This is a genomic window from Streptomyces sp. NPDC053431 (assembly GCF_044544925.1).
Classification (GTDB): Bacteria; Actinomycetota; Actinomycetes; order Streptomycetales; family Streptomycetaceae; genus Streptomyces.
In genome coordinates, this window is the sequence record NZ_JBITXX010000011.1 from 1 (window position 1) to 54,065 (window position 54,065).

Sequence of the window (54,065 nt, forward strand, 5' to 3'; positions counted from 1 at the left end):
ACCTCGGCAACGCCACCGGCCACCCCTCCTTCGTCATGTCCAACTCCTTCGCCGACCAGACCCTCGCCCAGATCGAACTCTTCACCAAGCCCGAGCAGTACCCGACCGACGTCTACGTGCTCCCCAAGCACCTCGACGAGAAGGTCGCCCGCCTCCACCTCGACGCCCTCGGCGTCAAACTCACCACCCTCCGCCCCGAACAGGCCGACTACATCGGCGTCCCCGTCGACGGCCCCTACAAGCCCGACCACTACCGCTACTGATGTGTACCGACGACGTTCGTGACCCCTGGCTGCCGGACCGGCTCCTCAGGACGGAGCGGGACCTGCTGATGCCGCTGCTGCGGCGTACGCCCGAGGAGGCGTACGAGCTCCGCACCGCGTGCCCCGGCTGGACGGTCCGGCAGGTGATCGCCCACTGCGGCGCGGCGCTCGTGCGGATCGTCGAGGGGCGGCTGGAGGAGGGCGTGTTCCTGCCCGAGTCCAACGCCTGCGACGTGGCCGAGCGCGCGGACTGGCCGCTCGACCGGATCCTGGACGAGCTGGAGCGCGGCTTCACGGAGGCGGGGCCGGTCATCGCCGCGCACGAGGACGGCCGGCTCGACGCGGTCGCGCTCGGCGAGTGGGTGCACGCCGGGGACGTACGGGAGGCCATCGGCGAGCCCGGCGCGTACTGCGGTGACGCCCTCGACCTGGCGCTTCCGCTGCTCTCCGTCACCAGCCGCAGGCGGGAGACCCCGCGCCTGGTCGGCGTCCTGGCGGACCGGGCCGCCGAGGTCGACCTCGGCAACGAGATCGAGGGCCGGCCCCCGGCCCGTTTCCGCGGCGACGCCGCCACCCTGATACGCATCTACGCGGGCCGCCCGCTGGTCCGCACCCGCTACGAACTGACGGGTGCGACAGAACAGGAACTGCTCATCTACCGCTGAGGGCGGCGGGCCCCGGTCCCGGGACCGGGGCCCTCCCCTTTCATCCACCCAGAGGACCCCTATGCCCACGCTCGACCGGCTCCTCCGTGCCCAAGCCGAGGCGCGGCCCGACGACCCCGCGGTCGTCTTCGAGGACGACGTCCTCACGTTCCGCGAGCTCCACGAAGGCGCCGCCGTCCTCGCCGGCTACCTCCGTGTCCTCGGCGTCGTCGCCGACCAGCGCGTCGGCGTCCATGTCGAACCCTCGCTGGAGCTGATGATCGGCACCTGGGGTGTGGTGCTGTCCGGCGGCGCCTACGTGCCGCTCTCCCCGGAGTACCCCGAGGAGCGTCTGCGCTACATGATCGAGGACAGCGGCGCCCGGATCGTCTTCACCCAGGAGCGCTTCCGCGAGCGCGTCACCGAGCTCGCCCCGCCCGGCACCACCGTCGTGACCCTGAAGGACGCCGTCCAGCACGCCTGGCGCACCGCCGGCGAGGAACGGACCGTGGGGGGCGCGGAGGCGGCGGCCGGGCCGGGAGCGGAGGCGGGCGCGGCGCCGGAGCCGGGGCAGCTCGCGTACGTGATCTACACCTCCGGCTCCACCGGCCGTCCCAAGGGCGTCATGGTCGAGCACCGCTCGATCGTCGCCCAGATGCGCTGGATGGGCGCGGAGCATCACCTCGGGCCGGACGCCGTGGTCGTGCAGAAGACCCCGATGAGCTTCGACGCCGCCCAGTGGGAGATCCTCGCCCCGGCCGTCGGCGCCCGGGTCGCCATGGGCCCGCCCGGGGTCTATCGCGATCCGGAGGGACTGATCGACACCGTGCGGCGGCACGGCGCGACCATGCTGCAGTGCGTGCCGACCCTCCTGCAGGCCCTCGTCGACTCCGAGCGCCTGGGCAGCTGCACGAGCCTGCGCAGGGTCTACTCGGGCGGCGAGATCCTCTCCCGCCACCTCGCCGTCCAGCTGCTCGCCGAGCTGCCGGACGCCGAGCTGATCAACCTGTACGGGCCCACCGAGTGCACGATCAACGCGTCCTCGCACGTCGTCGACCGGGCCACGGTCGCCGAGGGGCCGGCCGCGATACCCATCGGCAGACCGGCGTACGGGACGACGTTCCACATACGCGACGGCGAGCTGTGCATCGGCGGGATCCAGGTGGCGCGGGGGTACCTGGACCGGCAGGAGCTCACGGCCGAGAAGTTCGTCACGGGCGAGGACGGCGAGCGGCTCTACCGCACCGGCGATCTCGCGACGTTCGACGAGGACGGCACGGTGCAGTTCGCGGGCCGCGCCGACAACCAGATCAAGCTGCGCGGCTTCCGCGTCGAGCTCGACGAGATCGCGCTCGCCATCGAGAACCACGACTGGGTCAGGAACGCCGCCGTCATCGTCAGGAACGAGCCCCGCACCGGCTTCCAGAACCTGGTCGCCTGCGTCGAGCTCTCCCCGAAGGAAGCCGCCCTGATGGACCAGGGCAATCACGGCGCCCACCACCAGTCCAAGGAGTCCAAGCTCCAGGTCAAGGCGCAGCTGTCCGACGCGGGCACCGTCGACGCCGCCGAGCTGGCCGGACGCCCGGTCGTCGAGCTGCCGGGCCGCACCCCCACCGAGCGGATGCGCCGCACCGTCTTCGCCCGCAAGACCTACCGCTTCTACGAGGGCGGGCCGGTGACCAGGGCCGACGTGCTCACCGCGCTCGCCCGCCGTCCCGAGGGCATCGGCTCCCGCGCGATCGGCACGCTGACCGCCGCCGACCTCGGCGAGATCCTGCGCTGGTTCGGGCAGTTCCGGAGCGAGGAGCGGCTGCTCCCGAAGTACGGCTACGCCTCGCCGGGGGCGCTGTACGCGACCCAGCTGTACGTGGAGGTGCGCGGCGTCGCGGGCCTGGAGCCGGGCACGTACTACTACCACCCGGTGCACCACCAGCTGCACCTGACGGAGGCCGGTTCGGCGGACGGCGATCCGCTGGTCCGCTTCGCCTTCCGGGGCAAGTGGGCGGCGATCGAGCCGATCTACAAGAACAACATCCGCGAGGTCCTGGAGATCGAGACCGGCCACATGGTGGGCCTCTTCGAGGAGATCCTGCCGCCGCTGGGCCTGGACATCCGCCCGGTGCGCGGCGGCGGTCCCGAGCACGCGGCGGAGCTGGCCGTCTTCGCCCTCGCTCCGTACGACGAGGAGTCGGTGACCGGTCCCGACGTGGACCTGTACGTGCAGGCGCATCCCGGGCGGATCGCGGACCTGGAGGCGGGCCAGTACGCGTACGAGAACGGCGGGCTGACCCGGGTGGCCGACGGCCGGGTGGAGAAGAAGCACGTCATCGCGATCAACCAGGCGGTGTACGACCGGGCCTCGTTCGGCGTCACCGTCGTCGCCCGCCCGAAGGCGGCCTGGCGCTCGTACATCGACCTCGGCCGCGCCCTGCAGCGGCTCCAACTCGGCGAGCACGGCCTCGGCTTCATGTCCTCCGGCTACAGCTCGGCGTCCGGCAACCCGCTGCCCGCCGCCCGCCGCATGGACGAGGTCCTGGCGGCGGCCGGCCGGCCGGGCGGGCCCTCGTACTTCTTCGTCGGCGGCCGGGTGAGCGAGGAGCAGCGGCTCAGCGAGGGCATGTACGAGGACACCGTCCACATGAAGGGTCCCGCGGAGATGATCCGCGACGACCTCGTCCACCACCTGCCGGACTACATGATCCCCAACCGGGTGGTGGTCCTGGACCGGCTGCCGCTGTCCGCCAACGGCAAGGTCGACACCAAGGCGCTCGCCGAGCTCGCCGTCGTCAACGCCGGCCTCCACGGACGTCCGCACGTCCGGCCGCGTACCCGCACGGAGGCGCGGCTCGCGGAGATCTGGGCGGCGGCGCTCAAGTACGAGGAGGTCGAGGCGGTCTCCGTCCAGGACGACTTCTTCGAGTCGGGCGGCAACTCGCTGATCGCGGTCGCGCTCATCACCAGGATCAACCGTGAGTTCGCCGGGGAGGACGGGATCTCGCTGCCCCTCCAGATCCTCTTCGAGTGCCCCACCGTCGAGAAGCTCGCCCACCGCCTCGACGGTGCCGCCGCGACCCCCGCCTCCCGGCTGGTCCGGCTGCACGCGGACGGCGACCGGTCGCCGGTCTACTGCTGGCCGGGCCTCGGCGGCTACACGATGAACCTGCGCTTCCTGGCGGAGGAGGTGGGCATCGACCGCCCGTTCTACGGGGTGCAGGCGCACGGCATCAACCGCGGCGAGACCCCGTACGACACCATCCGCGAGATGGCCGCCGCCGACGTCGCCGCCCTCCGCAGGCGCCAGCCCGCCGGTCCGTACACCCTGTGGGGCTACTCCTTCGGCGCCCGGGTCGCCTTCGAGTCCGCGCACCTCCTGGAGGCGGCGGGGGAGCAGGTCGAGCACCTGTTCCTGATCGCGCCGGGGTCGCCGAAGGTGCGGGCCGAGTCGGCGGCCGGCGGCGCCTCGTACGCGAACCCCGGCTTCACCCAGATCCTGTACTCGGTCTTCGCGGGCGCGCTCGCGGACGTCCCGGCGACGGACGCCGAGAGCTTCGCGGCGTTCGTCACGGAGCGGTTCCCGGCGCTCGATCCGGAGCTGGTCGCCCGGATCATCGCGATCGTCGAGAAGACCTTCGACTTCACCTACACGTTCCAGGAGTTGACCGAGCGTCAGGTGTCCTGCCCGGTCACGATCTTCAAGGCGCGGGGCGACGACTACTCCTTCCTGGAGGGCACGAGCGGCTGGTCGACGCGCCCGCCGACGGTCGTGGAACTCGACGCCGACCACTACAGCCTGCTGCGGTCGCCCGACCTGAAGGAGCTCGTGAAGAAGATCCGTTACCGGCTGGGCCGGTAACGGAACCGCCCGCCGGGGACCGCCCGCCCGGGACCGCCCGCCGGGAACCGCCCGCCCGGGACCGGTCGGCCCGGACCGGTCGGCACCGGCGGGCCCGGGACCGCCCGGGACCGGCGGCCGGGGCGGGAAGGTCGTTCGTTCGTTCGGCCGCCGTGGTGGTGCGGGGCGGGGGCCCGGCTGGTGTCCTGGTCGGGACCCTCGCCCACGCACGTACGGGAGCAGCAGCATGGCCGTCGTCGTCACCGTCGAGATCCCCGGCGGCACCCAGGAGATGTACGAGCGCACCAACGACCGGATCACCTCCGCGTCCTGGTTCCCGCCGCCGGGCTTCATCGCCCACTCCGCGGGTCCCGACGGCACCGGCGGCTGGCGGGTGATCGACTTCTGGGAGTCGGAGGAGGCCTTCCAGGCCTTTCTGCGGCTGGCGGTGCCGATCTTCCAGGAGGCCGGTATGCCGCCGGTCGTGCCGAAGATCTCCCCGCTGTCGAACGTCGTCGTGCCGTGATCGGGCGTCCCGTAGTGGCCGGCCGGTCGCCCGTGCCGTAATTGCGTTGCGGGCGGACGGGCCCCGGCGGGACGCTGCACGGCATGACTGCCGACCGCACCCCCGATCTGTTCAGCGCTGACGGGCGCCTCAAGGCGATCCCACGCCGGCCCGCCCGCCGGGCCGCCCTCCTCGACCACCTCGCCGCCACCCTGTTCGAGCCGGCCCGCGTCTACAGCGAGCGCGAGGTCAACGAGGCCCTGAAGACCGTCCACGAGGACTTCCCGGCCCTGCGCCGCTACCTCGTGATCGGCGGCCAGCTGGCCCGTACGAAGGACGGCTCGGCCTACCGGCGACAGCCCGGCGTCCCCGCAGGAGCGACCCCCGCCGTCGCGTGATCGCCGCGGCGGTGGCCGGCCTGCTGGCCGGCTACGGCATCGCGATCCCCGTGGGCGCGGTCGGCGCCTACCTGGTGGCCGTCACGGCCCGGACCGGCTGGCGCACGGGCGCCGGCGCAGCCCTCGGCGTCGCCACTGCGGACGGCGTCTACGCCCTCCTCGCGGTCGCGGGGGGCTCGGCCCTCGTCCCGCTCCTCACTCCGGTGACGACCCCCCTGCGCTGGGCCTCCGCGGTGGTCCTGCTGGTCCTCGCCGCCCGCTCCGGCCTCACGGCCGTCCGCGCCTACCGCGCCGGGGCCCTCGCCTCCCGCGACGACGGCGCGACGACCCTGACCCCGGCCCGCGCCTACGCGACCTTCCTGGGCATCACGATCCTCAACCCCATGACGGTGATCTACTTCGCCGCCCTGATCCTCGCCACCGGCCCCGACGCCCCCGCCTCGGTCCCGGAACGCACCGCCTTCGTGCTGGCCGCCCTCGCCGCCTCGGCCAGCTGGCAACTCCTCCTGACCACCGGCGGCACCCTCCTCGGCCGCACCCTCACGGGCCCCCGAGGCCGCCTGGCCACGGCCCTGACGTCGAGCACCCTGATCGTGGTCCTCGCGGTGCGGCTGGTGGGGTGAGGGGTCAGCGGGTGTCGAGCCGGAGCAGGGAGACGTCCGGCCGCACCTTGGCGACGGCGTCGAAGTCGTCGTCCACGTGGATCAGCGTCATCCGGTGCTGCCGCGCCGTCAGCGCGATCAGGATGTCCATGGGGGACGGGCCGCGATGATGCCCGATCCGGACCAGGTCACGCTGGACCGCGATGATCTCCGGCCATGGATCGTCCATGGCCGGAACCCAGGCGAAGGTCTGACTCAGCATCGTCAGGAAGGGCTCGACGTCACGGTCGGAGCGCAGAGCGGGCATCAGCTCGGCCTCCACGGGAGGACAGAGGGAGACCTGCCCCCGAGCCACCCGCTCCGGCCAGGGCGTGCCGACCTGCCGACGGAGGATGCGCCATACCGCCGAGGTGTCGGCGAGGTAGTTCATCGGCCGGACCGCTCCTGCTCCTCCAGGAAGTCGAAGTCGAGGAAGTCCTCGGCGTTGTCCTGGAGCCACTGGAGCGCCCGGGCGCGGTCATCCGCGCTGATCGCCGCCGCTATGGTGAGCGCCCGGTTGATGGTGTCGCGCTTCGTCCTGGTGCCGAGCTGGCGCTGCGCGAAGGCGAGCATCTCGTCGTCGATGTCGACCAGCGTCTTGGACATGGCGGCCTCCGGCGGGCTGGCGGGCGGGATATATCCGACCGCCACGAGTATATCCGGAGCGGCCGCCTCGCTCCCGGCTCGTCCCCACCGCCGCTCGGGTGAAGGCCCGGACCGGTCCGTCCCCCGTCCCGGCCTTCCTCTCGTCGCGCACGCGGTCGCCGGGGTCAGCGCAGCTGGCCGGCCGCCCAGTGGGCCCACTCCCGGCGCATCGCGTTGAAGCGCAGGCCGTACTCCAGGGCGATCCGGCCGTGCACCGACAGGCGGTCGTCGCCCCAGTCGATCGAGGCCTCCAGGTGGCGCAGGTGCTCGTACTCCTGCTCGGAGAGGTCCTCGAGTTCGGTCAGATAGCCCCGGGCCTGCTCGGGGGTGAGGACTCCCAGGAAGAACACCCGCAGCAGGACGTCGCTGCGGGTGTTGCGCTGCGGCTTGGTCTCGGTCAGCCAGTGCCGCAGCTCGGCCAGTCCTTCGTCGGTCAGCGCGTACTCCTTGCGGCCCCGGGGGCCCTCGGCCGATACGCCGATCAGTCCGGCCGCCGCCAGCTTGGACAGCTCCGTGTACATCTGGCTCTGGGTGGCGGGCCACACGTTGGCCAGGGAGGTCTCGAAGCGCTTCAGCAGGTCGTAGCCGCTGGCCGGGCGCTCTGACAGGAGTCCGAGGAGGGCGTGTCGAAGGCTCATGACCCTCACTCTACCTTCCATGCTTGACATGTCATTTCTGGAAGGTCTACTTTCGACATGTCACAACAGGAATGTGGTTCGGCGGACGACCGGCGGACCGACCGACCGACACTGACCGGGGGCCTTTCGATGTCGTACCTGCGCACCTTCCTGCCGTGGATCGTCTTCGCGGTGATTCCGTCCGCCCAGTGGCAGTGGGGCGCGCTGGCCGCGCTGGTCGTCGCGGTGGCGATCACCGCACAGCAGCGCCGCGAGGGAGCCGGCTTCGACGCGCTGATCATCGAGATCGGCTCGGCGGCCTTCTTCGCGGTCCTGGCCGCCATCGCCTTCGCCGACCCCGGCTCGGGCGTGCACGCCTACTCGGCCGCCCTCTCCTCGGGCGTCCTCGCCCTGGTCGCCGGGGTCTCGCTGCTCCTGCGCAAGCCCTTCACCCTGGGCATCGCCAAGCGCGGCACCCCCCGCGAGGTCTGGGGGCTGCGGCCCTTCGTCCGGGCCAACACCGTCATCAGCTCCGTGTGGGCGGGGGCCTTCGCGCTGACCGCCGCCGCCCTCGCGCTGCTCGCCCACGCCGGTCAGGGCCACTCCACCGCGGCCACGCTCGTCCAGGCCGCCGGCTTCGTCCTCCCGATGCTCTTCACCACCCGCTACGTCGCCGCCATGCAGGCCAAGGCGGGCGCCCGATGAGCACCGACGCCCACACCCCCGGCGGCACCGCCGGCAGCGTCCCCCGCCACCTCTCGGGCAACTACGCGCCGGTCGCCGAAGAGCTGACCGCGCACGACCTGCCCGTCACCGGGCGGATCCCGGACACCCTGAACGGCTGGTACCTGCGCAACGGCCCCAACCCGGCCGACGCCGCCTCCGGCCACTGGTTCTTCGGCGACGGCATGGTCCACGGCGTCCGCCTGGAGGGCGGCCGGGCCGTCGCCTACCGCAACCGCTGGGTGCGCACCACGCGCCTCACCGACGGCGCCCGCATGTACGACGAGCAGGGCCGCCGCGACCTCACCGCGGGCCCGGCCAACACCCACGTGATCCGGCACGCCGGCCGCACGCTCGCCCTCGTCGAGACGGCCCTGCCCTACGAACTCGCCCCGGACCTCGGCACCGTCGGCCCGTACGACTTCGGCGGCCGGCTGACCACCGCGATGTCCGCGCACCCCAAGGCCTGCCCGGTGACCGGGGAGCTGCACTTCTTCGGCTACGGCATCGTGAGCGCGCCCTACCTCACCTATCACCGGGCCGACGCCGCCGGCGAGCTGACCGTCAGCCGCCCCGTCGAGGTGCCCGGGCCGACGATGGCGCACGACTTCGGCCTCACCGCCGCGTACGTGGTCTTCATGGACCTGCCGGTGGTCTTCGACGCCGCCCTGCTCGGCGCCGGCATGCCCTACCGCTGGGACGACGGCTACGGGGCGCGCCTGGGGCTGCTGCGCCGCGACGACCCGCACGGCAGGGTCCGCTGGTTCGACGTCGACCCCTGCTACGTCTTCCACCTCCTCAACGCGTACGACGCGCCGGACGGGACGGTCGTCGTGCACGTCATGCGCTACCCCGAGCTGTGGCGGCGCCACGAGGACGGGTCCGTGGACGGCGGCCGCGAGGCCGTGCTCTGGAAGTGGACCCTCGACCCGGCCACCGGGACCGTCCGGGAGGAGCAGTGCGACGACCGGCCGGGGGAGTTCCCCCGGGTCGACGACCGGCTGACCGGCCTCCAGGCCGACTTCGGGCACGTGACCAGCGGGAACTCACTGGTCCGCTACGACCTGCGGACCGGGGCGGCGACGGCCCACGACTTCGGGCCGGGCCGCACGCCCGGCGAGGCGGTGCTCGCCCCGGCCGACGGGGCGGCCGGCGGGCCGGGCTGGCTGGTGACGTACGTCCACGACGCCGCCACCGGCCGCAGCGACCTGGCCGTGCTCGACGCGGCCGACCTCGCCGCCGATCCGGTCGCCCTCGTCCACCTGCCGGCCCGGGTCCCGTACGGCTTCCACGGCAGCTGGCTGCCGGACGCGGCCTGAGGGTGCCTCGGTGATCTGACGTGTCGGTGCGTCGGTGCGTCGGTGCCTCGGTGCGTCGGGTGCCTCCGTACCTCGCCGGTCACGTCGGCCCCGTCGGCCCCGTCGGCCCCGTCGGCCCCGCCGGTCCGGCCGGCGGTCGGGGCGGGCCGGCCGCTAGCCTCCCGCCGGGACGACGTTCTGGTTGTGGTGGAACACGTTGTCCGGGTCGTACGTCCGCTTCACCTCGGCCAGCCGGTCGTAGTGTCCGCGGTACGTGGACCGGACGCGTTCCCCGCCCTCGTCCGCGCCGAGGAAGTTGACGTACCCGCCGCCCATCGAGTGCGGGTGCAGGGCCTCCCAGTAGTCCACGGCCCACGTGCGGATCCTTTCCGCGTCGGCCGCCTCCGTGCTGATGCCGGCGATCACTCCGGACCAGACCGCGTCGCGGTAGGCCCACGCCGTGTCCATCGGGCCCAGGCGGTGCGCCGCGCCGTCCACGGGATACAGGTGCATCGTCGACAGCGCGGTCGGGATGTTCTCCAGGAAGACGCGGTGGACGTCGATCGAGCCGTCCGTGATCCGGTCGAAGAAGTCGCCGCGCCAGTACCACTGCAGCCCCTTCGGGATCAGCTCGTCGAACATCGTCTGGATCGCCGGGTACGGCACCGGCATCGCGAAGTGGAAGGCGGGGCGGGCCGGTTCGGCGACCGGGGCGAAGGTCTTCGCCAGGCTCTCCTCGTCCGTCGCGCCCGTGGAGCACCACACCACGCCGCACATCCGCCTGCCGTGGATCTCCTCGGGGAACGGCGGCCCGGGGGCGACCCGCAGGATGGCGAAGAAGCCGTTGAGGTCCTCCGCCGCGGCGGGCAGGAAGTCCCGGTACCAGCGCAGCACCTCGCCGATGTGCTCCGGCTCCCACAGGGTGACGCCGAGCCCGACGTCGCCCACCGGGTGCAGGGCGAACCGGAACGAGGTCACCACCCCGAAGTTGCCGCCGCCGCCGCGCAACGCCCAGAAGAGGTCCGGGTGTTCGTCCGCCGAGGCGGTGACCGTCGAGCCGTCCGCGAGGACGACGTCGGCCGCGAGCAGGCTGTCGACGGTCAGTCCGTAGGCGCGGGTCAGATGCCCGTGCCCGCCGCCCAGGGTCAGCCCGCCCACCCCGGTCGTCGACATGACGCCGGCGGGGACGGCGAGCCCGTGGCCGTGCGCCTCGTGGTCCAGGTCGCCGAGCTGGCTGCCGCCGCCCACCAGGGCGGTCCGGGCCGCGGGATCCACCCGCACCCAGCGCATGCCCGACAGGTCGATCATCAGCGAGCCGTCGACCAGGCACAGACCGCCGCCGCTGTGCCCGCCGCCGCGCACCGCCAGGTCCATGCCGGTGTCCCGGGCGAACCGCACCGCCGCCCGTACGTCCGTCGAGTCCGCGCACCGCGCGATGACCGCGGGCCGCCGGTCGATCATCGCGTTGTAGATCTTCCGCGACTCGTCGTATCCCGTGTCCTCGGGGCCGAGGACCTCGCCGCGCAGCAGCTCGCGCAGCGTCTCCACAGCTGTGCCGCCCATGACCGTCCTCCAGTGATCCCCCCGGTCGAAGACGGCCGCGCTAAGGACCCGCCCGGGCCCACCACCAGTGTGCTCCCCGGCGCGGCACCCCGCCTCCCGGGCGGGGACGTCGGCATCCCCGCGTCCGTGAGCGACGGCGACGGCGGCGAGGTCGGTACGTTCGAGGTGCGGGCCTCGGCCCGCGGCCGGCTCCGCCGGCGTGCCTCGCCGGCTACCTCGTGGGCCGGACCGCCTGGCCGCACTCGGCGGCCCCCGACGCCCCGGCGGGCGCCGTGCAGGGCCGCACCGTCGACATCCCGGTCACGGACGTGCTGTCGGTGACCCCGGTCGCCGACTGCGGGAGCTCATGACGGCCCCGGTCGACCGCCACGCCATGACGGCCAGCAACGACCGCGCCGACAGCAGCGACCCGACGCTGAGGAACGAGCCGACGGACCCGATCGAGAACGCGGAGCCGACGGACCCGATGGACATGAAGGACCCGACGGACCCGATCGACAGGAACGAGTCCTTGGACCACAGGGAGAGGAACGACCCGGAACCGCTGTTGCGTCGCATGATCCGATCGTACGTGGCGGAGGCCCGCCCGGCGGGGTGTCCGCCGGACGGGCCTCGGTGGTGCCGGAGCGCCTGCGGGACTACTTCAGGGCGGCGAGCGCGGCCTCGTAGTTCGGCTCCTCGGAGATCTCGTTGACGAGCTCCGTGTGGAGGACCTTGTCGTCCTCGTCGAGGACGACGACGGCGCGGGCGGTCAGACCGGCCAGCGGGCCGTCGGCGATCGCGACGCCGTAGGCGGTGTGGAAGTCACGGCCGCGCAGGGTGGAGAGGTTCTGCACGTTCTCCAGGCCCTCCGCGCCGCAGAAGCGGGCCTGGGCGAAGGGCAGGTCCGCCGAGATGCACAGCACGACGGTGTTCTCCAGGTCGGCGGCCTTCGCGTTGAAGGCGCGCACCGAGGAGGCGCACGTCGGGGTGTCGACGCTCGGGAAGATGTTGAGGACCTTGCGCAGGCCCGCGAAGTCCTTCAGCGACTTGTCCGCGAGACCCTCGCCGACCAGGGTGAACTCGGGGGCCTGGCTGCCCTGCGCGGGGAGGCTGCCGTCGACCGTTACGGGGTTGCCCTTGAGCGCGACCTGCGCCATGAGGAATCTCCTTCGAGTGGTGATCGTGCTGTCGTCAGCTGAGTCAGCCGCCGACGGCCCCGATCGTATTCCGTCGCCCCGGCCGGACGCGGCCGCGTCCGGCTGACCAGGTCCTGTCGTCAGACTCCCGTCGTTGCCCGGATCGCGGGGCAGGCGGGAGTTCGACGACAGGGCCTACGCGGGGCGGGCGCTGCGCAGCGCGGCCACCGTGGCGGCCAGGGCGGGGTCGGCGCCGTGGGAGTTCAGCGCGCCGGAGAGGACTTCCGCGTAGGTCGCGCGGGCGGCCAGGTAGCGGCTGCGGCCCTCGTCCGTGATCACCGCGTAGACCCCGCGCTTGTCCTCCGGGCACAGGTCCTTGAAGGCGTAACCAGCACCTTTGAGGCGCTCGACGAGCCGCGTGACGGACGACTGCCCGAGCCCGATGCTGTCGGCCAGCTCCTGCATCCGCAGCTCACCGGGCGGGGCGGCGGCGAGGTTCTCCAGCGCCCGGTACTCCGAGAGGCCGATGCCGTGCCGGCGCTGCAGGGCGGTGGCGAGCTCCCGCTCGACGCGCGTGTGCAGGGTGAGGACGCGGTCCCAGACGGCCTGGTCGGAGGTGGCGGCGGGAGGTGTCGTCGCGGCGTCGGTCATATGCCTCTCCTCTGGCGGTGATTGACAACAGGTTATATGACCATGCAAGATCCTGGCCATCTCCACCCCTGCGCTCCACGGCTCTTCATGCCCTTCTGATGCTTGCACGGACAAACAACAAAGGAGCTCGTAGTGTCTGCCGACCCGACACAGCAGAACCAGAACATCGGCTGGGCCTGGCTGCTGTTCTCCTCGCTCTTCGAGATCACCTTCGCGCTGTCCACCGAGGCGACCCACGCCTTCACCCGGCTCGGACCCTCGCTGCTCACCGCCGTGGCCGCGGCCGTCGGCATCTACACGCTGTCGCAGGCCCTCAAGTACCTCGACGTCGGCGTCGGATACACGGTCTGGGCCGGCATCGGCGGCGTGGGCACCGTCGTCTTCGGCACCCTGATCTACGACGAGCCGATGACGGTCTGGAAGGTGATCGCCTTCGTGCTGATCATCGGCGGCGGCACCAGCCTGCGCATCACCGACAAGATCGCCGCCGACCGGAAGGCCAGGGCCTCCGCCGTCGCCCCGGCGGCCACCGGCCCCGCCGCCGAAGCCCGCCCCACGCCCACCGGCCCCCGGCTCACGTCCTGACCGCCGGCTTTCCCCGGCGCCGTCCGCTCGGCCCGCGCACCCTCCCTACCCGCCTGCCCGCCTACCCGCAGAGAGAGCTGTTTCCCATGACCTGGGTGTACCTCGGCATCGCCATCGTCTTCGAGATCCTCTTCGCGCTCGGCACCAACGCCACCAAGGGCTTCACCCGGCTGTGGCCCAGCGTCCTGACCCTGCTCGCCGCCGCCGGCGGCATCTACGCCCTGTCCCGCGCCCTGCTCGACCTGGACCTCTCGGTCGGCTACACCCTCTGGACCGGCATCGGCGGCGTCGGCACCGTCGCCTTCGGCGCGCTCCTCTTCAAGGAGCGGATCACCCTCGCCCGCCTGCTCTCCTTCGCGTCCATCATCGGCGGCGCGGTCATCCTGCGCCTGACCTCGGTCTGAGGGCGCCGGGCCACGTGACTACCCTCGCCGCATGGAGATCGGCTGGACGTCGGAGTACCGGCGCCTGATGGGCGGCCACCGCCACGAGGTCCTCGACCCGGAGGCCGTGCGGCGGTACGGCAACCCACTGGCGCGGCGGCTGACGGAGGCGGACGTGCGCGAGGCGGAGAGCGACCTCGGGATCACCTTCCCGGCCGAGTACCGCGAGCATCTCCTGCGGCACGGCGACGGCGGCAACGCGTTCCGCCCACTGTGGCGGAGCCCGCGGGGCTGGTGCTGGTACGGCGACGCCGACACCAACTACGACCTGCTCACCGAGCCGTTCCCGCACCCCGACACGTATCGCGCGTACGAGGACGAACTGGACGAGCGCGAGCCGCCGCGGGAGGACGCGGAGGCGTGGGAGGCCTGGGACGCCGAGTGCGGGGTCCTGCAGGAGTGGAAGACGGCCGGCGCCGTCCACATCAGGGAGGGCGGCTGCGGATTCGGCACCCTGCTCGTGGTCACGGGGCCGCACCGCGGCGAGATGTGGTTCGACGGCCGGGCCACCTGTGACCGCATCCTCCCCTTGAGACTGGGCGGCCGACCCGTGTCCTTCGCGGACTGGGTCGGCCAGGGCATGAACATGGTCCCCTGGTGAGGAGCCCGGGCCGGGCGGGCGCGGAAGACGGTCCCGCCCGGGGCGGTTCGGGGTCGGTTCGGGGCCACCACGACGATGCAGATGTTCTGCTGGTCGCATTCCGCCCGGCGATCTCGTCCCGTGACCGGTAGCGCCTTACGAGGTCGGACCGGTGGTGCCCGCTCAGTCGATGTGCACGATCTGGAACGCCTCCGCCATCCGGCCCGGCGGCAGGCCACCCGCCGTGGCGTGTTCGCCCAGCCACTCGCGCAGCAGGCCCGCCAGGTCGTCGAAGTGGGCGGTCTGCGAGGTGTGGATGCGCAGGGCCTCGACCTTGCGGTCGAAGACCGGGGTCACGTCCACGTACTGGTTCGGGGTGGGGCCGGTCATCAGCCACAGCTCGTGGACGATCCAGGGCTCCAGGCCCTCGTCCTTGAGGAGTTCGGGGTGGGCGAAGGGGTTGCGGGCCTCGGGGTAGATCGCGCGCAGGCAGGCGTCGCCGACGGCCCGGTGGTCCGGGTGGAGGTCGGCGACGCGGGCCCAGTTGATCTCGGGGGAGGGGATGATGGCCCGCTGCGGCCGGACCTGGCGGATGATCCGGCACAGGTCGCGGCGCAGCTCGACGGAGGCCTCGACGAAGCTGTCGGGGTAGCCGAGGAAGCGCACGTCGGCGACGCCGCTGAGCTTGGCCGAGTGGACCTGTTCGGCACGGCGCAGGTCCGCCATCGCCTGGCGGGGGAGCGCCTCGTCGTAACCGCCGGCGCCGCCGTCGGTGACGATGCAGTACGTGACGCGGGTGCCGCGCTCGATCCACTGCATGACCGTGCCGCTCACACAGAACTCGATGTCGTCCGGATGCGCCGCCACCACCAGCAGGGACTCGGGTGCCGAACGGACCGTCAGGTCGGGTGCGAAGTCCTCCATGGGGCCAGCCTGTTGGCCGGGCGGGGGCGTCGCAAGGCCAACCCGTGGCGTGAACCGGACATGGCACTTACGCGCCATTCAAAAAGTTGGTACATTCAAATCATTGGGTTGACCGTGAAGATTGACCCGGCTTGGCACGGCCCGGTCGGCCAGGCCCGGTCGGCCAGGCCCGGCCGGCGAGCCCCGGCCCGGCCGGCCCACTCGGCCCGCTCGGCTTGCGACACGTGGACAGCGACTGCTTACGAGACCCGGAGGCGACCGGCATGTGCAGGATCCTCGGCTCCTTCGCCGCGCGCGCGGACCGTCCCGACCCGGCCGAGCTCGCGGCCGTCTCGGCCCGGCAGCGGCACGGCGGCCCCGACGAGCACCAGGTGCTCAGCGGCCCCGGCTGGTCGCTCGGCTGCGACCGGCTCGCCGTCACCGACCCCTGCGGCGGGCGCCAGCCGTACCGGCTGCCCCACCTCCCCGGGATCCTCGCCGTCCTCAACGGCGAGATCTACAACCACGCCGAGCTCCGCCGCCGGCTCGCCGCGCGCGGCCACCGCTTCCCCGACCGCTGCGACGGCACCCTGCTGCCCGCGCTCTACGCCGAGTACGGGGCCGGCTTCGCCGAGCACCTCGACGGCATGTTCGCCGTCGCCGTCCTCGACCTGCGCCCCGGCAGCGTCCGACTCGTCCTCGCCGTCGACGACATGGGCATGAAGCCGATCCACTTCCACCACGACCCGGCCGACGGGTCCACCCGGTTCGCCTCCGAGATCCCCGCCCTGCTCGCCTTCGAAGGGGTGCGGATCTCCCCGCGCGAGGACTCCCTCGACACCGTGCTCGCCACCCGTACCTCGTACTCCGCCCACACCGCCCTCGACGGCGTCGGCGTCCTCCCGCCCGGCGCCACCGCGCTCGTCCGGCCCGGCGCGGCGCCCGTCGTCCGGCGGCGCGCCCCGCACGACGCGCGGCCGCACGGCGACACCCAGGACGTGCTGCGGCACGAGGTGCGGCGACTCGCCACCGCCGACGCCCCCGTCTGCGCCGTCACCAGCGGCGGCCTCGACTCCGGGCTCGTCACCGCGCTCGCGGCCGAGCACGCGAGGGAGACGGACGCCCCGCCGCTGCACACCTTCCACCTCACCTACCGGGGCAAGTGGCCCGACTCCGAGGCCGCGTACGCCCGTTCCGTCGCCCGCCGGGCCCGGACCGTGCACCACGAGGTGGTCGTCGACCCCGTCGAGATCCCCTCGCTGCTCACCCGGACCGTGCGGCACCTCGGCCAGCCCAACGCCGACCCGATCGCCCTGTCCACGTACGCCCTGTTCCGCGCCGTCCGCGAGAACGGCTTCACCGTCGCCCTCGCCGGCGACGGCGCCGACGAACTCTTCGGCGGCTACGACCGGATGCGCGCCGCCCTCGCCGCGCCGCCCGGCGCCGACTGGGCGAGCGCCTACGCCGACGCGCTCTCCGCCGCCCCCCGGCTGCTCCGCGAGCACCTGTACACCTCCTCGTACGCCGCGTTCGTCGCGGACCGGGGCTCCGCCGCCGACCGCATCGAGCAGGAGCTGCGCTCGGCCGAGGCGGCCGGCGTCGACCGGGCCACCGCGACGAGCGCCTTCGAGACCCGCTGGCGGCTGCCCGCCTACCACCTGCGGCGCGTCGACCACCTGTCCATGGCCTGGGCCGTCGAGGCCCGGCTGCCCTTCTGCCAGCCGTCCGTCGTCGCCCACGCGCGGGCGCTGCCCGTGGCGGCGCGGCACGGCAAGCGGGCGCTCTACGACGCGGGCGCCGAGCTGCTGCCCGCCACCGTGCTCAACCGGCCCAAGCAGCCCTTCACGCTGCCGGTCGCCGCGATGATCGCCCCCGGCGGCCCGCTGCTCGACACCGTCCGCGAACTCCTCTCCCCGGCGCGCCTCGTCCTCGGCGGCAAGATCCGCGCGGACCGGGTCAACAAGCTCCTGGCCCGCCACCTGGAGCGCCCCAACCAGCACATCGCCCTGGCGCTCTGGGCGCTCGCCGTCCACGAGCTGTGGACGGAGGTCGTCCAGGGGATGCGGATCCCGGTGGGTTGTGCGGCCTGAGCCGGGGACGACCGGCGCCCCGCTCCTCACGGCCGACGCGCCGCCGACCGGCGCCCCGCTCCACGGGGCCGACGCCCCGCCCCACGGGACCGATGCCCCGCCCCACGGCGTCGACGCCGCCGTCGTACGGGCCGAGGACGCGCCCGGCCCGACGCTCGTCGTGCGGCTCGACCGCCTGCCGCCCGGCGCCCTGGCGTCGGCCGGGGAGCTGGCGCACCTGCGCCAGGCGCTCGCCCGGACCCCGTACCGGGACCTCAACAAGATCGCCGTGTACGGGCCTTCGGGGCGGCCCGCCGGCGCCGGCCTCGACTACCGCTTCGTCCAGGCCCTGCCCGACGGCCGGTTCGACTTCCGTACCGGCTGCGGGCACTCCCTCCTCGCCTGCGTCGTCGCCGAGGGGCGGGCCGGGCCCGTCGCCGTTCGCGCCCTGACGACCGGCGACACCGTCCTGTGCCGGCCCCGGGACTCCGGCGCGTACGACCTGGACTTCCTGCGCGCCCCCACCGGCCCCGGCACCCTCCCCACCGGCCGGCCCGTCGACGTCCTCGACGGCGTGCCCGTCTCGCTGGTGCGGTACGGGAACCCGTACGTCCTCGTCGACGTCCGCCACCTTCCCCTCCCCGGCCACGCCGATGCCCCTGGCTTCCCCAGCCTCCCCGGCCTCCCCGATGCCCCTGGCTTCCCCAGCCTCCCCGGCCTCCCCGATGCCCCTGGCTTCCCCGGCCTCCCCGGCCTCCCCGATGCCCCTGGCTTCGCCGGCCTCCCCGGCCTCCCGGGCACCACCGGCTTCCCCGGCCTCCCAGGCACCACCGGCGTCCCCCGCCTCCCCGATGCCCCGGCCGGCGCCGGGCTCGAAGGTCTCGAAGCGCGGCTCCTGCGGCTCCGGGCCCGCGCCGCCGTGCTTCTCGGGTATCCGCCGCACTCGCCGCTCCCCAAGATCGCCGCCTTCGCGCCCGCCGCCGACGGGCTGTTCGTGCGCGCCCTCACCGTCGGCGGCTGGCACCCGCGGCTCGCGCTCACCGGCGCCGCCGCGTTCGCCGCCGCCGGGGCGGTCGGGGGGACCGTCGTGCCCGGGCCGGTCGGCAGGATCCGCACGCCCGGCGGGACCGTCGTGGTGTCCACCGGGCCGGACCGGGTGCGGGTTCACGACAAGCGCGCCCACCTGGTGGACCGGCTGCGGCTGCCGTGGCGTGTCCACGCAACGGCGTGAACGCGCAGCCCGCGGGCCGGGCTGTCCGCCGCTTTCCTCTGCCACGCTGAACCACGACCGCCAACCCGGCTTCCCGGCACCCGAATCAGGGCCGTATCCGTGCGTATCCGTGGGGAGAGCAGACACAGATGAAATTCGAGAATCTGCGTGTCGTCGTGACCGGGGCGTCCCGCTACTTCGGCCGCGCGCTCGCCGTCGGATTCGCGCACCTCGGGGCCGAGGTCTACGTGTCGGCCCGGACCGTCGAGGCCGCCGAGCGGACCCGCGCCGAGGTCATGGGCTCGGCCCGGGACCGGATCCACGCCTTCGGCTGCGACCTGAGCCGGCCGGCCGAGATCCGGGAGTTCGCCGCCCGGGTCGGCGAACGCACCGACCGGGTCGACCTGCTGGTCAACAACGGCGCCCGCTGGCTGGACGGCATGGACCTGGAGGCGGCGAGCGACGCCCAGATCGTCGAGACGATCGAGTCGACGGCCGGCGGCACCGTCCTCATGGTGAAGCACTTCCTGCCGCTGCTCCGCGGCTCGCTGCGCCCCGACATCGTCAACATGGTCGCGGTGCGCGACGCGGAGGGCGCCTCCGCGGCGACCGCCTCCGCCGCGCACGAGGCCTTCTGGGCGGCGAAGAGCGCCCAGGCCGGATTCGCCGACATCCTGTCCCGCCGGCTGCGGCCCTCCGGCGTGCGGGTGTTCTCCCTGTTCCCGCCGGACTTCTCGACCTCCGACCCGCGGTTCGCGGAATGGGACGGCTCGAACCCCGACGGAATAGCCCCCGACGAGAAGCTCACCACCCAGGCGCTCTTCGAATGCATCGTCTACGCCGTCGAACAGCCCCGTGACTGCTTCATCCGCTCCTTCCACTTCGAACCTCGCTGACGCTCAGGAGGTCTCATGAGCACCCCCGTCTGGATCACCGCGACTCCTCCGGCCACCCACGGCGAACTGCACATCGGTCACCTCGCGGGACCGTACGTGGCCGCCGACGTGCTGACCCGCTACCTGCGCGCCGAGGGCGAACCCGTCCGGTTCACCACCGGCACCGCCGACCACGCCAGCTCCGTCGAGGTACGGGCGCGGCGTCTGGGCCGCAAGCCGGAGGAGGTCGCCGAGGGCTACCGCGCGGCGATCACCGCGGACTGGCTGCGCTCGGGAGTCGAGTTCGACCACATCGTCAAGCCGCGCAGAGACCGCGGGTACGGGCGCTGGGTGCAGGACCTCTTCAGCCGCCTCTACGCGCAGGGTGTGATCGCCCCGCGCACCCGCCTCCTGCCGTACTGCGAGCCGTGCGAGCGCTGGCTGTACGGGGCGCACGTCACCGGAACCTGCCCGCACTGCGGTGCGTCGAGCGACGGCGGCATGTGCCACGAGTGCGCGCGGCCCAACGACGGCGGCGATCTCGTCCAGCCGCGGTGCTCGCTGTGCGACACGCCCGCGCTCGCCCGGCGCTGCCGCCGGCTGTACGTGCCGCTGGAGCCGTTCCGCGACACGCTGGCCGACTACTGGGCGGCCGCCGGTCTGCCGCCGCGGCTCGCGGCGCTGTGCGAGTCGCTGGTGGAGGACGGGCTGCCGGACATCGCCGTCGGGCATCCCGCCGACTGGGGCCTGCCGGTGCCGGTCGAGGGCTTCCCGGAGCACCGGATCGACGGCTGCTTCGAGGCCGCCGCGATGCACCTGTTCGGCTACGACACCAACGGCCCGCTGCCCCGGCGCACGATCCACTTCTGCGGTTTCGGGCACGCCTTCTGCCACGCGGTGCTGCTGCCGGTGCTGCTCCTCGCGCAGGACATCAAGCTGCCGCAGGAGTTCAACGTCAACGAGTCGTACGTGGTGGAGGAGGGCGTCCGCGAGGGCAACGTGTGGGCGCTCGACCTGCTCACCGAGTACGGCTCCGACACCCTGCGCCGCCATGTCCTGCAGGCCCGGCCGACCGGCCGCCGGACGGTCTTCCAGCGGGACCGGCTGGCCGCCGCCCGGCTGGAGCTCGACGAGAACTGGAACAGCTGGCTCGGCCGGCTCTTCGCGGCCGTCCGCGAGGAGTGCGACGGGGTCGCCCCCCAGGCGCTGCCGGGCGGCACCGGCTGGGAGATCCTGGAGCGCCGGCTGCACCGGGGCGTGGACGACCTGCGCGAGGCGTACGGCCCCGACGCCTTCGACCCCCGCCGGGCGGTCGCCGTGCTGGACGAGATGGTCCGGTCGGTCGCCGACTTCGGCTACGTCAACGCCCACGAGCGCTGCAGGCCCACCACGTCCTGCCGTCATCTGCCCGCGTTGGCGGCCCAGTTGGCGGTGGCGTCCGCGCTGTCGGCCTGGTCGCGGCCGGCCATGCCGGAGGGCGCCGACCGGCTCGCGGCGGCGCTTCAGGTGCAGCCCGGCCGGCCGGTGGACTGGTCCGCCCTGATCGCCCCGCTGCCGGGGACGCGGCTCGCGCCGCCCTCCGGCCCGGTGTTCGGATTCTGAGCCGTTCCCTCCCGAGCCGCTCTCTTCTAAGCCGCTAAGAAGTCGCGTACTTCCTCACCTCATCCCCTGCCGCGTGACCGTGCGCGCGACGCGCGGGGACACGTGGCCCGCCCCACAGGAGCCCCCCGTGTCCCTGCGCGTCGCCATGCTCAGCGTCCACACCTCCCCGCTCCACCAGCCCGGAACCGGGGACGCCGGCGGGATGAACGTCTACATGGTCGAGCTGTCCCGCGCCCTGGCCGAACAGGGCGTCGAGGTCGACCTGTTCACCCGCTGTCGCGGCGAGGGCCTGCCCGGTCTCGTCGACCTGGAGCCCGGCGTCCGGGTCCGGCACCTGGCCGCGGGCCCGCGCCGGGCGCTGCCCAAGGAGGCCATGCCGGACCTGGTGGTGCCGTTCTCGCTGGCCCTGCTCAAGGAGGACCGGCGCTACGGCCTGGTGCACTCGCACTACTGGCTGTCCGGCCAGGCCGGCCGGATCGCCTCCTTCGGCTGGGGGATACCGCTGGTGCACACCGCGCACACCCTGGCCCTGGTGAAGAACGCCCACCTCGCCGAGGGCGACACCCCCGAGCCGGAGCTGCGGATCCGCGGCGAGCACCAGGTGGCCGGGGACGCCGACCGGCTGATCGCCAACACCGCCGACGAGGCGGAGGCGCTGCGTTCGCTGTACGGGGCGGACGCGGCGCGCACCGAGGTGGTGCGGCCCGGGGTGGATCTGCGGACCTTCGGCACGGGGGACGGGCGGGCGGCGGCCCGGGCCCGGCTCGGGCTGCCGGCCGACGCGTTCGTGCCGCTGTACGCGGGGCGCATCCAGCCGTTGAAGGGGCCGGACGTCCTGGTGCGGGCGGTGGCCGAGCTGCTGCGGATGGCGCCGGACCTGCGCGGCCGGCTGCTCGTGCCGGTGGTGGGCGGGCATTCGGGGGCGAGCCGGGAGGGGGTCGTCGGGCGGCTCGCGGCGGAGCTGGGGGTCGACGACGTGCTGCGGGCCTGCCCGCCGGTGCCGCAGGAGCGGCTGGCGGACTGGTACCGGGCGGCGGACGTGCTGGTGGTGCCCTCGCGCTCGGAGTCCTTCGGGCTGGTGGCCCTGGAGGCGCAGGCCTGCGGGACGCCGGTGCTCGCGGCGGCGGTGGGCGGGCTGCCGACGGCGGTGTGGGACGGGGTGTCGGGGCTGCTCGTACCGGGCCATGACCCGGTGGAGTACGCGCGCCGGCTGCTGTGGCTGGCCCGGCATCCGGAGGCGCGGGTGTCCATGGGGGAGGCGGCGGTCCGGCACGCCCGGGGGATGAGCTGGCGGGTCTCCGCCGCGCGGACGGTCGACGTCTACGAGGACGCGCTGGCGTCCCTGGAGCGGACGGTGCCGCGGGTGGGGCAAGGGCGGCGGCACGCCCCTGCCCCGGCGGCCTCTCTCTCCTGGAGGAACGAGAAGGCCGTAGCACGAGTCTAGCATCTCTTTTGGTCCGACCAAAGGTTAGGCGCGCTCCGGATTCGGTAATTCCGTTGAATCGGCGGCGCATTGACGCACTCACGCCATGGCGAGTCCACGCATCGACAATCCCTGGAATCGCCTCGGAGGCGCCGACAGAATGGAGATGTCTTCAGGGAACGCCCGGCGGCACGGGCCCCGGAAGACGGAATTGATATTCCAACTCCTGGAGGAATCATGTCCGCTGAGCAGAACTCCGGAATTCGCAGGACCGTCGGCCGGTTCGCCGTCGCCCTCGCGGCCTGTCTGGCCGTCGCGGGCGGGGCCGCCGTGGCCGCCGCCCCCGACACCGCCCCCGCCGGGGAGCAGCAGCAGCGGGCCGGCGCCACCGACGACTGGCCCTACCCGGCCCCCACCACCGCGCCGCCCGTCAACTGACGCCGACCACAACGGCGTACCACGGCACAGGAATTCCCCGCGACCGGCCTGCCACGATCGCGGGGAATTCCTGCTTTCCTCAGTCGAGCCACCCCAGGCGCACCGCACGCACTCCGGCCTCGAATCGGCTGGACGCCCCCAATTCCTGCATGAGTTCCGAGATGATCCGGCTCACGGTGCGCAGCGAGACCCCGATGTTCCGGGCGATCTTCTCGTCCTTCATGCCGGCGGCGAGCATCCGCAGGGCGTTCCGCTGCTGCTCCGACAGGCCGTCCCCGCCCCGCTCGGGCGCCAGGTCGTCGCCGAACGGCGTGGCCGTGTGCCAGCAGTGCTCGTACAGGCTCAGGAACGAGCGCACCAGCAGCGGCCCGCCGGCCAGGATCGCGCCCTCGCCCGGCGCCTCCGGCCGCAGCGGCACCAGCGCGTACTGCTCGTCGACGATGACCATCGTCATCGGGAGTTCGGGCGCGACCCGGACCTCCACCCCCAGTTCGGCCCGGCGGTGCAGCACCTCCGCCGCCTCCGGCCGGGCGGCGTCCCAGCTGCGGTAGATGGCACGCACCCGCACGCCCTGGTCGAGCTTGCGGCGGTCGCGCTCGAAGATCCGCTCGGGGGCCTGCCGGGCGGGCCCGGTGGGATACATGGAGCAGGAGGTCCGCTGGGTGACGTCGACGATGTCCTCCAGGGCCTGCTGGATGCGCCGGTAGTCGGTGATCGCCTCGACCGTGATCTCGGCCCGGGCCAGTGCCCCGGGGCGCAGGACGGTGGACGCCAGCGTCTCCAGGGTGCTGTACGCCTGGTCCGCCTCCGCCAGGTGTTCGCGCAGCCGCTCCCGCTCCCGGTCCAGGACGCGCAGCAGCGCGATCTCGGGGTCGACCGAGGCCACCGCGTCCGCGTCCGGCCGCCACTCGGTGCCCCGCAGGTCACGCGGCGGCGCGTGGGTGCTGGTGGTGGGCACGATCAGACCCAGCGCGATCAGTTCGGCCCGACATCGCTCGTACTCCTCGGGCGCGAGCCCTAACGAGGCCGCCACCTCCGAGTAGTTGGACACTCCCCGCCGGCGCAGCTCCTGGTAGAGCGGCACGAGCCGGCTGTCCGCCGGCCCCTTCGTCCGGTCGTCCGCCCTGCCGTCCCCCATGACGCCACCCGTCGTGATCACGCGAGGTTCCCCTTCTCTTCGTGGTCAAGGTCGTCGCAGGTCACCAGGTCGTGCGTCGGGTCCGGGCCACCTCGCGCATGCGTGCGGCGATCTGCCGGCGTTCCGCTTCCCACGCCCGGTGGGTCCGTCACCTCGGTTCGTCCCCCCGCGCGTCCCCGACCGTCAGGCTACGCCGTGTGCTCGAGGGACTCGCCGTCGAGCAGGCCGAGCCGGGCGGCCTTCACCCCGGCCTCGAAGCGGCTGGCCGCGCCGAGCTCCTGCATCACCTCGGAGATCAGCCGGCTGACCGTGCGCAGCGAGACGCCCAGGTTCCGGGCCACCTGCTCGTCCTTGATGCCGGACGCGAGCATCCGCAGCGCGGCCCGCTGCTGCTCCGACAGGCCGTCGCCGCCGTGCTCGGGCTTCTCCTCGTGGCCGTACGGGGTGGCCGCCTGCCAGCAGTACTCGTACAGCGCGCGGTAGGAGCGCACCAGGCCGGGACCGCGGGCCAGCAGGGCGGCCGAGTCCGGGTCGCGCGAGTCGGTGGGGAGCAGGGCGAAGTTCTCGTCGGCGAGGACCATGTTCATGGGGACGACGGGGGACAGGCGCACCTCGACGCCGAGCGCGGTCCGCTCGGCGAGGTGCTGGACCATCTCCGGCACCTGACCCACCCGGTGGCTGTACATGGCCTGGATCCGTACCCCGCGGGCGATCCGGTCGCGGTCCCGGCCGAGCTCCTGGGACATCTCCTCGCGCCGCACGGACCCGGTGAGCATGGCGTGGAGGGAGTGCCGGACGGTGTGGGCCAGGTCGGCGAGTTCGCGGCGGATCCGGGCGGGGTCGTCCACGATCTCGACCTCGACGTCGGAGCCGGGCTCCATGCCCGCCCGGAGGAACGGTCCGGCGAGGGTCTCCAGGGTGGTGTGCGCCCGGCTGGTCTCGGCGAGCCGGCACTCCAGCCGGTCCCGCTCGTGCCGGAGCAGCCGTAACAGGGCGACGTCCGGGGCGACGACGGTGTCGGCGGGCCGGGTCGCACCGGGGCCGAGAACTGGCTCGATCAGACCCAGGTCGACCAACTCGGCGCGGCAGCGGTCCCGTTCGGTCTCGGTCAGGTCGAGGCGCCGTGCGGCCGCGTCGAAGGGCTCGCCCGGCGTGCTGCGAAGCTCCTGGTAGAGGGCGAGGGCCTGCTCGCTTCCGGTGCGCCCTCCGGCGGCGTTTTTGGACACGGCGCAGCAGACTCCCCTCGGATCGCGCGGATCCCGTTGAAACGCCCCGCTAGACCCTGCCACATATTCGAACGGGGCGCACGGTGTTCGCGTGCTTTCAGCGCGAAGGGGCCGCTTCCCGGCACTCGGGGCAAAGGCCCTTGAAGACCACTTCGGCGTCGCTGACCGCCCATTCCGGCAGGCTGCCGCGCGGCGGTTCGGGCGCGGTCGCCGCCACGTTCTCCACGCGGCCGCAGTTCACGCAGAGGGCGTGCTGGTGCGGGGGACCGGAGATCTCGAAGACGGCCGGCAGGCCGGGCCGGTCGAACTTGCCGACCAGGCCCGTCTCCTGGAAATGCCGCAGCATCTCGTAGACGGCCTGGCTGGTGAGCGTGCCGAGCCGCTCACGGGCGGTCGCGGTGATGGCCTCGACGTCGAGATGGCCGCCCGCGGCGAGCACCGTGAGCACCTCCAGGCGCGGACCGGTGACGCGCAGGCCGACGTCGCGCAGCCGCTGGATCACCGCCTCGCGGCCCGTCAGGTCTTCCACGACTGCCATCTTCTCCGCCCGCCACCTGGTCGGCCCAAACTTTTGTGAGCATCGTACCTCTTGGCGGTCCTTGTCGTCAGTCGTCGGTCCGGCAGACGAGGAGCACGCTCTCCGTGCGCTCGTCGATGCGGTGCCGTCGGCGGCCCTCGATGTGCAGGCCCGCCGAGTGCAGCTCGGCGGCGAGGTGCTCGCCGTCCACGATCCACTTGTCCGTGGTGAGCACGACCCGCTCGGTGGAGAGCTTCCCGGTCCGGGCCGTGTAGTACGTGATCCGCTCGCTCATCGTGCGCAGGTCGAAGTCCTGCCGGGCCACCACCCACTCGTCGATCCCGTCGAACCGCGGCACCTGGAAGGCCCAGGTCCGCTGCGGTTCGGCGACCAGTCCGGGCAGCAGGTGCGCGGTGTAGTCGAGCGCGAGCGCTCCGCCCGCCCCCAGGTGCGAGGCGATCTCGCGCAGCAGCCGGGGGCGCGCCTGCGGCGGTACGGCGGAGACCATGGCGCCGGCCAGCAGGGCCAGCCGGTAGTCGCTGCCGAGCCGCAGCTCGGTGAGGTCGGCCCGGGTGGTCACGATCAGCCCGGCGACCTGCGGTCCGATGCGCCGGGCCCAGTTCCCGAGGCGCTCCAGGGCGGGGCCGTCCCGGTCCACGGCCTCCACGGCGAAGCCGTGCCGGGCGAAGGGGACGGCGAGCCGTCCGGCGCCGGAGCCGAGATCGAGCACGGGGCCGCCGGTGGACCGGGCGAGACCGAGGTACCGGACGATGTCGGCGCTGTGCGGGCCGAGGAGCGCGTCGTGCAGCCAGACCGAGTCCTCGTCGACGGGGGCCATCGTCTCCAGGCCCGGCAGGGCCTCGGAGGTGAGCCGGATCCCGGCGCCGGGGGCGGGCGGTTCGAGGGGGCCGTGCGGGCCGGCCCGGTGGTGCCGGTGTCCCGGCACCTCGTATCGGGACGGCAGGACCGGGGCGAGCGCCGCGGGCACGACGGGCAGGGAAGTGCCGCTCGGTGTGTGCATCGCTCCTCCAGGGCTCGCTCGGTCCGTGCCGTCCGGGCGAGGCACCCGTGCCGCCGGGACCGCGCCGCTGCGCTCCATCCTGACCTGGGGCGGAGCGCCGGTTCCAGCGGATCCGCAGGCGTGAACACGCGATGGCGTGTGTCTGCCACGCCCTGGTGGCCGAGGAGCGGACGTACGGGCGAACGGAGCGGTCAGAGCGCCCGGTGGAGCCGCGTGACGCCGATGGGGACGAAGCCCTGGTGTGCGTAGAAGGGCAGCGAGGGGTCCTGCTCCGCGGGCAGTGTGACCCGCTGCTCGGTCGCGCCGAACGCGCGCATCCGCTCGCCGGCCGCGGTCAGCAGCGCGGTACCGATCCCGCGGCGGCGCGCGCCGGGCGTCACGGCGAGCGCGTACAGCTCGCCCTCGCCGGGTACGGGCACGCCGCCGGCGGCCGCGCCGACCAGGGTGCCGTCCGGTCCGGTCGCCACCAGCCAGCCGAGCCAGCCGGGTGCACCGCCGGGAATTTCAATTTCCGCGCGGATACGTGGAAGTGCGCATTGTGCGGAGATCAGTCTGCGGGTCGGGATTTCGCCGAGTATTTCGGTGTAGCTGCCCCGAATGGACTCCGCAAGCAGCCTGGATATCGTCGTCGCGTCGGCGGCCTCGGCCGCCCGCACGTCGGCCAGCTGCATTGGTTCGTACCCTTCGACGTGCCGAGCTGGACCCCAACGTACCCACAATAGCCGGGAATTCGGGGGGACGTGACCGATATGAAATCTACGAATTCCCTTAGTATCAATTCGGGAAGGAGCAGCAGGCGACGATCAGGGGCGCCGCCGCGAGGCCGGCCGCCGCGATCGTGAGCAGCCCCCGCAGCACCGGGTGTCCGGCGGCCTGCGGGGTGAGGATCCGGCGCATGCGCAGGGCGGCGGAGGGGCCGCCCGCCCCGAAGGCCTCCCGGGGCGCCAGGCCCGAGGCGAGGGCGTACAGCGCCGTGGCCAGCGCGTCACGCGAACAGCGGCGCAAGGCCCGGTCGTCCGCGGCCATTTCGAGCAGCAGCGGCACCGCCGTACCGCCGTGCCGGGCGAGCGGCAGGTGCGGGAAGACGCCGGCGAAGGACTCGGCCGCGGCGACGAGCAGATGGTGCCGCCCGGAGATGTGGGCCCGCTCGTGCGCCAGGGCGGCCGCGAGCTGCGGGGGCGTGAGGGTGTGCAGGGCGCCCGAGGAGACCACCACCCGGCGCGAGCGGCCGGGCAGGCAGTAGACGGCGGGCCGCGTGTGTTCCAGGACGGTGGCGCCGATCTCCGGGTCGTAACGGCCCACCAGCCGCAGCGTTTCGGCGTGCCGCCGCCGTTGCCGGCGGGCCCGCAGCAGGGCGCGGCCGAAGCCGCCGAGCGGTGCCGCGAGCACGGCGAGGGCGACGGCCGCGGCCACGTACTCGCGGCCCGTCAGGTGCGACAGGCGTTCCAGCGGCGGCGGTCGGAGCGTGAAGAGCGCGTCGCTCAGCCGGTGCCCGGTGTGACTCGGCAGGATCAGCTGGGCCGGAAGCAGCGCGGCCGAGCCGGTGAACAGCGCGCCGCCCGCCGCCCACACGGTGAGCGCGAGCCGCGGCACCTGCTGGGCCCAGCGCGCCCGCACGAGCAGCCAGGGCACCAGGAACCCGGTGCACAGGACGAGTCCGAGCGGCGGCAGGACGTGGTGGTTCACCGACTCTCGCCGCCCTGGGCGCGCCGGGCGGCGCGCAGGGCCGCGTCGAGCGCGGCCATGTCCTCGTCGGAGATGGTCTCGACGAAGCGCAGCAGCGCCGCGGGCCGGTCCTGGCTGTCGCCGAGCGCGTCCTGCATGAGTCCCGCGGTGTACTCCTCGCGGCTGCGGACGGGTTCGTACAGCCAGGCCCGGCCCGTCTTCTCGCGGCGCAGCCAGCCCTTGCGGTGGAGTATGTCGGCGACCGTCATCACCGTCGTGTAGGCGACGCGGCGTCCCAGATTGATGTCGTCGACGATCTCGCGGACGGTCGCGGGTCGCTGCCACGCCCACAGTCGGTCCATGATCTCGGCCTCCAGCTCTCCCAGCCGGCGCACGTGCATCCCCTCCCCGCTCACGGGCGGTTCATCGTACGGGCCGCGCCACCGGCCCAGGTATACCCCCCAGGGGTAAGATGGACGGCATGACGACCCTTCTGACGAGCCTGACGAAGAGCCGCCCCTGTGCGAAGGTCTGCGTCCCCGGTGTGCCCGGTTCGCTGGAGCTGCTGCTCCTGCGCCAGGTGCTCGGCCTGTGCCTCCGGCTGCGGGTCGAGCTGACCGCGGACTGCCCTTCGCGCAAGGGCGGCTGACTCACCGGTGAGGTGGTTCCGGCAGTACGTCAGGTCCGGATCAGGCGGGCGATCGCCTTCGACGCCTCACCGACCTTGACCTTGGCCTGGTCTCCGCCGGCCTCGATGGCCTCCGTGACGCAGCAGCTGAGGTGCTCGTCCAGGAGGGCCACGGCGCAGGACTGGAGCGCCGCGTTGATGGCGGAGACCTGGGTCAGGACGTCGATGCAGTACACGTCCTCGTCGACCATCCGCTGCACCCCCCGGACCTGCCCCTCGATACGCCTGAGGCGTCTGATGATGTCTTCCTTGTGCTGTACGTAACCGGCCACGGCGGCCTCCTTGTCGGACAGTTACAGCAGGCGGTGGCGATCGGTCACTTGTCGGCGGCCTGAAAGCCCCGAAGTCGCAGGCTGTTGCCGACCACGAAGACCGACGAGAAGGCCATCGCGGCGCCGGCGATCATCGGGTTGAGCAGTCCGGCCGCGGCGAGCGGCAGGGCGGCCACGTTGTAGGCGAAGGCCCAGAACAGGTTCGAGCGGATGGTGCCGAGGGTCTTGCGGGAGAGCCGGATGGCGTCCGCCGCGGCCCGCAGGTCGCCCCGGACCAGGGTGAGGTCGCCGGCCTCGATGGCGGCGTCCGTGCCGGTGCCCATCGCGAGCCCCAGGTCGGCCTGGGCCAGCGCGGCCGCGTCGTTGACGCCGTCGCCGACCATGGCGACCGAACGCCCCTCGCCCTGCAGGCGCTTGACGACGTCGACCTTGTCCTGCGGCATGACCTCGGCGATCACCTCGTCGATGCCCACCTCGGCGGCGACGGCCTCGGCGACCGCCTTGTTGTCACCGGTGAGCAGGATCGGGGTGAGACCGAGGGCGCGCAGCCGCCTGATGGCCTCGGCGCTGGTCTCCTTGACGGCGTCGGCGACCTCCAGGACCGCGCGGGCCTCCCCGTCCCAGGCGACCGCGATGGCCGTCCTGCCGGCCTTCTCGGCCGCGTCCTTGGCGGCCTTGAGGGACGGGGTGAGCTCCATGGCCCACTCCTGGAGCAGCTTCTCGCGGCCGACGAGGACGGCGTGGCCGTCGACGACGCCCTGGACGCCGAGGCCGGGGATGTTGGCGAAGTCCTCGGGGGCGGGGAGGGCGCCGACCCTGGCGGCGGCGCCGGAGGCGACGGCCTGGGCGATCGGGTGCTCGGAGGAGTGCTCCAGGGCGCCGGCGAGGCGCAGGACGTCGGTCTCGTCCGTACCGGCGGCGGTGTGGACCTTGATCAGGGTCATCCGGCCGGTGGTGACGGTGCCGGTCTTGTCCAGGACGATGGTGTCGACCTTGCGGGTGGTCTCCAGGACCTCGGGGCCCTTGATGAGGATGCCGAGCTGGGCGCCGCGGCCGGTGCCGACCATGAGGGCGGTCGGGGTGGCGAGGCCCAGGGCGCACGGGCAGGCGATGATCAGGACGGCGACCGCGGCGGTGAAGGCGGAGGTCAGGCCCTGTCCCGTACCGAGCCAGAAGCCGAGGGTGCCGAGCGAGAGGGCGATGACGATCGGCACGAAGACGGCGGAGATCTTGTCGGCGAGGCGCTGGGCGGCGGCCTTGCCGTTCTGGGCGTCCTCGACGAGCTTGGCCATGCGGGCCAGCTGGGTGTCGGCGCCGACCCGGGTGGCCTCGACGACCAGGCGGCCGCCGGCGTTCAGGGTGGCGCCGGTGACGGAGTCGCCGACGGAGACCTCGACCGGCACGGACTCGCCGGTGAGCATGGAGGCGTCGACGGCGGAGGAGCCCTCGACGACGGTGCCGTCCGTGGCGATCTTCTCGCCCGGGCGGACCAGGAAGCGGTCCCCGACCTGGAGTTCGGCGGTCGGTACGGTGACCTCGCGGCCGTTCCGCAGCACGGTGACTTCCTTCGCGCCCAGCTGCATCAGCGCCTTGAGCGCGGCGCCCGCCTTGCGCTTCGAGCGGGCCTCGAAGTAGCGGCCGGCCAGGATGAAGGCGGTGACGCCGGCCGCGGCCTCCAGGTAGATGTTCCCGGCGCCGTCGGTGCGGGCGATGGTGAACTCGAAGGGGTGCGTCATGCCGGGGGTGCCGGCGGTGCCGAAGAACAGCGCCCACAGGGACCACAGGAACGCGGCGATCGTGCCGACCGAGATCAGCGTGTCCATGGTGGCGGCGCCGTGCCTGGCGTTCGTCCAGGCGGCCCGGTGGAACGGCCAGGCGGCGTACGTGACGACCGGCGCGGCGAGCGTGAGGCTCAGCCACTGCCAGTACTCGATCTGGAGGGCCGGGACCATCGCCATGGCGATGACGGGCAGGGCCAGCGCGACGGCGGTGACCAGGCGCTGCCGGAGCGGCCGCAGCTCCTCGTCGGCCCGCTCCTCCTCGGAGGGACCCTCGGCACCCGGGGTCTCGCTCTTCGGGGGCGTGGGCTCCTGGGCGGTGTAGCCGGTGGCCTCGACGGTGGCGATGAGGTCGGCGACGTCGATGTCGGCGGAGAAGGTGACCTTCGCCTTCTCGGTCGCGTAGTTGACGGTGGCCTCGACCCCGTCCATCCGGTTGAGCTTCTTCTCGATACGGGCCGCGCACGAGGCGCAGGTCATGCCGCCGATGGCGAGCTCGACCTGGGCGGTGCCGGGGGTCGTTGTGGTCATGAGGTCTGCTCCTCGTTCGTACGGGTCGGGGGCCGGGGCCCGGGCGTGGTGGGCGAGCCCCGGCGGCCGGTTGGCGCCGGTGCGCCGGTCAGGCGCGGCCGGTCAGCTCGTAGCCCGCGTCGTCGATCGCCGCGGCGATCGCGGCGTCGTCCGGCTCGCCGCCGGTGGTGACGGTCACCCGGCCGCCGGCCACGTCGACGTCCACGGAGATGACGCCGTCGAGCGCGCTCACCGAGTTGGTGACGGCGGTCTTGCAGTGGCCGCAGGTCATGCCGGCGACGGCGTAGACGGTGCTGGTGCTGTCGGCGACCGCGGTGGCCGTCGAGATCTCGACGGTGTTGGTCGAGCAGCTGTTGTCGGGGGTGCAGCAGGAACCCATGGGTCTTCCTCCTCGATCGGATACCCTCGGGGGGTATCGGTGTGCGTCCAATGTATACCCCCCGGTGGTACCCGGCGCAAGTGTCGACCCGACTTGACTTGATACCCCCCAGGGGTATGGTGAAGTGCAGTGAAGGGTTCCGATCACCCACCCCTGTACGCCGCCGTGCACGGGAGAGCAGGAGAGCAGCCATGAACACCGGAGTGAAGATCACTGCCTTTGCCGCCGCGCTCGCCGCGACCTTCGGGACCGCGTACGGGGTCGGCAAGGGCGTCGGCCCCGTCGGGGAGCCGGAGCGGGCGGAGCACGCGGGCCACGCGGAGGCCACGCCCGCCGGGGAGGGTGGCGGCCACGGCGGCCACGCGGAGGCGGCGAGCGCGCCCGCGGCCGGCGGCCTGCAGGTCTCCGAGGACGGCTACACCCTCGCCCTCGACACCCCGGCCCCCGCGCTCGGCCGGAGCACGCTCAGGTTCTCGATCAAGGACGCGGCCGGCCGGAAGGTCACCGCCTTCAGCACCGAGCACGGCAAGGAGCTGCACTTCATCGTCGCGTCGCGGGATCTGACGGTCTTTCGCCACCTGCACCCGGTGAAGGGCGCGGACGGCACCTGGACGGTGGCCGCGGACCTGCCGGCCGCGGGCGCCTACAAGGCCTTCGCCGACTTCAAGCCGGCGGTGAAGGGGGCGAAGGGCGTGACGCTCGGCGTCGACCTCTCCGTCCCGGGCGCGTACGCCCCGCGGCCGATGCCGGCCGTGGCGCCGACGGCCGAGGTCGACGGCTACCAGGTGCGCCTCGGCGGCACGCTGAACCCGGGCAGGGCGGGCGAGCTGCGGCTCACGGTCACGAAGGCCGGAAGGCCCGTCACCAACCTGGAGCCGTACCTCGGCGCGTACGGCCACCTGGTCGCCCTGCGCGACGGTGACCTCGCCTATCTGCACGTGCACCCCAACGAGGGCGGCCCCGGTCCGGACGTCTCCTTCACGGCGACCGCGCCGAGCTCCGGCACGTACCGCCTGTTCCTGGACTTCCAGCACGAGGGGAAGGTCCGCACGGCCGCCTTCACGGTCCGCGCGGGTGCGGCCGCGGCGGTTCCGGACGCGGCCGGTGCGGGTACGGGTGGGACCGGCGCGGGTACGGGTGCGACCGACGGAGGGACGGAAGAGGCGCCGCACGATGCGGCAGGCCACGCGCACGGCTAGTCTGGACATTGGACTAGACCTGTAGCCGCGTGATCCGGGAGGAATGGGCTCGATGAGCAACCGTGCAGTGCTGGAGGTGATCGCCCTCGACGAGGCGGACGCGGTCGCTGCCCAGGCCGGTGGGGCGGACCGCCTGGAGCTGGTCACCGACATGGCGGCGGACGGACTCACCCCGTCCACGACCGGCTTCGCCGCGATCCGCGCCGCGGTGGACATCCCGCTGCGCGTGATGCTCAGGCTCACGGACGGCTTCGCGGCCGGGGACGCCGAACACGTCGCCGCGCTCGTCGACCGCGCGGGCGAGCTGCGCGCGGCGGGCGCGGAGGAGTTCGTCCTCGGCTTCCTGACCCCCGACGGCGACGCCGACCTGGTGGCGGTGGAGCGCCTGATCGCGGTCCTGGACGGCAGCCCCTGGACCTTCCACCGCGCGATCGACCGCGCCGCCGACCGCGACGCGCTGCGCAAGCAGCTCGCGGACCTCCCGGGCCTCGACACCTACCTCACGGCGGGGGCGGCGACCGGCGTCGACGACGGCCTGGCGACTCTGAAGGCGGAGGCGGCCCGCGCGGGCGAACCGGGCTACGAGCCGCAGATCCTCGTCGGCGGCGGCCTCCGCCTCGACCACCTTCCCGCCCTCCGCGCCGCCGGCCTCGACGCCTTCCACATCGGCGGCGCCGCGCGCCCCGACGGCTGGACGCACCCGGTCTCCTCGGCGGCGGTACGGACGTGGCGCGAGGCGGTCGACGCGTAGGCGCCGCGGGGCAGGCGCGTGACGCCGTGCCCACCGGCCCGGCGAAGGCCCCGGAAACGCCGAAGGCGGCGTACCCCGACCCGAGGTCGGATGGTACGCCGCCTGCAGGCGCGGCCACGGCGCCTACTTCGCGTCGCTGTTGAACCTGGCCGTCGCCCAGAAGTAGCCGAGGACGGCGAGGCCGAGGCACCAGGCGACGGCGATCCAGCCGTTGTCGCCGATCTCGGTGCCGAGGAGCAGTCCGCGCAGGGTCTCGATGGCGGGGGTGAAGGGCTGGTACTCGGCGATCGGCTGGAACCAGCCCGGCATCGCGTCGACCGGGACGAAGGCGCTGGAGATCAGCGGCAGGAAGATCAGCGGCATCGCGTTGTTGCTGGCGGCCTCCGCGTTCGGGCTGATGAGGCCCATGCCGACGGCGATCCAGGTGAGCGCCAGGGCGAAGAGGACGAGGAGCCCGAAGGCGGCGAGCCATTCCAGGGCGGTGGCGTCCGTGGAGCGGAAGCCGATCGCCACGCCGACGGCGCCGACGAGGACCACGCTGGCGACCGACTGCAGCACGCTGCCGACGACGTGCCCGACGAGGACGGAGCCGCGGTGGATGGCCATGGTCCGGAAGCGGGCGATGATGCCCTCGCTCATGTCGTTGGCGACGGAGACCGCGGTGCCGATGGTGGTGCTGCCGATGGTCATCAGGAGCAGGCCGGGCACCAGGTAGGCGATGTAGTCGGAGCGGTCGCCGCCGCCGATGCCCGCGCTCATGGTGTCGCCGAAGATGTAGACGAAGAGCAGCAGCAGCATGATCGGCGTGAGCAGCAGGTTCAGGGTGAGCGAGGGGTAGCGCCGGGCGTGCAGCAGGTTGCGGCGCAGCATCGTGGCGGAGTCGCGCACGGCGAGGGAGAGGGAACTCATCGGACGGACTCCTTGGTGTCGTTGCTCTGGGTGGGCCGGGGAACGCCGACGCCGCCGGTGAGGGCGAAGAAGACGTCGTCGAGGTCGGGGGTGTGCACGGTCAGCTCGTCGGCCTCGATGCCGGCGCCGTCCAACCGGTCGAGCACGGCGCGCAGTTCGCGCTGGCTGCCGTCGCTCGGGACCCGCAGGGTCAGGGACTCGTCGTCCCGGGCGGCCCCGCCCAGCGCGGCGGTGGCCCGCCGGTACGCGGCCGGGTCGGTGAAGCGGAGCCGTACGTGTCCTCCGGGGACGATCCGCTTGAGCTCCTCGGCGGTGCCCTCGGCGGCGATCCTTCCGCCGTGCAGCACGGCGATCCGGTCGGCGAGTTCGTCCGCCTCCTCCAGGTACTGCGTGGTGAGGAAGACGGTGACGCCGTCGGAGACGAGCCGGCGGATGATCTGCCACATGGTGTGACGGGAGCGCGGGTCGAGGCCGGTGGTCGGCTCGTCGAGGAAGATGATCCGCGGGCCGCCGACCAGCGTCATGGCGATGTCGAGACGGCGCTTCATGCCGCCGGAGTAGGTGGAGGCGGGCTTCTTCGCGGCCTCCACGAGGTCGAAGCGCTCCAGGAGTTCGGCGGCGACCCGCCGCCCCTCACGCCTCGACAGGTGGTGCAGGTCCGCCATGAGGAGCATGTTCTCCTCGCCGGTGATGAGACCGTCGACCGCGGAGAACTGCCCGGTGACCCCGATCGCGGAGCGCACGGACTGCGGTGCGGTCAGGAGGTCGTGGCCGCCGACGCTGATCGGCCCGCTGCCGGCGCCGGGGGAGACGAGGGTGGAGAGGATCTTGACGGCGGTGGTCTTGCCGGCGCCGTTCGGCCCGAGCAGGGAGAACACGGTGCCTTCCGGGACGACCAGGTCGACACCGTCGAGGACGACCTTGTCGCCGTAGGACTTCCGCAGGCCGGTCGCCGCGATGGCCGATGTGCTCATCTGGGGTGCTCCTCAGCAGGGTTGGAGGGGTCGGTCAGAGGCTGCGGGCGGTGATGTCGCCGTACGCGGTGGTCGCGGAGATGCGCAGACCGGCGCCGGCGCCCTCGCTGTTGCGCAGGTCGTTCCGGATCCGGCCGTAGGAGGTGCCGGCGTCGAGGGTCGCGGAGACCCCGCGGGCGGCGCCCACCTCGATGTCGCCCTTCGCGGTGCGCAGGGTGACGTCGCCGCCGACGGCCTCGGTGACGCGGAGGTCGCCGGCCTGGGTGCCGATCTCGGCGGGCCCGCCGAGGCGCCCGACCGTGATGTCGCCGGCCTGCACGGTGAGGCGGGCGGCGCCGGTCTCGTCGAGCACGACGGTGGCGTGCGCGGCCTCGAACTCGACGTCACCGAGCCGGCCTTCGCCGCGGAGTTCGGCGCTCGCCGCCTTGGCCTCGATCCGGGAGCCGGCGGGCAGTCCCACGGTCACCCGCACGGAGCCGGAGTTGCCGAGCACCTGACGCTCCCAGCCGGGGACCTCGATCCGCAGCTCGCCGTCGGCGTACCGGACCTCGACCCGCTCCGCCGCCTTCACGTCACGGCCCTTGGAGGCGTCCGCCGGAAGGACCTCGACGGTGGTGTCGGCCCGGTCGGCGGCGACGAACTCGATGAGGCCGGCGGGGAGGTCGAGGACGGTGGCGATCGGGGCGGGGGTCTCGAACTTCTGCATGATGCGCTCCTTGTTTCCGAGCTGTGCGCTCGTTGTTTCTGACATTGGAAACACTACGTTGCGTTCGAGGACTGGGCAATGGACTCGTTGCGCGAGAGATGCGTCAGTGCAGGTCAGGCTATTGAAATCGTTGCACCGTTTTGAAAACTAACGCAACGTCAAAGTGTCGAGCGTTGCAATAGATGTGAAATGAACGCTCTGCGGAGGGCGTCGAACGCGCATGTGCGGCCCCGCGAAAACGTCTGGCCTCTCGTCGCGCGGCACCGTTAGCCTCCCGCGCATGCCGACCACTCCTGTCGACGCCGCCCTCGTGCGGCGTCTCGTCGACGCCCAGTTCCCCCGGTGGGCCGGTCTGCCCGTGCGTGAGGTCGTCTCGGCCGGGACTGACAACGCGATGTTCCGGCTCGGCGACGCGCTCGTCGTACGGCTGCCGAAGGCGGACTGGGCGGCGGGGCAGGCCGAGAAGGAGCAGCGCTGGCTGCCGCGCATCGCGCCGGGGCTGCCGCTGGCCGTGCCCGTGCCGGTCGCGGCCGGGGTGCCCGGGCAGGGGTACGGGCACGCCTGGTCCGTGTACGAGTGGCTGGACGGGCGCGACGCCTACGCCGCGCCCGTCGCCGACCTCGCCCACGCCGCCGTCGCCCTGGGACGGTTCGGGGCCGAGCTGCGGGCCGTCGACGCGACCGGGGGGCCGCGCTCCTTCCGGGGCGGGCCCGTGACCTCCTGGGAGGACGGGGCCATGTCCGTGGCCCTGCGGGACCTCGGCGACGACGGCACCCTCGACGGTGAACTGGCCACCGCCGCCTGGGAGTCGGTGCTTTGGCTGCCGCAGTGGGAGGGCGAGCCGGTGTGGGTCCACGCCGACCTGCTGCCCGGCAATCTGCTCACCCGCGACGGGCGCCTGAGCGCCGTCATCGACTTCGGCGGCCTCGGCGTCGGCGACCCCGCCGTCGACGCCATGCCCGCCTGGACCCTGTTCACCCCGGAGACCCGGCCCCTCTTCCGCGAGGCGGCCCGGGTCGACGACGCGACCTGGGCGCGCGGGCGGGGCTGGGCGCTGTGCTGGGGCATCGTGACCGAGCACTACTACCGCGGCAGGAACCCGGTGCTGGCCGCCGTCGCCCACCGCACCTGGCGCGAGGCGCTGGCGGAGTACGCCGCCCTCTGAGGGCCCTGCCGGTCCGCGGGGGCCTGCACCGTGGGGGCCTGTATGGGGGGCCGGTCCGCCCTCCCGCGTACTCCTCAGCCGAGCTGTTCCGGCAGCTCCGCCGCGTGCACCACCGTCAGACCGGACACCGCACGGGTCAGCGCCACGTACAGCCGGCGCAGGCCCGTGCGCTCGTCCGGTTCGCCGTCCACGACCGCCGCGGGCTCGTCGAGGACCACGTAGTCGTACTCCAGACCCTTGGCCAGCGAGGCCGGGACCAGGGTCAGACGGGACTCGGCCGTGGTCTCCTCGCCGGGGGAGAGGTAGGCCAGGCCGGCGGCCGTCAGGGCCTCCGCCAGCGGGGCGACGCGCGCGTCGGCGGCGATCAGACCGATCGAGCCCTCGTGCGCCAGGGCCTCGACGCAGGCCGCGACCACGTGCGCGTCCAGCGCCTCCGCCTCCGTCCACCGGATCTCCAGCGAGCCCGGGTTCTCCCGTACCGACTCCACCGGAGCCAGCCCCGGCGACATGTGCGGGAGCAGCCGTGAGGCGTACGCGATGACCTCGCGCGGTACGCGGAAACCGGCCGTCAGCTCCTCCACGACCGCCTCCGGCTTGCCCAGGTGCGCGAGCGCCTGGGCCCAGCTCGCGGTGGCCCACGGCGTGGTGCCCTGCGCCAGGTCGCCGAGGACGGTCGCCGAGCCCGTCGTGCAGCGCCGCCCGACCGCCCGGTACTGCATGGGGGACAGGTCCTGCGCCTCGTCGAGCACGACGTGGCCGAGGGAGTGGGTGCGCTCCACCAGGTCCCGCGTCTCGTCGACGAGGACGGCGTCGGCCGCCGACCACTTCGCCGTCTTCACGCTCCGGTACGGCTTCGCCCACAGCAGGAGCTTCTGCTCGTCCTCGTCGAGGACGCCCGCCGCGTGCTCCGCCAGGAAGTCGGCGTCGCTCAGCAGCCGCAGCACCAGCTTCGCCGGGTCCACGGCCGGCCAGCACTCCTTGACGACCGCCTTGACCGCCGCGTTGCGCGCGACCGCGTTCTGCACCCGGTCGTCGGGCGCCTCGCCCGCCTGCTCCATGCGGACCAGCACGGCGTGCGCGATGCGCTGCGGCAGGGCCTCGCGGGCCGCCCCGTACCGGATGTCGCGGTCCGTCAACTCACGGACGATCTCCTCCAGTTCGTGCGCCGGCACCCGCCAGCGGCGCGAGCCGCGCACCACCATCAGCGGTTCCTTCGGCAGGCTCACGTGCGCCCAGACCGCCCGGCGCAGCACCTCCGCCATCCGGGCGTCGCCCTTGACGACGGCGGTCGCCGCCTCGTCCGTACCGCGCACCTCGACGTGCGCGACGAGGTCGTCCACCGTCGCCTGCTGCACCTCCAGCTCGCCGAGGGCCGGGAGGACCTGCTCGATGTAGTGGAGGAAGGAGCGGTTCGGTCCGATGACGAGCGTGCCGGTGCGGGCGAGGCGCTCCCGGTGGGCGTAGAGCAGGTAGGCGACACGGTGCAGGCCCACGGCCGTCTTTCCGGTGCCCGGGCCTCCCTGGACGCAGATCGTCCCCGACAGGTCGGAGCGGACGATCTCGTCCTGCTCCGGCTGGATGGTCGCGACGATGTCCCGCATCGGGCCGACACGGGGCCGCTCGATCTCCGCCTGGAGCAGCCGGCTGGTGCGCTCCAGCTCCCGCGGGTCCGACAGGTGCTCGTCCTCGTAGGCGGTGAGGTCGCCGCCCGTGTAGCCGAAGCGGCGCCGCAGCCCGACGTCCTGCGGGTCCTTCTTGGACGCCCGGTAGAACGGCTGCGAGACCGGCGCACGCCAGTCGATCACCATCGGGTCGCCGTCGGCGTCGTGCACGTGCCGCCGGCCGATGTAGAAGCGCTGGCCCTCCTGCGTGGTGTGCAGGTAGTCGAGCCGGCCGAAGAACAGGGGCGTGTCGGCGAGGTCGGCGAGCGCCTTGATGCGGTCCTCGATCTGGCGGGTGAGGACGATCGAGTTGACCCAGTTGGCGGTGACGTCCTTGATGTCGAGCGACTCGACGTCCTCCCGCATCGCGCGCAGGGCGGCGCGGGACTCGGTGAGGTGCGCACGCTCCCGCGCGAGCGGATCGTCTGCTGGGGACGTTACGGACACGGTGAAGCCTCCGGGTCGGGTACGCGGACACGTCAAGGTGGCCGCCGGTTTCCGACCGGACGGCGGCGCTCCACGAGCGGGAGGCGGGGAAGCAGGCGAGTGTAGCTCCAGCGCCGTCCCGGGCGCGAACGGATTCCGGGGCTCCGACCGTGGGCTCCGACCGTGGGGGAGGACCCGTAGGGGTCGGCCTCTGCCTCAAGGCGGACCCGGGCTCCATCCGCAGGCCGATGTGTTCGGAATGTCCGTTTCGGATGATGGATGCATGACCGCCACCACCCTCAGCCCCGCGTCCACCGCCCCGACCACGCTCCCGCACCGGCTCGCCTTCGGACTCCGCGCGATACGGGCCTTCGGCGCCGCCGCCGTCGACGTCGTCCTGCTCGGCTCGTACGAGGAGCACGACCCCCGAGCCGGCGTCCGCGACCCCCGCCCCGCCCACCTGACCGGCGCCTGAACGCCGCTCGGCCGGGCCCCATAGCCCCGGCCGCCCGGTCGCCTTACGGCCCCCGGCCGCCCCGCTGCCCCCCCGGCCGCTCCGCCGCCCCGGCCCACGGTTCTGAGTACGCCGCCGGCCCGGAATGAGTACGCCGGCGCGTCCGCCCGCCCGGCGCGCGCTGCTGTCATGGCCCCATGACCACGACGACGACCGGCCCCGAGGCCACCGAGGCGCCCGACGCCACCGGCACCACCCGCGCCCTGCGCGTCATGGCCCTGTGCGCGCTGCCCGTCCTGCTCCTGTGCGCGCTGCTCACCGTCGTCGCGGTCCTGCAGGACGCGATCGGCGGCGACGGGGCCGCCGGCGGCTTGGCCGACGCGGCCCGGTGGGCCCTCGCCGGCTCCGGACTCTGCGCCCTGACGGGTGCGGCCGTGCCGCGCGACGGGATGTCGGACCGCGCCCGCGGGTTCACCGTGGCCGCCGCCTACACGCTGGCGGTCCTGGCCCCGGCCCTGGCGGCACTGGACTAGGCACGGGACCGCGGACCGGGACGGGGACCCGGACGCGCTCGACCGGTGCCGTGGACCCGGACGCCAGGCCGCACGGCCTCAGCGACGCACGGCCCCGCGGCCGCAGGCACCTACCGCCGCACGGCCCCACGGCCGCAGGCACCTACCGCCGCACGGCCCCGCGGCCCCAAAACCCCACGTCCGGTCGACGCAAGGGCCACGGCCTCACGGCGCCCCGCACCCCCGCGCCCCCGCCAGACTCACGACTCCAGCAGCTCGCTCGCGTCCATGATCCGGTACGCGTACCCCTGCTCGGCCAGGAAGCGCTGCCGGTGGGCGGCGAAGTCCTGGTCGATGGTGTCGCGGGCGACGACCGAGTAGAAGTGGGCCTGGTGACCGTCGGCCTTCGGGCGCAGCACGCGGCCGAGGCGCTGGGCCTCCTCCTGGCGGGAGCCGAAGGTGCCGGAGACCTGGATCGCGACCGTCGCCTCGGGCAGGTCGATCGAGAAGTTCGCGACCTTGGAGACGACGAGGACGCTGATCTCGCCGTTGCGGAAGGCGTCGAAGAGCTTCTCGCGCTGCGCGTTCGACGTCTCGCCCTTGATCACCGGGGCGTCGAGGTGCTCACCGAGCTCGTCGAGCTGGTCGATGTACTGGCCGATGACGAGGATCTGCTGCCCGGCGAACTTCTTCACCAGCGCCTCGGTGATCCGCCGCTTGGTCGCCGTGGTGGCGCAGAAGCGGTACTTCTCCTCGGGCTCGGCCGTCGCGTACGCGAGCCGCTCCGAGTCGGTCAGGTCGACCCGTACCTCGACGCAGTCGGCGGGCGCGATGTAACCCTGCGCCTCGATCTCCTTCCACGGCGCGTCGAAGCGTTTGGGGCCGATCAGCGAGAACACGTCGGACTCGCGCCCGTCCTCGCGCACCAGCGTCGCGGTGAGCCCGAGCCGCCGCCGGGCCTGCAGGTCGGCGGTGAACTTGAAGACGGGGGCCGGCAGCAGGTGCACCTCGTCGTAGACGATCAGGCCCCAGTCGCGGGAGTCGAAGAGCTCCAGGTGGGGGTAGATGCCCTTCCGCCGCGTGGTCAGCACCTGGTACGTGGCGATCGTGACGGGCCGGATCTCCTTCCGCGTCCCGCTGTACTCGCCGATCTCGTCCTCGGTGAGCGAGGTCCGCTTGACCAGCTCGTGCTTCCACTGGCGGGCCGAGACGGTGTTGGTCACCAGGATCAGCGTGGTCGCCTTGGCCTTGGCCATCGCCCCGGCGCCGACCAGCGTCTTGCCGGCGCCGCAGGGCAGCACGACGACGCCCGAGCCGCCGTGCCAGAAGCCCTCCACGGCCTGCTGCTGGTACGGGCGCAGGGACCAGCCGTCCTCGGCGAGGTCGATCCGGTGCGCCTCGCCGTCCACGTAGCCGGCGAGGTCCTCGGCGGGCCAGCCCAGCTTGAGCAGGGTCTGCTTGATCTGGCCGCGCTCCGAGGGGTGCACGGCGACGGTGTCCGCGTCGATCCGCTGCCCGACGAGCGGCTGCACCTTCTTCGAGCGCAGCACCTCCTCGAGCACCGGCCGGTCGGTGGTGGTGAGCACGAGCCCGTGCGTGGGGTGCTTGGACAGCGACAGGCGCCCGTAGCGGGCCATGGTCTCGGCGACGTCCACGAGCAGGGCGTGCGGGACGGGGTAGCGCGAGAACTCCACCAGCGCGTCCACGACCTGTTCGGCGTCGTGCCCGGCGGCCCGCGCGTTCCACAGCCCGAGCGGGGTCACCCGGTAGGTGTGGATGTGCTCGGGCGCCCGCTCCAGCTCGGCGAACGGCGCGATGGCCCGCCGGCAGGCCTCGGCCTGCTCGTGGTCGACCTCCAGCAGGAGCGTCTTGTCGCTCTGGACGATGAGTGGACCGTTCACGTGTTGCGCATCCCCTTCCACGCGGGCCGCATGTGGCCAAACATCCAGTCTGCCTGATGCCCGGCCGATGTCGGCGGGGGCTGCCACACTGAACGGGACGGACTGCCGAGAGGGAGGTGGCGAGATGAGCGTCGCGCACGATCCGCACTACGGGCCTTGGACGATAGAGCAGGTACTGGCTCTGGAGGAGGACCGCGGTCAGCGTCGTGAACTGATGGGGGAAGCGCTCATGATGTCTCCGGCTCCGGGTGCGAGGCACCAGCGTGCCTCGTTTCGGCTCACCTCTCTGCTGGATGCCGCCGTCCAGGCGGCGGGCGTACCGGCCGAAGTGCTCGAAGCCGTGAACGTCGTCCTGCCCGACGGACTGTTCATCCCCGACATCGTGGTCGTTGAAGCGGAGGCCGCCGCGGAGGACCCGATCACGTTCGACTCCGAGGCCGTCCTCCTCGTCGTTGAGATCGTCTCCCCCTCCTCGTCCGGGCGCCGGACCGACCGGCTTCTCAAGCCGCCGTACTACGCGGAGGCGGGCATCCAGCACCTGTGGCGGCTGGAGCTGGAGCCCGCCCCGGCCCTGGTGGTGTCGGAGCTGCGCGACGGTCGCTACGTGGAGCGGACCGTGGCCGAGGCGGGCCGGGAGACGAAGATCGAGGCGCCGTTCCCGCTCACGCTCGACCCCGCGGCACTGGTGAGCCCGAGGGCCTGAGGCGCTGCGCCGGCTAGGCGGGGTCCTCGTCCGCGAGTTCCGCGACGCCCGTGATCCGGTGCAGCGGATACGTGCGGACCTCGTCGGCCGTGTGGTCGTAGCCCGTGACGAAGCCGCCCTCGACCCGGACCGGGGCGATGACCCGCTGGCTGGCGGCGCCCTCCGCGTTCACGTAGCCGATCCAGACGGCCGAGCCGGTGAGCGCGGCGGCCTGCACGGTGGCGAGGGTCTCGGCGGCGGAGGTACGGGGCAGGGAACCGGCGGTGACGGGGGTGGCGGCCGGCTCCTTGCGCACCACCGTCGCCGCCCGATCGCCCGCCCGGATCGCCCTGACCGCGGCCGCGAGCAGGGTCGCGTCGGGGGCGGGCGGGCCGTCGGGGACGGGCGCCGGGGCGGTGCGGGGCGGGGTGCGGTACGCGTCGGAGCGGGTGATCAGGACGTCGCCCTCGGCGGACTCCGCGGCCGGCGCGTAGCCCATCGCCCGCAGCCCGTCGAGCAGCGAGGCCGGGTCCGCCTGCGCGGCCAGGACCGTCGGCGCGAGGCGGCGCAGCCGCAGGGCGGCCGAGCGCCGGTCGGCGATGATCTCGCCGAGCACGGTCTCGTCGTCGCAGCGCACGTACGAGGACGCGGCCCCGACCCGCAGGTGGCCGTGCTTCCGCGCCACGTCGTCGATGAGGTACGCGAGCGGCTGCGGCACCGGCGTGCGCGCGTGCGCGGCCAGGAAGTCGTGCAGGTCGGAAGCGGTGCGCCCGGCGTCGAGGGCGCGGCGTACGGAGGCGGGCGTGAAGCGGTAGACGGTCGCGCCGCCCTTCGACTCCACGTCCGCCAGCACGGACAGCGCGTCGGCGAGCGGCCGGCGCAGCGGCCCGGGGGCGACGGCGGTCAGGTCGGCCTGCAGCAGGACGTGGTCGACGGCCTCGGGCAGCAGGGGCGCGAGCAGGGTCGCCGCGCGGGAGACGGCGACGGCCGGCTCGCAGTCGTGCCCGTGGAGCGCGTCCTCGGGCGCGGCCTCGGCCAGCGGCAGGTTCAGCAGCGCGCGGGCGGGCGAGGCGAGCGCGCCACGCCCGGTGATCCCGAGCAGCTCGGCCTCGTCGAGGGTCCAGCGGGCGATCTGTTCCCGCAGGTCGGCGGAGGGGCCGCCGGCCGCCGGGGCGGCGGACGCGCCGCCCGTTCCGGGCAGCCGGCCGGTCACGGCGCCGGCGGCGGACCCGGCGCTCGCGGCGCCGGTCCGGCCGCTGCCTCCGGTTCCCGGCGCGGTGCCGCCGGCCGTACCGCCGGGTCCGCCGCCGTCGCCGGGCGCGCCCGCGAAACCGCTGCCCCGCCCGCCGGCCGCCGCCTGGGCGGCGGTGACCGGGGCGGCGCCCCCGCCCCGCAGGGGGCGGTCCCAGCGCAGGCGGGCGAGGACGGACTCGCGGTCGGCGGCGGCGCCGGGCGGCAGGGTCGCCTGGAGGGTGAGGACGCGGTGGCGGACCTCGGGGGCGGCGGCGCGGTCGAGGCCGGGGCCGAGGGCGGAGAGGGTGCGGCCCTTGGCGTCCTGGGTGCCGACCAGGCCCGGGGTGCGGGTCGCGGACAGCCAGACGGCGGCGAGCCGGGCCCAGCGTTCGGCGGGCGGCAGGTCGAGCCAGTCGTCGTAGGCGGGCGTCGGCGCGTACCGCTCGTCCGCCTCGCCGTCGGAGGCCAGCAGCCCGGCGCCGTAGGCCAGTTCGAGCCAGAACGCCGCCGTCTGCTCCGGCACGTCGAGGGCGGTCGCGGTGCGCCGGAGGTCCCGTACGGACAGACCGCCCGCCCGGAGCACCTGAGGACCGCCCTGGTCCCAGGTCTTGAGCAGTTCCTCGACGGTCGCGAGGGCGGTGTAGGCCTGCCCCGCCGCCGCGTTGTCCACCACCTGTGGACGGTAGTCACGGGCCGGCTCCACCGTGGGAGCCGTCGGCTCCGGCGCCCGGTGCGCCCGGCCGCCGCGCAGGTGCAGCGCCGCCTCGCGGGGCAGGACGAGGGTGCGCGGCGAGGCGGGCAGCAGCAGCCCGCGGTCGCGCAGCCACCGCACCGGCGGCGCGGGATCGGCCGTCACCTCGCCGTACGGCGGGCCCCACACGAGCCGGTCGAGCACCTTGAGCGCCTCCGCCGGCGCCGTGTCGAGCAGCGCCGCCATCCTCGTACGGTCCGTGAACAGCTCGGTCAGGGCCGCCACCGCGGACACCGGGTCGTGCGTCGCGGGCAGTCCGGCGGCCGCGATGATCTCCTGGAGCCGGCCGGGCGACATGCCCGCCGTGGCCTCCGCGACGGTCGGGCCGAGGCCGGTGGGGGAGGGGTGCTGCGGGGAGGGCGCGAGGAGTTCGCGCGCGGTGCGCACGAGGCGCAGCCGCTCGTCGTCGCCCCACACGAGCGCCTGCTCGCGCAGCACCGCGACGGCGCGCGGCAGCGCCGCCTCGATCTCGGCGTCACCGGTGTCCCCGGTGAGCAGGGCGAGCAGTACGGGATACGGGGCGGGGTCCGGTGCCACGGCCAGCGCTTCGGCCGTCTGGAGGACGAACCGGTCGAGCCGCTCCAGGGCCCGCACCACCGACGCGCGGGTCCCGGCCCGGGTGGCCAGCTGCGTCAGGTCGTTCGGGACCGGCGACAGCAGGTCCGGGCGGGCCCGCAGCAGCGCGCCGAGCCCCTCGTCGCCGCCGGAGCGCAGCGCCTCCGCGAGGGTGCGCGGCGCCGCGCCGTTGCCTGTTGCCTCGGGCACGTGCGCCTCCCGGTCGAGCTCACCGATCCCCATCCGCACCACGTTAGCCCCTGCGCAGGCGCTAACGTCGTGCCGTGGGGAACGAGGGGAACGAGAACGACCGGTTGGTCTTCGACTATCTGAGCCGGATCGGCGACCTGGCCCAGCAGCGGCAGATGCCGGCGGCCGAGCGCCGTGAGCTCGTCACCGGCCTGCGCGACGAGATCGACCGCCGGCGCGCGGTGAAGGGCGAGGGGGTGCCGGGCATCCTCGGCGCCCTGGGCACGCCGGACGAGGTCGTCGGCCGGATCGCCCCGGAGACGACGACCGGCCGGGGCACCCCCGGGACGACGACCGGCCGCGGCGCCTCGCGGGCCTCGACCGGCCGCGGCGCCCCGCAGGCCTCGACCGGCCGCGGCGCACCGGAGAGCTCGGCGCACCCGCCGGTCCCGCGTCAGGGCCCGCCCGGCCGCGCGGGCACCGCGAAGAACTCCGCCGACGGCGTTCCCGGGCCGCGGGCGGGGGAGTGGTGGCAGCACGGTGCCGCGGACCCCGCGGCCGCGGCCTTCCCCGGCTCCGTCGGCGGCGGCGCGCTGGGAGCCGGGGCGGTCCCCGGCTTCGTCGGCGGCGTGGAGATCCCCGAGCTCCTGGAGCCTCCGCGCCCGGAGGAAGAGGAAGAGGAGGCGGGCCGGGCCGAGGGCGACGACGGGGCGGCAGCCGCCGGCCGGGGCGACGGCGGCGGGGAGCCCGAGCCCGGGAGCGACTCCGGCGGCGAGGCCCCGGCCGGCCGTACGGCCCGCCTGCGCGGCCTGCTTCCGGGCAGCCCGCTCCTGCTGGTCGCCGCCGTGCTCCTCCTGGTCGGCGCCGCCGTCGGCTCCCTCGTGCCGCTCGCCGCCGGCTGGCTCCTCGCCTACGCCTCCCGCGAGCGCCGCGCGGCCGTCCTCGTGATCCCCGGCCTCGCCGCCACGGCGGGCGTCGTCTGGCTCTGGGGCCGGGTCGAGGGCCGCTGGGGCGATCCGGTCGCGGGCGGGGACACCGGCATGGGCGCGGCGGTCGCCGACACCTGGCCGTGGGCCCTGCGCGGTGCGGCCGTCGCCTCGGCGCTGTTCCTGCTGTGGCGATCCCGCCGCAGGGCCTGACGGCCGGCGACAGCGCGGCGATCGTGCGTGCCAGGCGTCGCGAGCCACGCGGGACTTCACGGACGCGCCCCCGAGGTCCTGCCGTCGAACTCCCGTCGTTGCCCGGCGGCAGGCGGGAGTTCGACGACAGGACCTAAGCCCGCTCCGCCCGCAGGACCAGGTCGAGGAGGCCGGGGAAGCGGGCGTCGAACTCGGGGCGGCGGAGGCGGTTGACCCGCTTGGGGCCCTGGTCGCGCTGCTCGACGAGGCCCGCCGCGCGCAGGACGGCGAAGTGGTGGCTGAGGGCCGCCTTGCCGACCGGAACGTCGAAGCTGCCGCAGGCCCGTGACCACTCCTCGGATCCGGCGAGCTCGCGGACAAGGCGGAGCCGTACGGGGTCGGCGAGGGCGGCGAGCGCGGTGAGGAGGGGGACGTCGGCGGGGTGGGTGTGCTCGGGCGCGGCCCGATGGCTGGTGGTGGTCACGGTGGCCTCCCTCTGGCCCGTCGTCCGACTCGATGTCCGACAGCCGCTTGCCGAGTGTTCGATCCAGATCATACAGTCGGCAGTGTTCGCTTTTCATTGAACAGTCGAGTCGGAGGTGCGGCATGCGCGCGATCGAGCTGGGAGAGTTCGGCGGTCCCGAGGTCCTGAAGCCGGTGGAGGTGGACGTCCCCCTGCCCGGTCCCGGGCAGGTGAGCATCGACGTGGCGTACGCGGGCGTGAACTACGCCGAGCTGAAGGCCCGCGGCGAGGGCTACCGGGTGGAGGCGCTGCCCTACCGCCCCGGCCTGGAGGTCTCCGGGCGTGTCCGGGCGCTCGGCGAGGGTGTCACCGGACTCGCCGTGGGCCAGGAGGTCGCCGCCCTGACCGGCAGCGGCGGCTACGCCGAGGTGGCCGTGGCCGACGCGACCACCGTCTTCCCGCTGCCGCCGGGCGTCGACCTGCGCACGGCCGCGGCCCTCCCCACCGTCCTGCCGACCGCGCAGGCGCTCGTGCACGCGGTCGGACGGCTCGCGCCGGGCGAGACCGTCCTCGTCCACGGCGCCGCGGGCGGCGTCGGCACCGCCCTCGGCGCGCTCGCCAAGGCGGCCGGGGCGGCCACGGTGTACGGCACGGTCTCCTCGGCGGCGAAGGCCGCGTACGCCCGCGACCACGGCTACGACGAGGTGTTCACCGGCGACTTCGAGCAGGACCCGCGGGCCCTGGAGAAGGCGGTCCGCGCGGCGACCGGCGACCGGGGCGTCGACCTGGTCCTCGACCCGGTCGGCGGCGAGACCCTCAAGGCCTCGCTCGCCTCGCTGGCCGTCTTCGGCCGGCTCGTCTCCTACGGCAACGCGAGCGCCGCGGAGCCGTGGCGGGTGGGCCAGCCGGAGCTCTACCCCACGGGCCTCTCCGTCTCCGGCTTCTCCATCCTCCACCTCGCCAGGACCGCCCCCGACGCCCTGCGCGCCCTCGCCGAGCGGGCCTTCGCGAAGGTCGCCGACGGCACCGTCACCCTGCCGGTCACCGCCGAGTTCCCGCTGGAGCGGGCCGCGGAGGCGCACCGCCTCATGGGCTCCCGCACCAGCACGGGCAAGCTGCTGCTCAAGGTCGGCTGAGCGGCTTCACGACGTCGGCGAAGGGGATCGCGGCGTGGGCGTCCACGGTGAAGAGGTCGTAATTGCGATACTCGCGCTGGGTTTCGTCGTCCCTGATGGCCCCCTTCCCTCTGAACGTCGAAATGGAGGCGGCCCAGCCGGAGTTCTGCGGGTCGAGAGCCCACCAGGACGTCACGTAACGGGGCTTTCGTGTCACGGTGATCAGGTTGGTGCTGTAGCTGACTTCAGCGTGGTAGACGCGGAATTCACCGCACTCCTTCGGAGGGCAGTAGAACCTCGACTCCTTGTCCCACGAGGCCTGTGCGATGCCGAAGGTGTCCAGGTCGATCCTTCCGCGGTCCTTCCTCATGACCATGGCCTCGAGGTCGGCTTCCAGGGCGTCGTACTTCGCCGTCCTGGGTACCTCGACCATCTTCTGCACGCTGTACTCCTCACCCGGGTCGAACCAGTTGCCGGGGCCGGTGAACGGGCCGGTGCCGAGGGCCGTCCACTCGACGGACTCGACGTGGCGCGCGACGTCCCCTTCCGTCTCCAGCGCCGCTTTGCGGTCCCGCAGCTCGGTGCTCTTCTCGACGTACTTCTCCGTGCGCCCGTACACCGTCCAGCCGTCGGCGAGGATGTAGAGCGGGACGGACCCGCTGTTCTTCAGGTGAAGCGTCACGGGGACGTGGACGACGGACCGTTCGAGGTCCATCCGCGGCGTTCCGTACCGCACCTGCAACGCCAGGTTCGCCGGTGCGGCCGTCGGCTGGTACAGGGAGGAGTAGGCGAAGTTCATCCCGGCCAGCGCCGCCGTGACCACCACGCCCGCCGCGATCTTCGTCGGGTGCGGAGTGCCCCGCCAGATCTTCTGCCGGACGACCACCCACAGCGCCCAGAAGGACCAGAGGAAGTGCGGGAAGAATGCCAGCGTGGACCACGTGGCCTCCATTTCCTGGAACCACAGAATGACCAGGAGGGTGGTGACCGCGAGCGCGATGAGGACGCCGACGAAGACGATGGCCCCCGAGAGGTTCAGGCTTCGTTTGCCCCAGTAGTCGAAGGCGGCGACCGCCGCGGCGCCTTCGACCAGACCGCCGAAGACGAAGAGGAAGCCCGTGATCCGTGCCGCGAACGTCATCGCGTCGAAGGCGTCCGGAACGCCGATGACGATCAGCAGCGTCGCGCACGCCACCAGCCCGAACGCCATGAACCCGATCGTCGCCCGTCTGCGCCAGGTGTGATCGGGCCAGACGTCGCTGCCGCCGCCGCACCAGCTCACGAAGGACCTGTCCTCCAGGTCCAGGTCCTTCGGGTAGCCGTGGCGGCGGAGAATTCCTCGTAGCTCTCGCAGAGACCAGGCGCGGTCCACCGTCTCGGCGCCGACGCGCACTTCGCGCAGTCCCCGGCTGTCCGGCGGACGCACCGTGACCTTGGTCCGGCGTTCCATGGCCCCCACCCTCCCGGCCGGGTGCGGAGCCCGCAGCTGGAGCTGCCCCGTTGGAGTGCTCCCCCCTCCCCGCCCCCCGGCCTACCCCGTGACCGCCCCCACCGGTTCCGCCGCCCACGGCGCCCCCGGCACCACCAGCGGCGATCCCGTCACCGGGTCCGGGACGACCACCGACTCCAGGCCGAAGACCTCGCGTACGAGCTCCGCCGTGACGACGTCCCCCGGCGCGCCCTCCGCGACCACCCGGCCCGCCTTCATGGCGATCAGGTGATCGGCGTAGCGGGCCGCCTGGTTGAGGTCGTGGAGGACGAGGACGACCGTGCGCCCGCGGACGCGGTTGAGCCGGCGCACCAGGTCCAGGACCTCGACCTGGTGGGCGATGTCCAGATAGGTCGTGGGCTCGTCGAGCAGCAGCAGATCGGTCTCCTGGGCGAGGGCCATCGCGATCCAGACCCGCTGCCGCTGGCCGCCGGAGAGCTCGTCCACCGAGCGGTCGGACAGGGCGCTCACGTCCGTGCGCTCCATGGCGTCGACGACCGCCCGCTCGTCCTCCTCCGACCACTGCTTCCACCACGCCTGGTGCGGCTGCCGCCCGCGCGCCACCAGGTCGGCGACCGTGATGGCCTCCGGGGCGACCGGGGTCTGCGGCAGCAGCCCGATGGCCCGGGCGATCCGCTTGGTGGGAAGCTTCGCGAGCTCCTCGCCGTCGAGGAGGACGGCCCCGCCCTTCGGCCTGAGCAGCCGGCCGAGCGCGCGCAGCGTCGTCGACTTGCCGCACGCGTTGGGGCCGACGATCACTGTCACCCTGCCGTCGGGGATCGCCAGGTCCAGCTCGTGGACGACGGTCCGCTCCTCGTACGCGAGGGTCAGCCCACGGGTCCTCAGCCTGCTCAACGCCTACCTCCGGTGCGCACGATCAGCCAGATCAGGTACGGGGCGCCGACCGCCGCCGTCAGGACGCCCACCGGCAGTTCGGTGGGCGCGAGGAGACGCCGGCCGAGAAGGTCGGCGAGAACCACGATCAGCGCTCCCATGAGCGCCGAGCACAGCAGCGGGATCTGTGCCGTCCGGGTGGTCCGGCGGGCGATCTGCGGGGCCAGCAGGGCCACGAAGTCCACCGGGCCGGCCACGCCGGTGGCGACCGACGCCAGGACGACGCCGACCGCCACCAGACCGAGGCGCACCCGGCCGAGCCGTACGCCGAGGGCCGTCGCCGTGTCGTCGTCCAGCGACACCGTCCGCTGGGCCCGCGCCGCCCACAGCACCGCGGGCAGCATGAGCAGCAGCGTCCAGCGCAGCGGCGCCGACTCGTCCCAGCCGCGGCCGTTCAGCGAGCCGGTCATCCAGATCTGGGCCTGCTGGGCGACCAGGTAGTCGCCCTTGGTCATGAACAGGTGGGTCAGCGAGCGCAGCGCGATCGCGAAGCCGATGCCGACGAGCACGAAGCGGGTGGCGTGCAGCCCGCCGCGCCAGGCGAAGACGTACACGAGCGCGGCGGCGAGGACGCCGCCGGCGATCGACACGTACGGGACGAGGTCGTAGGAGACGAGCCCGAAGGTCATCGCCGCGACGGTCACCGCGCCCGCGCCCTGGCTGATGCCGATGACGTCGGGGCTGGCCAGCGGGTTGCGGGCGACGGTCTGGACGAGGGCGCCGGCGATCCCGAAGGCGGCGCCGACCAGGAGCCCGGTGGCGAGCCGCGGCAGTCGCAGGTCCTCGACCACGAAGGACCTGCCGGAGCCCAGGAGGACGTCCAGGACCTCCGACGGCGGGACGAAACGCTCGCCGACGCACAGGGACGCGACCGAGACCGCGGCCAGGAGCAGGACGAGGACCGCGGCGACGAGCGCGGAGCGGCGGTGCACCAGGAAGGAGGCGCGGCCGGCCCGGACCAGGCCGTGGCCGTACGGGCGGAGCGGGGCGGCGGTCATGCCGGCACCGCCTTCCGCCGGACCAGCGTCACCAGGAAGGGCACGCCGATGAGCGCGGTCATCACGCCCGCCGGGACCTCGCCCGGCGGGAAGAGGATCCGGCCGAGGACGTCCGACACCAGCAGCATCACCGGTCCGACGAGCGCCGCCGTCGGCAGCACCCAGCGGTGGTCGCCGCCGACGAGCGCGCGGACGATGTGCGGGACGGCGAGGCCGACGAAGGCGATCGGACCGGCCGCCGCGACCCCGGCACCGGTCAGCACGGTCGCCCCGACGCCGCCCACGATCCGTACGGTCGCGACCCGCTGTCCGAGCCCCTTGGCGACGTCCTCGCCGAGCGCGAGGGCGTCGAGGCCGCGGGCGACCGACACGACCAGGACCGTGCCGAGCAGCAGGAAGGGCCAGATCTGGGCGACGACGTGGGCGTCGCGGCCGTCGAGCGAGCCGATCTGCCAGAACCGGAACTCGTCCAGCGCCGAGGCCCGGGTGGTCAGGACGCCGGTCGTCACGGACAGCAGCAGGGCGTTGATCGCGGCTCCGCCCAGCGCCAGCTTCACCGGTGTCGCGCCGCCCCGGCCGCTCGACGCGATCGCGTACCCGGCGACGGAGGCGAGCGCGGCGCCCGCGAAGGCGAACCACACGTAGCCGGTGAGGGTGTGCACCCCGGCGAAGGCGATGGCGAGCACGACACCGACCGAGGCGCCCTGGCTGATGCCGAGGATGCCGGGGTCGGCGATCGGGTTGCGGGTGATGCCCTGCAGGGCGGTCCCGGCGATTGCGAGCGCGGCCCCGACCATGAGGCCGATCAGGGTGCGGGGCACCCGCAGCTGCCGGACGACCTCGGCGTCGGGTCCGGTGGCGCCGTGCGCCAGCGCGTCGAACACGGTGGCGGGCGGGACGGCCCGGGCGCCCACCGCGAGGCTGAGCAGGATCGCGAGGAGCAGGGCGACGAAGGCCGCCGTGGTCGCGACGACGCGCCGGGAGGCGCGCCGGGAGCGTGTGGCGGTCATGGACACCCATCGGAAGTTCGGTAAGGCTTCGCTAAGTGTAGACAGCAGCGATGTTCGAACACACGGGCACAATGACCCGCATGGAAACCCTCAGCGGCGCGCTCACGGTCGGCTTCGACCTCGACCTGACCCTCCTCGACACCCGTCCCGGCATCAAGGCCACCTTCGAGGCGTTCTCCATCGACGTCGGCGTCCCGATCGACGCGGACCTCGTCGTCTCCCGCCTCGGGCCGCCGCTGAGCCACGAACTCGCCCACTGGTTCCCCGAGGACCGGGTCCCGGAGATGGTGAAGCGCTACCGGGAGCTCTACGGGCGGTACGCCATCGAGCCGACGGTCCCCATGCCCGGCGCGCGCGACGCGATGCGGGCCGTGCGCGAGGCGGGCGGCCGGACCCTCGTCGTGACCGCCAAGAACGAGCCGCACGCCCGGGTCCACCTCACCCACCTCGGCATGGAGCCGGACGCCGTCGTCGGCGACCTGTGGGCGGAGGGCAAGGCGGCGGCGCTGCGCGCGCACGGCGCGCGGGTGTACGTCGGCGACCACGTCGGCGACGTGCGCGGCGCCCGTACCGCCGGCGCGTTCTCGGTCGCGGTGGCGACCGGCCCGTGCCCCACCGAGGAGCTGCGCGCGGCCGGCGCGGACGTGGTCCTCGCCGACCTGACGGACT

General features: G+C 73.6%; 56 protein-coding genes (1 of these 56 running past the window's edge). 27 read left to right on the plus strand and 29 right to left on the minus strand.

Annotation, left to right across the window (positions count from 1 at the left end; all coding sequences use genetic code 11):
- The 6 genes from ACIGXE_RS23825 to ACIGXE_RS23850 all read left to right on the plus strand — a co-directional run.
- A partial coding sequence (locus ACIGXE_RS23825; protein ID WP_399750573.1) for an adenosylhomocysteinase occupies window positions 1-263 on the plus strand: 263 nt, incomplete at its 5' end.
- Window positions 263-928: a maleylpyruvate isomerase family mycothiol-dependent enzyme gene (locus tag ACIGXE_RS23830; RefSeq protein ID WP_399750575.1), complete on the plus strand. Its 666-nt coding sequence runs from the start codon at window positions 263-265 to the stop codon at window positions 926-928. The genes ACIGXE_RS23825 and ACIGXE_RS23830, both read left to right, overlap by 1 nt.
- A gap of 61 nt (window positions 929-989) precedes the next feature.
- Window positions 990-4,760 carry an amino acid adenylation domain-containing protein gene (locus ACIGXE_RS23835; RefSeq protein WP_399750577.1) on the plus strand — a complete coding sequence of 1,257 codons (3,771 nt, stop codon included), beginning with the start codon at window positions 990-992 and terminating at the stop codon, window positions 4,758-4,760.
- A 226-nt stretch (window positions 4,761-4,986) separates the two neighbouring features.
- A complete protein-coding gene (locus ACIGXE_RS23840; protein ID WP_399750579.1) occupies window positions 4,987-5,265 on the plus strand; it encodes an antibiotic biosynthesis monooxygenase in 279 nt (92 codons plus the stop codon).
- An 83-nt stretch (window positions 5,266-5,348) separates the two neighbouring features.
- Window positions 5,349-5,642, plus strand: coding sequence for a DUF2087 domain-containing protein (locus ACIGXE_RS23845; protein ID WP_399750581.1), 294 nt, complete (start codon window positions 5,349-5,351; stop codon window positions 5,640-5,642).
- Window positions 5,639-6,265: a LysE family translocator gene (locus ACIGXE_RS23850; protein ID WP_399750583.1), complete on the plus strand. Its 627-nt coding sequence runs from the start codon at window positions 5,639-5,641 to the stop codon at window positions 6,263-6,265. The genes ACIGXE_RS23845 and ACIGXE_RS23850 overlap by 4 nt, the downstream gene beginning before the upstream one ends.
- 4 nt (window positions 6,266-6,269) lie before the next feature.
- On the opposite strand, the gene ACIGXE_RS23855 is transcribed toward ACIGXE_RS23850, so the two are convergent.
- From ACIGXE_RS23855 to ACIGXE_RS23865, 3 genes are all read right to left on the minus strand, one after another.
- Complete coding sequence (locus tag ACIGXE_RS23855; RefSeq protein ID WP_399750585.1) at window positions 6,270-6,674, minus strand: PIN domain-containing protein; 405 nt, start codon at window positions 6,672-6,674, stop codon at window positions 6,270-6,272.
- Window positions 6,671-6,889, minus strand: a complete 219-nt coding sequence (locus ACIGXE_RS23860) for a type II toxin-antitoxin system VapB family antitoxin (RefSeq protein WP_399750587.1) — start codon at window positions 6,887-6,889, stop codon at window positions 6,671-6,673. Before ACIGXE_RS23860 ends, ACIGXE_RS23855 begins: the two co-directional genes overlap by 4 nt.
- A 164-nt stretch (window positions 6,890-7,053) precedes the next feature.
- Window positions 7,054-7,566, minus strand: coding sequence for a PadR family transcriptional regulator (locus ACIGXE_RS23865; RefSeq protein ID WP_399750589.1), 513 nt, complete (start codon window positions 7,564-7,566; stop codon window positions 7,054-7,056).
- A 129-nt stretch (window positions 7,567-7,695) separates the two neighbouring features.
- Between ACIGXE_RS23865 and ACIGXE_RS23870 the strand changes: the two genes are divergently transcribed.
- The gene (locus ACIGXE_RS23870; RefSeq protein ID WP_399750591.1) at window positions 7,696-8,250 is read left to right on the plus strand and encodes a hypothetical protein; all 555 of its coding nucleotides are present in this window, start codon (window positions 7,696-7,698) and stop codon (window positions 8,248-8,250) included.
- Window positions 8,247-9,587 (plus strand): carotenoid oxygenase family protein, encoded by a 1,341-nt coding sequence (locus ACIGXE_RS23875; RefSeq protein ID WP_399750593.1) that lies wholly within the window; start codon window positions 8,247-8,249, stop codon window positions 9,585-9,587. The genes ACIGXE_RS23870 and ACIGXE_RS23875 overlap by 4 nt, the downstream gene beginning before the upstream one ends.
- A gap of 153 nt (window positions 9,588-9,740) precedes the next feature.
- Here ACIGXE_RS23875 and ACIGXE_RS23880 read toward each other — a convergent pair whose 3' ends face one another.
- The 4 genes from ACIGXE_RS23880 to ACIGXE_RS23895 form a co-directional block, all read right to left on the minus strand.
- Complete coding sequence (locus ACIGXE_RS23880; protein ID WP_399750595.1) at window positions 9,741-11,129, minus strand: FAD-binding oxidoreductase; 1,389 nt, start codon at window positions 11,127-11,129, stop codon at window positions 9,741-9,743.
- 300 nt (window positions 11,130-11,429) lie between these two features.
- On the minus strand, window positions 11,430-11,687 hold the full coding sequence (locus ACIGXE_RS23885; protein ID WP_399750597.1) for a hypothetical protein: 258 nt from the start codon (window positions 11,685-11,687) through the stop codon (window positions 11,430-11,432).
- A gap of 80 nt (window positions 11,688-11,767) precedes the next feature.
- Window positions 11,768-12,268 carry a thiol peroxidase gene (gene tpx, locus ACIGXE_RS23890; RefSeq protein ID WP_399750599.1) on the minus strand — a complete coding sequence of 167 codons (501 nt, stop codon included), beginning with the start codon at window positions 12,266-12,268 and terminating at the stop codon, window positions 11,768-11,770.
- Between the two features lie 174 nt (window positions 12,269-12,442).
- Window positions 12,443-12,898 carry a MarR family winged helix-turn-helix transcriptional regulator gene (locus ACIGXE_RS23895; RefSeq protein WP_399750601.1) on the minus strand — a complete coding sequence of 152 codons (456 nt, stop codon included), beginning with the start codon at window positions 12,896-12,898 and terminating at the stop codon, window positions 12,443-12,445.
- Between the two features lie 132 nt (window positions 12,899-13,030).
- Here ACIGXE_RS23895 and ACIGXE_RS23900 point away from each other — a divergent pair, with 132 nt between their 5' ends.
- From ACIGXE_RS23900 to ACIGXE_RS23910, 3 genes are all read left to right on the plus strand, one after another.
- Window positions 13,031-13,483 (plus strand): DMT family transporter, encoded by a 453-nt coding sequence (locus tag ACIGXE_RS23900; RefSeq protein ID WP_399750603.1) that lies wholly within the window; start codon window positions 13,031-13,033, stop codon window positions 13,481-13,483.
- An 86-nt stretch (window positions 13,484-13,569) separates the two neighbouring features.
- Entirely contained in the window at window positions 13,570-13,887 is a 318-nt protein-coding gene (locus tag ACIGXE_RS23905; protein WP_399750605.1) for a DMT family transporter, read from the plus strand.
- Between the two features lie 31 nt (window positions 13,888-13,918).
- Window positions 13,919-14,527 carry an SMI1/KNR4 family protein gene (locus ACIGXE_RS23910; protein ID WP_399750606.1) on the plus strand — a complete coding sequence of 203 codons (609 nt, stop codon included), beginning with the start codon at window positions 13,919-13,921 and terminating at the stop codon, window positions 14,525-14,527.
- Window positions 14,528-14,689: 162 nt separating this feature from the next.
- Here the strand turns inward: ACIGXE_RS23910 and ACIGXE_RS23915 are convergent, their stop codons facing one another.
- A complete protein-coding gene (locus tag ACIGXE_RS23915; RefSeq protein WP_399750609.1) occupies window positions 14,690-15,430 on the minus strand; it encodes a PIG-L deacetylase family protein in 741 nt (246 codons plus the stop codon).
- A 263-nt stretch (window positions 15,431-15,693) separates the two neighbouring features.
- Here ACIGXE_RS23915 and asnB point away from each other — a divergent pair, with 263 nt between their 5' ends.
- The 6 genes from asnB to ACIGXE_RS23945 all read left to right on the plus strand — a co-directional run bounded on the left by asnB (window position 15,694) and on the right by ACIGXE_RS23945 (window position 23,026).
- The gene (gene asnB / locus ACIGXE_RS23920) at window positions 15,694-17,499 is read left to right on the plus strand and encodes an asparagine synthase (glutamine-hydrolyzing) (RefSeq protein WP_399750610.1); all 1,806 of its coding nucleotides are present in this window, start codon (window positions 15,694-15,696) and stop codon (window positions 17,497-17,499) included.
- Window positions 17,489-18,709, plus strand: a complete 1,221-nt coding sequence (locus ACIGXE_RS23925) for a hypothetical protein (protein WP_399750612.1) — start codon at window positions 17,489-17,491, stop codon at window positions 18,707-18,709. The genes asnB and ACIGXE_RS23925 overlap by 11 nt, the downstream gene beginning before the upstream one ends.
- Before the next feature lie 128 nt (window positions 18,710-18,837).
- Complete coding sequence (locus ACIGXE_RS23930) at window positions 18,838-19,584, plus strand: SDR family oxidoreductase (protein ID WP_399750615.1); 747 nt, start codon at window positions 18,838-18,840, stop codon at window positions 19,582-19,584.
- 15 nt (window positions 19,585-19,599) lie between these two features.
- The gene (locus ACIGXE_RS23935) at window positions 19,600-21,165 is read left to right on the plus strand and encodes a class I tRNA ligase family protein (RefSeq protein WP_399750617.1); all 1,566 of its coding nucleotides are present in this window, start codon (window positions 19,600-19,602) and stop codon (window positions 21,163-21,165) included.
- 145 nt (window positions 21,166-21,310) lie between these two features.
- On the plus strand, window positions 21,311-22,609 hold the full coding sequence (mshA, locus tag ACIGXE_RS23940) for a D-inositol-3-phosphate glycosyltransferase (protein ID WP_399751065.1): 1,299 nt from the start codon (window positions 21,311-21,313) through the stop codon (window positions 22,607-22,609).
- Window positions 22,610-22,825: 216 nt separating this feature from the next.
- Entirely contained in the window at window positions 22,826-23,026 is a 201-nt protein-coding gene (locus ACIGXE_RS23945; protein ID WP_399750619.1) for a hypothetical protein, read from the plus strand.
- A gap of 79 nt (window positions 23,027-23,105) precedes the next feature.
- Here the strand turns inward: ACIGXE_RS23945 and ACIGXE_RS23950 are convergent, their stop codons facing one another.
- From ACIGXE_RS23950 to ACIGXE_RS23980, 7 genes are all read right to left on the minus strand, one after another.
- On the minus strand, window positions 23,106-24,185 hold the full coding sequence (locus ACIGXE_RS23950) for a LuxR C-terminal-related transcriptional regulator (RefSeq protein WP_399750621.1): 1,080 nt from the start codon (window positions 24,183-24,185) through the stop codon (window positions 23,106-23,108).
- A gap of 167 nt (window positions 24,186-24,352) precedes the next feature.
- Entirely contained in the window at window positions 24,353-25,390 is a 1,038-nt protein-coding gene (locus ACIGXE_RS23955) for a LuxR C-terminal-related transcriptional regulator (RefSeq protein ID WP_399750623.1), read from the minus strand.
- A 97-nt stretch (window positions 25,391-25,487) separates the two neighbouring features.
- Window positions 25,488-25,928, minus strand: coding sequence for a Fur family transcriptional regulator (locus ACIGXE_RS23960; RefSeq protein ID WP_399750625.1), 441 nt, complete (start codon window positions 25,926-25,928; stop codon window positions 25,488-25,490).
- Window positions 25,929-25,995: 67 nt separating this feature from the next.
- Window positions 25,996-26,928 (minus strand): class I SAM-dependent methyltransferase, encoded by a 933-nt coding sequence (locus tag ACIGXE_RS23965; protein WP_399750627.1) that lies wholly within the window; start codon window positions 26,926-26,928, stop codon window positions 25,996-25,998.
- A 191-nt stretch (window positions 26,929-27,119) separates the two neighbouring features.
- Complete coding sequence (locus ACIGXE_RS23970; protein ID WP_399750629.1) at window positions 27,120-27,599, minus strand: GNAT family N-acetyltransferase; 480 nt, start codon at window positions 27,597-27,599, stop codon at window positions 27,120-27,122.
- A gap of 103 nt (window positions 27,600-27,702) precedes the next feature.
- Complete coding sequence (locus tag ACIGXE_RS23975) at window positions 27,703-28,614, minus strand: M56 family metallopeptidase (RefSeq protein WP_399750631.1); 912 nt, start codon at window positions 28,612-28,614, stop codon at window positions 27,703-27,705.
- Complete coding sequence (locus ACIGXE_RS23980; protein WP_399751067.1) at window positions 28,611-28,988, minus strand: BlaI/MecI/CopY family transcriptional regulator; 378 nt, start codon at window positions 28,986-28,988, stop codon at window positions 28,611-28,613. Before ACIGXE_RS23980 ends, ACIGXE_RS23975 begins: the two co-directional genes overlap by 4 nt.
- A gap of 86 nt (window positions 28,989-29,074) precedes the next feature.
- Here ACIGXE_RS23980 and ACIGXE_RS23985 point away from each other — a divergent pair, with 86 nt between their 5' ends.
- Window positions 29,075-29,242, plus strand: coding sequence for a hypothetical protein (locus ACIGXE_RS23985; protein WP_399750633.1), 168 nt, complete (start codon window positions 29,075-29,077; stop codon window positions 29,240-29,242).
- 29 nt (window positions 29,243-29,271) lie between these two features.
- Here the strand turns inward: ACIGXE_RS23985 and ACIGXE_RS23990 are convergent, their stop codons facing one another.
- The 3 genes from ACIGXE_RS23990 to ACIGXE_RS24000 form a co-directional block, all read right to left on the minus strand.
- Window positions 29,272-29,553 (minus strand): metal-sensitive transcriptional regulator, encoded by a 282-nt coding sequence (locus tag ACIGXE_RS23990; RefSeq protein WP_128981368.1) that lies wholly within the window; start codon window positions 29,551-29,553, stop codon window positions 29,272-29,274.
- Window positions 29,554-29,597: 44 nt separating this feature from the next.
- Window positions 29,598-31,862: a heavy metal translocating P-type ATPase gene (locus ACIGXE_RS23995; RefSeq protein ID WP_399750636.1), complete on the minus strand. Its 2,265-nt coding sequence runs from the start codon at window positions 31,860-31,862 to the stop codon at window positions 29,598-29,600.
- An 88-nt stretch (window positions 31,863-31,950) separates the two neighbouring features.
- Window positions 31,951-32,241, minus strand: coding sequence for a heavy-metal-associated domain-containing protein (locus ACIGXE_RS24000; protein ID WP_399750638.1), 291 nt, complete (start codon window positions 32,239-32,241; stop codon window positions 31,951-31,953).
- A gap of 191 nt (window positions 32,242-32,432) precedes the next feature.
- On the opposite strand from ACIGXE_RS24000, the gene ACIGXE_RS24005 reads away from it, so the two are divergent.
- Window positions 32,433-33,440, plus strand: a complete 1,008-nt coding sequence (locus ACIGXE_RS24005; RefSeq protein WP_399750640.1) for a hypothetical protein — start codon at window positions 32,433-32,435, stop codon at window positions 33,438-33,440.
- 52 nt (window positions 33,441-33,492) lie between these two features.
- Complete coding sequence (locus tag ACIGXE_RS24010) at window positions 33,493-34,191, plus strand: copper homeostasis protein CutC (RefSeq protein WP_399750642.1); 699 nt, start codon at window positions 33,493-33,495, stop codon at window positions 34,189-34,191.
- Window positions 34,192-34,314: 123 nt separating this feature from the next.
- Here ACIGXE_RS24010 and ACIGXE_RS24015 read toward each other — a convergent pair whose 3' ends face one another.
- From ACIGXE_RS24015 to ACIGXE_RS24025, 3 genes are read right to left on the minus strand one after another with little or no spacing between them, the layout of a single operon-like run.
- On the minus strand, window positions 34,315-35,100 hold the full coding sequence (locus ACIGXE_RS24015) for an ABC transporter permease (RefSeq protein ID WP_399750644.1): 786 nt from the start codon (window positions 35,098-35,100) through the stop codon (window positions 34,315-34,317).
- On the minus strand, window positions 35,097-36,074 hold the full coding sequence (locus ACIGXE_RS24020; RefSeq protein ID WP_399750645.1) for an ATP-binding cassette domain-containing protein: 978 nt from the start codon (window positions 36,072-36,074) through the stop codon (window positions 35,097-35,099). The genes ACIGXE_RS24015 and ACIGXE_RS24020 overlap by 4 nt, the downstream gene beginning before the upstream one ends.
- A 34-nt stretch (window positions 36,075-36,108) precedes the next feature.
- Entirely contained in the window at window positions 36,109-36,780 is a 672-nt protein-coding gene (locus tag ACIGXE_RS24025) for a DUF4097 family beta strand repeat-containing protein (protein WP_399750647.1), read from the minus strand.
- 280 nt (window positions 36,781-37,060) lie between these two features.
- Between ACIGXE_RS24025 and ACIGXE_RS24030 the strand changes: the two genes are divergently transcribed.
- Window positions 37,061-37,945 carry an aminoglycoside phosphotransferase family protein gene (locus ACIGXE_RS24030; protein ID WP_399750649.1) on the plus strand — a complete coding sequence of 295 codons (885 nt, stop codon included), beginning with the start codon at window positions 37,061-37,063 and terminating at the stop codon, window positions 37,943-37,945.
- Window positions 37,946-38,019: 74 nt separating this feature from the next.
- Here ACIGXE_RS24030 and ACIGXE_RS24035 read toward each other — a convergent pair whose 3' ends face one another.
- Complete coding sequence (locus ACIGXE_RS24035) at window positions 38,020-40,053, minus strand: HelD family protein (RefSeq protein WP_399750650.1); 2,034 nt, start codon at window positions 40,051-40,053, stop codon at window positions 38,020-38,022.
- Window positions 40,054-40,315: 262 nt separating this feature from the next.
- Between ACIGXE_RS24035 and ACIGXE_RS24040 the strand changes: the two genes are divergently transcribed.
- Window positions 40,316-40,507, plus strand: coding sequence for a hypothetical protein (locus tag ACIGXE_RS24040; RefSeq protein WP_399750651.1), 192 nt, complete (start codon window positions 40,316-40,318; stop codon window positions 40,505-40,507).
- Window positions 40,508-40,683: 176 nt separating this feature from the next.
- A complete protein-coding gene (locus tag ACIGXE_RS24045; RefSeq protein ID WP_399750653.1) occupies window positions 40,684-41,019 on the plus strand; it encodes a hypothetical protein in 336 nt (111 codons plus the stop codon).
- A 239-nt stretch (window positions 41,020-41,258) separates the two neighbouring features.
- On the opposite strand, the gene ACIGXE_RS24050 is transcribed toward ACIGXE_RS24045, so the two are convergent.
- The gene (locus ACIGXE_RS24050) at window positions 41,259-42,899 is read right to left on the minus strand and encodes a DNA repair helicase XPB (RefSeq protein WP_399750654.1); all 1,641 of its coding nucleotides are present in this window, start codon (window positions 42,897-42,899) and stop codon (window positions 41,259-41,261) included.
- A gap of 124 nt (window positions 42,900-43,023) precedes the next feature.
- Here ACIGXE_RS24050 and ACIGXE_RS24055 point away from each other — a divergent pair, with 124 nt between their 5' ends.
- Complete coding sequence (locus ACIGXE_RS24055; RefSeq protein ID WP_399750655.1) at window positions 43,024-43,602, plus strand: Uma2 family endonuclease; 579 nt, start codon at window positions 43,024-43,026, stop codon at window positions 43,600-43,602.
- A 13-nt stretch (window positions 43,603-43,615) separates the two neighbouring features.
- Here the strand turns inward: ACIGXE_RS24055 and ACIGXE_RS24060 are convergent, their stop codons facing one another.
- Entirely contained in the window at window positions 43,616-46,363 is a 2,748-nt protein-coding gene (locus ACIGXE_RS24060; protein ID WP_399750657.1) for a helicase-associated domain-containing protein, read from the minus strand.
- A 41-nt stretch (window positions 46,364-46,404) separates the two neighbouring features.
- Here ACIGXE_RS24060 and ACIGXE_RS24065 point away from each other — a divergent pair, with 41 nt between their 5' ends.
- The gene (locus tag ACIGXE_RS24065) at window positions 46,405-47,448 is read left to right on the plus strand and encodes a hypothetical protein (protein WP_399750659.1); all 1,044 of its coding nucleotides are present in this window, start codon (window positions 46,405-46,407) and stop codon (window positions 47,446-47,448) included.
- Window positions 47,449-47,581: 133 nt separating this feature from the next.
- Here ACIGXE_RS24065 and ACIGXE_RS24070 read toward each other — a convergent pair whose 3' ends face one another.
- The gene (locus ACIGXE_RS24070; protein ID WP_399750661.1) at window positions 47,582-47,911 is read right to left on the minus strand and encodes an ArsR/SmtB family transcription factor; all 330 of its coding nucleotides are present in this window, start codon (window positions 47,909-47,911) and stop codon (window positions 47,582-47,584) included.
- 122 nt (window positions 47,912-48,033) lie between these two features.
- Between ACIGXE_RS24070 and ACIGXE_RS24075 the strand changes: the two genes are divergently transcribed.
- Window positions 48,034-49,026, plus strand: a complete 993-nt coding sequence (locus ACIGXE_RS24075) for a zinc-binding alcohol dehydrogenase family protein (RefSeq protein ID WP_399750663.1) — start codon at window positions 48,034-48,036, stop codon at window positions 49,024-49,026.
- On the opposite strand, the gene ACIGXE_RS24080 is transcribed toward ACIGXE_RS24075, so the two are convergent.
- From ACIGXE_RS24080 to ACIGXE_RS24095, 4 genes are all read right to left on the minus strand, one after another.
- A complete protein-coding gene (locus ACIGXE_RS24080) occupies window positions 49,013-50,455 on the minus strand; it encodes a hypothetical protein (protein WP_399750665.1) in 1,443 nt (480 codons plus the stop codon). The two genes, ACIGXE_RS24075 and ACIGXE_RS24080, sit on opposite strands and share 14 nt — an antisense overlap.
- 81 nt (window positions 50,456-50,536) lie before the next feature.
- Window positions 50,537-51,349 carry an ABC transporter ATP-binding protein gene (locus ACIGXE_RS24085; protein ID WP_399750666.1) on the minus strand — a complete coding sequence of 271 codons (813 nt, stop codon included), beginning with the start codon at window positions 51,347-51,349 and terminating at the stop codon, window positions 50,537-50,539.
- Complete coding sequence (locus tag ACIGXE_RS24090) at window positions 51,346-52,386, minus strand: FecCD family ABC transporter permease (RefSeq protein WP_399750668.1); 1,041 nt, start codon at window positions 52,384-52,386, stop codon at window positions 51,346-51,348. The genes ACIGXE_RS24085 and ACIGXE_RS24090 overlap by 4 nt, the downstream gene beginning before the upstream one ends.
- Window positions 52,383-53,396 carry a FecCD family ABC transporter permease gene (locus tag ACIGXE_RS24095; protein WP_399750669.1) on the minus strand — a complete coding sequence of 338 codons (1,014 nt, stop codon included), beginning with the start codon at window positions 53,394-53,396 and terminating at the stop codon, window positions 52,383-52,385. The genes ACIGXE_RS24090 and ACIGXE_RS24095 overlap by 4 nt, the downstream gene beginning before the upstream one ends.
- A gap of 80 nt (window positions 53,397-53,476) precedes the next feature.
- Here ACIGXE_RS24095 and ACIGXE_RS24100 point away from each other — a divergent pair, with 80 nt between their 5' ends.
- Window positions 53,477-54,065: the 5' portion of an HAD family hydrolase gene (locus ACIGXE_RS24100; protein ID WP_399750671.1), read on the plus strand. 32 nt of this gene lie beyond the right edge of the window; the window shows 589 of its 621 coding nt (coding positions 1-589); its start codon is at window positions 53,477-53,479; its stop codon lies off the right edge, out of view.

Coding starts and splice junctions, on each gene's coding strand:
- ACIGXE_RS23830 (WP_399750575.1), top strand. CDS start 263: ATGTGTACCGACGACGTTCGTGACCCCTGGCTGCCGGACCGGCTCCTC.
- ACIGXE_RS23835 (WP_399750577.1), top strand. CDS start 990: ATGCCCACGCTCGACCGGCTCCTCCGTGCCCAAGCCGAGGCGCGGCCC.
- ACIGXE_RS23840 (WP_399750579.1), top strand. CDS start 4,987: ATGGCCGTCGTCGTCACCGTCGAGATCCCCGGCGGCACCCAGGAGATG.
- ACIGXE_RS23845 (WP_399750581.1), top strand. CDS start 5,349: ATGACTGCCGACCGCACCCCCGATCTGTTCAGCGCTGACGGGCGCCTC.
- ACIGXE_RS23855 (WP_399750585.1), bottom strand. CDS start 6,674: ATGAACTACCTCGCCGACACCTCGGCGGTATGGCGCATCCTCCGTCGG.
- ACIGXE_RS23860 (WP_399750587.1), bottom strand. CDS start 6,889: ATGTCCAAGACGCTGGTCGACATCGACGACGAGATGCTCGCCTTCGCG.
- ACIGXE_RS23865 (WP_399750589.1), bottom strand. CDS start 7,566: ATGAGCCTTCGACACGCCCTCCTCGGACTCCTGTCAGAGCGCCCGGCC.
- ACIGXE_RS23870 (WP_399750591.1), top strand. CDS start 7,696: ATGTCGTACCTGCGCACCTTCCTGCCGTGGATCGTCTTCGCGGTGATT.
- ACIGXE_RS23875 (WP_399750593.1), top strand. CDS start 8,247: ATGAGCACCGACGCCCACACCCCCGGCGGCACCGCCGGCAGCGTCCCC.
- ACIGXE_RS23880 (WP_399750595.1), bottom strand. CDS start 11,129: ATGGGCGGCACAGCTGTGGAGACGCTGCGCGAGCTGCTGCGCGGCGAG.
- ACIGXE_RS23885 (WP_399750597.1), bottom strand. CDS start 11,687: ATGCGACGCAACAGCGGTTCCGGGTCGTTCCTCTCCCTGTGGTCCAAG.
- tpx (WP_399750599.1), bottom strand. CDS start 12,268: ATGGCGCAGGTCGCGCTCAAGGGCAACCCCGTAACGGTCGACGGCAGC.
- ACIGXE_RS23895 (WP_399750601.1), bottom strand. CDS start 12,898: ATGACCGACGCCGCGACGACACCTCCCGCCGCCACCTCCGACCAGGCC.
- ACIGXE_RS23905 (WP_399750605.1), top strand. CDS start 13,570: ATGACCTGGGTGTACCTCGGCATCGCCATCGTCTTCGAGATCCTCTTC.
- ACIGXE_RS23910 (WP_399750606.1), top strand. CDS start 13,919: ATGGAGATCGGCTGGACGTCGGAGTACCGGCGCCTGATGGGCGGCCAC.
- ACIGXE_RS23915 (WP_399750609.1), bottom strand. CDS start 15,430: ATGGAGGACTTCGCACCCGACCTGACGGTCCGTTCGGCACCCGAGTCC.
- asnB (WP_399750610.1), top strand. CDS start 15,694: ATGTGCAGGATCCTCGGCTCCTTCGCCGCGCGCGCGGACCGTCCCGAC.
- ACIGXE_RS23930 (WP_399750615.1), top strand. CDS start 18,838: ATGAAATTCGAGAATCTGCGTGTCGTCGTGACCGGGGCGTCCCGCTAC.
- ACIGXE_RS23935 (WP_399750617.1), top strand. CDS start 19,600: ATGAGCACCCCCGTCTGGATCACCGCGACTCCTCCGGCCACCCACGGC.
- mshA (WP_399751065.1), top strand. CDS start 21,311: ATGCTCAGCGTCCACACCTCCCCGCTCCACCAGCCCGGAACCGGGGAC.
- ACIGXE_RS23945 (WP_399750619.1), top strand. CDS start 22,826: ATGTCCGCTGAGCAGAACTCCGGAATTCGCAGGACCGTCGGCCGGTTC.
- ACIGXE_RS23960 (WP_399750625.1), bottom strand. CDS start 25,928: ATGGCAGTCGTGGAAGACCTGACGGGCCGCGAGGCGGTGATCCAGCGG.
- ACIGXE_RS23965 (WP_399750627.1), bottom strand. CDS start 26,928: ATGCACACACCGAGCGGCACTTCCCTGCCCGTCGTGCCCGCGGCGCTC.
- ACIGXE_RS23970 (WP_399750629.1), bottom strand. CDS start 27,599: ATGCAGCTGGCCGACGTGCGGGCGGCCGAGGCCGCCGACGCGACGACG.
- ACIGXE_RS23985 (WP_399750633.1), top strand. CDS start 29,075: ATGACGACCCTTCTGACGAGCCTGACGAAGAGCCGCCCCTGTGCGAAG.
- ACIGXE_RS23995 (WP_399750636.1), bottom strand. CDS start 31,862: ATGACCACAACGACCCCCGGCACCGCCCAGGTCGAGCTCGCCATCGGC.
- ACIGXE_RS24000 (WP_399750638.1), bottom strand. CDS start 32,241: ATGGGTTCCTGCTGCACCCCCGACAACAGCTGCTCGACCAACACCGTC.
- ACIGXE_RS24005 (WP_399750640.1), top strand. CDS start 32,433: ATGAACACCGGAGTGAAGATCACTGCCTTTGCCGCCGCGCTCGCCGCG.
- ACIGXE_RS24010 (WP_399750642.1), top strand. CDS start 33,493: ATGAGCAACCGTGCAGTGCTGGAGGTGATCGCCCTCGACGAGGCGGAC.
- ACIGXE_RS24015 (WP_399750644.1), bottom strand. CDS start 35,100: ATGAGTTCCCTCTCCCTCGCCGTGCGCGACTCCGCCACGATGCTGCGC.
- ACIGXE_RS24020 (WP_399750645.1), bottom strand. CDS start 36,074: ATGAGCACATCGGCCATCGCGGCGACCGGCCTGCGGAAGTCCTACGGC.
- ACIGXE_RS24025 (WP_399750647.1), bottom strand. CDS start 36,780: ATGCAGAAGTTCGAGACCCCCGCCCCGATCGCCACCGTCCTCGACCTC.
- ACIGXE_RS24030 (WP_399750649.1), top strand. CDS start 37,061: ATGCCGACCACTCCTGTCGACGCCGCCCTCGTGCGGCGTCTCGTCGAC.
- ACIGXE_RS24040 (WP_399750651.1), top strand. CDS start 40,316: ATGACCGCCACCACCCTCAGCCCCGCGTCCACCGCCCCGACCACGCTC.
- ACIGXE_RS24045 (WP_399750653.1), top strand. CDS start 40,684: ATGACCACGACGACGACCGGCCCCGAGGCCACCGAGGCGCCCGACGCC.
- ACIGXE_RS24055 (WP_399750655.1), top strand. CDS start 43,024: ATGAGCGTCGCGCACGATCCGCACTACGGGCCTTGGACGATAGAGCAG.
- ACIGXE_RS24060 (WP_399750657.1), bottom strand. CDS start 46,363: ATGGGGATCGGTGAGCTCGACCGGGAGGCGCACGTGCCCGAGGCAACA.
- ACIGXE_RS24075 (WP_399750663.1), top strand. CDS start 48,034: ATGCGCGCGATCGAGCTGGGAGAGTTCGGCGGTCCCGAGGTCCTGAAG.
- ACIGXE_RS24080 (WP_399750665.1), bottom strand. CDS start 50,455: ATGGAACGCCGGACCAAGGTCACGGTGCGTCCGCCGGACAGCCGGGGA.
- ACIGXE_RS24090 (WP_399750668.1), bottom strand. CDS start 52,386: ATGACCGCCGCCCCGCTCCGCCCGTACGGCCACGGCCTGGTCCGGGCC.
- ACIGXE_RS24095 (WP_399750669.1), bottom strand. CDS start 53,396: ATGACCGCCACACGCTCCCGGCGCGCCTCCCGGCGCGTCGTCGCGACC.